The organism is Phycobacter azelaicus, from assembly GCF_014884385.1.
In the GTDB taxonomy this organism is placed as follows: domain Bacteria; phylum Pseudomonadota; class Alphaproteobacteria; order Rhodobacterales; family Rhodobacteraceae; genus Phycobacter; species Phycobacter azelaicus.
Genome location: NZ_WKFH01000003.1, coordinates 3,139,849 through 3,197,228, shown reverse-complemented (window position 1 = coordinate 3,197,228; position 57,380 = coordinate 3,139,849). Strand labels below are relative to the sequence as shown.

The 57,380-nt window shown below is 58.0% G+C and carries 54 protein-coding genes (2 of these 54 only partly in view); 30 read left to right on the top strand and 24 right to left on the bottom strand.

Annotated elements, in window-relative coordinates; translation table 11 throughout:
• Positions 1-330, top strand: the 3' portion of a protein-coding gene (ccmE, locus tag INS80_RS16455; protein WP_192966662.1) for a cytochrome c maturation protein CcmE. 114 nt of this gene lie to the left of the window's left edge; 330 of the gene's 444 nt are visible here — the last part of the coding sequence; its start codon lies beyond the left edge, outside the window; its stop codon occupies positions 328-330.
• Positions 331-406: 76 nt separating this feature from the next.
• On the opposite strand, the gene speE is transcribed toward ccmE, so the two are convergent.
• The 3 genes from speE to INS80_RS16440 form a co-directional block, all read right to left on the bottom strand.
• Positions 407-1,258 (bottom strand): polyamine aminopropyltransferase, encoded by an 852-nt coding sequence (gene speE / locus INS80_RS16450; protein WP_192966661.1) that lies wholly within the window; start codon positions 1,256-1,258, stop codon positions 407-409.
• Entirely contained in the window at positions 1,255-1,761 is a 507-nt protein-coding gene (speD, locus tag INS80_RS16445) for an adenosylmethionine decarboxylase (RefSeq protein WP_192966660.1), read from the bottom strand. Before speD ends, speE begins: the two co-directional genes overlap by 4 nt.
• Before the next feature lie 214 nt (positions 1,762-1,975).
• A complete protein-coding gene (locus tag INS80_RS16440) occupies positions 1,976-2,209 on the bottom strand; it encodes a DUF1127 domain-containing protein (RefSeq protein ID WP_192966659.1) in 234 nt (77 codons plus the stop codon).
• A gap of 87 nt (positions 2,210-2,296) precedes the next feature.
• Here INS80_RS16440 and INS80_RS16435 point away from each other — a divergent pair, with 87 nt between their 5' ends.
• The 4 genes from INS80_RS16435 to INS80_RS16420 all read left to right on the top strand — a co-directional run bounded on the left by INS80_RS16435 (position 2,297) and on the right by INS80_RS16420 (position 5,534).
• Entirely contained in the window at positions 2,297-3,706 is a 1,410-nt protein-coding gene (locus INS80_RS16435; RefSeq protein WP_192967316.1) for an aminotransferase-like domain-containing protein, read from the top strand.
• Between the two features lie 161 nt (positions 3,707-3,867).
• Entirely contained in the window at positions 3,868-4,326 is a 459-nt protein-coding gene (gene rplM, locus INS80_RS16430) for a 50S ribosomal protein L13 (protein WP_192966658.1), read from the top strand.
• Between the two features lie 5 nt (positions 4,327-4,331).
• Positions 4,332-4,817, top strand: coding sequence for a 30S ribosomal protein S9 (rpsI, locus tag INS80_RS16425; RefSeq protein ID WP_192966657.1), 486 nt, complete (start codon positions 4,332-4,334; stop codon positions 4,815-4,817).
• A 183-nt stretch (positions 4,818-5,000) separates the two neighbouring features.
• Positions 5,001-5,534 (top strand): hypothetical protein, encoded by a 534-nt coding sequence (locus INS80_RS16420; RefSeq protein WP_226892649.1) that lies wholly within the window; start codon positions 5,001-5,003, stop codon positions 5,532-5,534.
• Positions 5,535-5,565: 31 nt separating this feature from the next.
• On the opposite strand, the gene INS80_RS16415 is transcribed toward INS80_RS16420, so the two are convergent.
• Positions 5,566-6,692 (bottom strand): IS3 family transposase gene (locus tag INS80_RS16415; RefSeq protein WP_192963700.1). Its coding sequence is split into 2 segments (ribosomal slippage): positions 5,566-6,428 and positions 6,428-6,692, totalling 1,128 coding nucleotides; the frame shifts between segments, so codons are not numbered across the junction.
• Between the two features lie 101 nt (positions 6,693-6,793).
• On the opposite strand from INS80_RS16415, the gene INS80_RS16410 reads away from it, so the two are divergent.
• The 6 genes from INS80_RS16410 (at position 6,794) to INS80_RS16385 (ending at position 11,748) form a co-directional block, all read left to right on the top strand.
• Positions 6,794-7,105 (top strand): hypothetical protein, encoded by a 312-nt coding sequence (locus INS80_RS16410; protein WP_369411421.1) that lies wholly within the window; start codon positions 6,794-6,796, stop codon positions 7,103-7,105.
• Positions 7,106-7,418: 313 nt separating this feature from the next.
• Positions 7,419-8,282 carry an ATPase gene (locus INS80_RS16405; protein ID WP_192966655.1) on the top strand — a complete coding sequence of 288 codons (864 nt, stop codon included), beginning with the start codon at positions 7,419-7,421 and terminating at the stop codon, positions 8,280-8,282.
• A gap of 49 nt (positions 8,283-8,331) precedes the next feature.
• On the top strand, positions 8,332-9,249 hold the full coding sequence (gene metA, locus INS80_RS16400; RefSeq protein ID WP_192966654.1) for a homoserine O-acetyltransferase MetA: 918 nt from the start codon (positions 8,332-8,334) through the stop codon (positions 9,247-9,249).
• 43 nt (positions 9,250-9,292) lie between these two features.
• Positions 9,293-10,204, top strand: a complete 912-nt coding sequence (locus INS80_RS16395; protein WP_226892648.1) for an alpha/beta fold hydrolase — start codon at positions 9,293-9,295, stop codon at positions 10,202-10,204.
• A gap of 61 nt (positions 10,205-10,265) precedes the next feature.
• Positions 10,266-11,135 (top strand): polyphosphate kinase 2, encoded by an 870-nt coding sequence (gene ppk2, locus INS80_RS16390; protein WP_192966652.1) that lies wholly within the window; start codon positions 10,266-10,268, stop codon positions 11,133-11,135.
• Entirely contained in the window at positions 11,128-11,748 is a 621-nt protein-coding gene (locus INS80_RS16385; protein WP_192966651.1) for a TetR/AcrR family transcriptional regulator, read from the top strand. The genes ppk2 and INS80_RS16385 overlap by 8 nt, the downstream gene beginning before the upstream one ends.
• A 21-nt stretch (positions 11,749-11,769) precedes the next feature.
• Here the strand turns inward: INS80_RS16385 and INS80_RS16380 are convergent, their stop codons facing one another.
• The 3 genes from INS80_RS16380 to guaA all read right to left on the bottom strand — a co-directional run bounded on the left by INS80_RS16380 (position 11,770) and on the right by guaA (position 15,453).
• Positions 11,770-12,546: a class I SAM-dependent methyltransferase gene (locus INS80_RS16380; RefSeq protein WP_192966650.1), complete on the bottom strand. Its 777-nt coding sequence runs from the start codon at positions 12,544-12,546 to the stop codon at positions 11,770-11,772.
• A 183-nt stretch (positions 12,547-12,729) separates the two neighbouring features.
• Positions 12,730-13,629 carry a DMT family transporter gene (locus INS80_RS16375; RefSeq protein WP_192966649.1) on the bottom strand — a complete coding sequence of 300 codons (900 nt, stop codon included), beginning with the start codon at positions 13,627-13,629 and terminating at the stop codon, positions 12,730-12,732.
• A gap of 255 nt (positions 13,630-13,884) precedes the next feature.
• The gene (guaA, locus tag INS80_RS16370; RefSeq protein WP_192966648.1) at positions 13,885-15,453 is read right to left on the bottom strand and encodes a glutamine-hydrolyzing GMP synthase; all 1,569 of its coding nucleotides are present in this window, start codon (positions 15,451-15,453) and stop codon (positions 13,885-13,887) included.
• Positions 15,454-15,701: 248 nt separating this feature from the next.
• On the opposite strand from guaA, the gene INS80_RS16365 reads away from it, so the two are divergent.
• On the top strand, positions 15,702-17,246 hold the full coding sequence (locus INS80_RS16365; RefSeq protein WP_192966647.1) for a trimethylamine methyltransferase family protein: 1,545 nt from the start codon (positions 15,702-15,704) through the stop codon (positions 17,244-17,246).
• 95 nt (positions 17,247-17,341) lie between these two features.
• On the opposite strand, the gene INS80_RS16360 is transcribed toward INS80_RS16365, so the two are convergent.
• Complete coding sequence (locus tag INS80_RS16360; protein ID WP_192966646.1) at positions 17,342-17,632, bottom strand: DUF6477 family protein; 291 nt, start codon at positions 17,630-17,632, stop codon at positions 17,342-17,344.
• A 240-nt stretch (positions 17,633-17,872) separates the two neighbouring features.
• Between INS80_RS16360 and INS80_RS16355 the strand changes: the two genes are divergently transcribed.
• Together INS80_RS16355 and INS80_RS16350 are read left to right on the top strand one after the other, a co-directional pair.
• Complete coding sequence (locus tag INS80_RS16355; RefSeq protein ID WP_192966645.1) at positions 17,873-18,925, top strand: DUF6456 domain-containing protein; 1,053 nt, start codon at positions 17,873-17,875, stop codon at positions 18,923-18,925.
• A 76-nt stretch (positions 18,926-19,001) separates the two neighbouring features.
• Positions 19,002-19,976, top strand: coding sequence for a LysR substrate-binding domain-containing protein (locus tag INS80_RS16350; protein WP_192966644.1), 975 nt, complete (start codon positions 19,002-19,004; stop codon positions 19,974-19,976).
• A gap of 26 nt (positions 19,977-20,002) precedes the next feature.
• Here INS80_RS16350 and INS80_RS16345 read toward each other — a convergent pair whose 3' ends face one another.
• The gene (locus INS80_RS16345; RefSeq protein WP_192966643.1) at positions 20,003-20,551 is read right to left on the bottom strand and encodes a peroxiredoxin; all 549 of its coding nucleotides are present in this window, start codon (positions 20,549-20,551) and stop codon (positions 20,003-20,005) included.
• A gap of 249 nt (positions 20,552-20,800) precedes the next feature.
• Here INS80_RS16345 and lipA point away from each other — a divergent pair, with 249 nt between their 5' ends.
• Positions 20,801-21,754, top strand: coding sequence for a lipoyl synthase (gene lipA, locus INS80_RS16340; RefSeq protein WP_192966642.1), 954 nt, complete (start codon positions 20,801-20,803; stop codon positions 21,752-21,754).
• Positions 21,751-22,902 carry an amidohydrolase gene (locus INS80_RS16335; protein WP_192966641.1) on the top strand — a complete coding sequence of 384 codons (1,152 nt, stop codon included), beginning with the start codon at positions 21,751-21,753 and terminating at the stop codon, positions 22,900-22,902. Before lipA ends, INS80_RS16335 begins: the two co-directional genes overlap by 4 nt.
• Positions 22,903-22,917: 15 nt before the next feature.
• Here the strand turns inward: INS80_RS16335 and hpt are convergent, their stop codons facing one another.
• Positions 22,918-23,463 carry a hypoxanthine phosphoribosyltransferase gene (hpt, locus tag INS80_RS16330; RefSeq protein WP_192966640.1) on the bottom strand — a complete coding sequence of 182 codons (546 nt, stop codon included), beginning with the start codon at positions 23,461-23,463 and terminating at the stop codon, positions 22,918-22,920.
• A 75-nt stretch (positions 23,464-23,538) separates the two neighbouring features.
• On the opposite strand from hpt, the gene INS80_RS16325 reads away from it, so the two are divergent.
• Both INS80_RS16325 and INS80_RS16320 read left to right on the top strand, forming a co-directional pair.
• A complete protein-coding gene (locus tag INS80_RS16325) occupies positions 23,539-23,985 on the top strand; it encodes a type II toxin-antitoxin system RatA family toxin (RefSeq protein ID WP_192966639.1) in 447 nt (148 codons plus the stop codon).
• A 24-nt stretch (positions 23,986-24,009) separates the two neighbouring features.
• Entirely contained in the window at positions 24,010-25,305 is a 1,296-nt protein-coding gene (locus INS80_RS16320) for an MmgE/PrpD family protein (RefSeq protein ID WP_192966638.1), read from the top strand.
• A 55-nt stretch (positions 25,306-25,360) separates the two neighbouring features.
• Here INS80_RS16320 and INS80_RS16315 read toward each other — a convergent pair whose 3' ends face one another.
• The 4 genes from INS80_RS16315 to INS80_RS16300 form a co-directional block, all read right to left on the bottom strand.
• A complete protein-coding gene (locus INS80_RS16315; protein WP_192966637.1) occupies positions 25,361-26,542 on the bottom strand; it encodes an ammonium transporter in 1,182 nt (393 codons plus the stop codon).
• A gap of 152 nt (positions 26,543-26,694) precedes the next feature.
• The gene (locus INS80_RS16310; RefSeq protein ID WP_192967314.1) at positions 26,695-27,174 is read right to left on the bottom strand and encodes a CinA family protein; all 480 of its coding nucleotides are present in this window, start codon (positions 27,172-27,174) and stop codon (positions 26,695-26,697) included.
• Positions 27,175-27,176: 2 nt separating this feature from the next.
• The gene (locus tag INS80_RS16305; RefSeq protein WP_192966636.1) at positions 27,177-27,674 is read right to left on the bottom strand and encodes a phosphatidylglycerophosphatase A family protein; all 498 of its coding nucleotides are present in this window, start codon (positions 27,672-27,674) and stop codon (positions 27,177-27,179) included.
• Complete coding sequence (locus tag INS80_RS16300; protein WP_192966635.1) at positions 27,671-28,837, bottom strand: bifunctional 2-C-methyl-D-erythritol 4-phosphate cytidylyltransferase/2-C-methyl-D-erythritol 2,4-cyclodiphosphate synthase; 1,167 nt, start codon at positions 28,835-28,837, stop codon at positions 27,671-27,673. The genes INS80_RS16305 and INS80_RS16300 overlap by 4 nt, the downstream gene beginning before the upstream one ends.
• 181 nt (positions 28,838-29,018) lie before the next feature.
• On the opposite strand from INS80_RS16300, the gene dusB reads away from it, so the two are divergent.
• The 5 genes from dusB (at position 29,019) to ntrX (ending at position 36,242) form a co-directional block, all read left to right on the top strand.
• On the top strand, positions 29,019-30,005 hold the full coding sequence (dusB, locus tag INS80_RS16295) for a tRNA dihydrouridine synthase DusB (protein WP_192966634.1): 987 nt from the start codon (positions 29,019-29,021) through the stop codon (positions 30,003-30,005).
• Positions 30,002-31,081 (top strand): two-component system sensor histidine kinase NtrB, encoded by a 1,080-nt coding sequence (locus tag INS80_RS16290; RefSeq protein ID WP_192966633.1) that lies wholly within the window; start codon positions 30,002-30,004, stop codon positions 31,079-31,081. The genes dusB and INS80_RS16290 overlap by 4 nt, the downstream gene beginning before the upstream one ends.
• 3 nt (positions 31,082-31,084) lie before the next feature.
• Positions 31,085-32,452 (top strand): response regulator, encoded by a 1,368-nt coding sequence (locus INS80_RS16285; protein ID WP_192966632.1) that lies wholly within the window; start codon positions 31,085-31,087, stop codon positions 32,450-32,452.
• A gap of 98 nt (positions 32,453-32,550) precedes the next feature.
• Positions 32,551-34,833, top strand: coding sequence for a sensor histidine kinase NtrY-like (locus INS80_RS16280; RefSeq protein ID WP_192966631.1), 2,283 nt, complete (start codon positions 32,551-32,553; stop codon positions 34,831-34,833).
• Positions 34,830-36,242 (top strand): nitrogen assimilation response regulator NtrX, encoded by a 1,413-nt coding sequence (gene ntrX, locus INS80_RS16275; RefSeq protein ID WP_192966630.1) that lies wholly within the window; start codon positions 34,830-34,832, stop codon positions 36,240-36,242. Before INS80_RS16280 ends, ntrX begins: the two co-directional genes overlap by 4 nt.
• Positions 36,243-36,304: 62 nt before the next feature.
• Here the strand turns inward: ntrX and INS80_RS16270 are convergent, their stop codons facing one another.
• A complete protein-coding gene (locus INS80_RS16270; RefSeq protein WP_226892646.1) occupies positions 36,305-36,778 on the bottom strand; it encodes a hypothetical protein in 474 nt (157 codons plus the stop codon).
• A 102-nt stretch (positions 36,779-36,880) separates the two neighbouring features.
• On the opposite strand from INS80_RS16270, the gene trkA reads away from it, so the two are divergent.
• The 4 genes from trkA (at position 36,881) to hflX (ending at position 41,437) form a co-directional block, all read left to right on the top strand.
• Entirely contained in the window at positions 36,881-38,257 is a 1,377-nt protein-coding gene (gene trkA / locus INS80_RS16265; RefSeq protein ID WP_192966629.1) for a Trk system potassium transporter TrkA, read from the top strand.
• A 1-nt stretch (position 38,258) separates the two neighbouring features.
• Positions 38,259-39,794: a TrkH family potassium uptake protein gene (locus INS80_RS16260; protein ID WP_226892645.1), complete on the top strand. Its 1,536-nt coding sequence runs from the start codon at positions 38,259-38,261 to the stop codon at positions 39,792-39,794.
• 132 nt (positions 39,795-39,926) lie between these two features.
• Positions 39,927-40,166 (top strand): RNA chaperone Hfq, encoded by a 240-nt coding sequence (hfq, locus tag INS80_RS16255; protein ID WP_008204623.1) that lies wholly within the window; start codon positions 39,927-39,929, stop codon positions 40,164-40,166.
• Complete coding sequence (gene hflX, locus INS80_RS16250) at positions 40,166-41,437, top strand: GTPase HflX (RefSeq protein WP_192966628.1); 1,272 nt, start codon at positions 40,166-40,168, stop codon at positions 41,435-41,437. Before hfq ends, hflX begins: the two co-directional genes overlap by 1 nt.
• Positions 41,438-41,444: 7 nt before the next feature.
• Here hflX and INS80_RS16245 read toward each other — a convergent pair whose 3' ends face one another.
• Positions 41,445-42,632 carry a cation:proton antiporter gene (locus INS80_RS16245; RefSeq protein ID WP_192966627.1) on the bottom strand — a complete coding sequence of 396 codons (1,188 nt, stop codon included), beginning with the start codon at positions 42,630-42,632 and terminating at the stop codon, positions 41,445-41,447.
• Positions 42,633-42,638: 6 nt separating this feature from the next.
• Positions 42,639-45,125, bottom strand: coding sequence for a penicillin acylase family protein (locus tag INS80_RS16240; protein WP_192966626.1), 2,487 nt, complete (start codon positions 45,123-45,125; stop codon positions 42,639-42,641).
• Positions 45,126-45,238: 113 nt separating this feature from the next.
• Here INS80_RS16240 and INS80_RS16235 point away from each other — a divergent pair, with 113 nt between their 5' ends.
• Entirely contained in the window at positions 45,239-46,111 is an 873-nt protein-coding gene (locus INS80_RS16235; protein WP_192966625.1) for an NAD(P)-dependent oxidoreductase, read from the top strand.
• 85 nt (positions 46,112-46,196) lie between these two features.
• Here INS80_RS16235 and INS80_RS16230 read toward each other — a convergent pair whose 3' ends face one another.
• Complete coding sequence (locus tag INS80_RS16230) at positions 46,197-46,772, bottom strand: lipid-binding SYLF domain-containing protein (protein WP_192966624.1); 576 nt, start codon at positions 46,770-46,772, stop codon at positions 46,197-46,199.
• A 175-nt stretch (positions 46,773-46,947) separates the two neighbouring features.
• Positions 46,948-47,946: a porphobilinogen synthase gene (gene hemB, locus INS80_RS16225; protein ID WP_192966623.1), complete on the bottom strand. Its 999-nt coding sequence runs from the start codon at positions 47,944-47,946 to the stop codon at positions 46,948-46,950.
• Positions 47,947-48,111: 165 nt separating this feature from the next.
• On the opposite strand from hemB, the gene INS80_RS16220 reads away from it, so the two are divergent.
• Both INS80_RS16220 and mfd read left to right on the top strand, forming a co-directional pair.
• Positions 48,112-48,636 carry a component of SufBCD complex gene (locus INS80_RS16220; RefSeq protein ID WP_192966622.1) on the top strand — a complete coding sequence of 175 codons (525 nt, stop codon included), beginning with the start codon at positions 48,112-48,114 and terminating at the stop codon, positions 48,634-48,636.
• A gap of 41 nt (positions 48,637-48,677) precedes the next feature.
• Positions 48,678-52,139 (top strand): transcription-repair coupling factor, encoded by a 3,462-nt coding sequence (mfd, locus tag INS80_RS16215; RefSeq protein ID WP_192966621.1) that lies wholly within the window; start codon positions 48,678-48,680, stop codon positions 52,137-52,139.
• Position 52,140: 1 nt separating this feature from the next.
• On the opposite strand, the gene INS80_RS16210 is transcribed toward mfd, so the two are convergent.
• The 5 genes from INS80_RS16210 to INS80_RS16190 form a co-directional block, all read right to left on the bottom strand.
• A complete protein-coding gene (locus tag INS80_RS16210; protein ID WP_192966620.1) occupies positions 52,141-53,811 on the bottom strand; it encodes a tetratricopeptide repeat protein in 1,671 nt (556 codons plus the stop codon).
• 59 nt (positions 53,812-53,870) lie between these two features.
• On the bottom strand, positions 53,871-55,070 hold the full coding sequence (locus INS80_RS16205; RefSeq protein WP_192966619.1) for an MFS transporter: 1,200 nt from the start codon (positions 55,068-55,070) through the stop codon (positions 53,871-53,873).
• A 182-nt stretch (positions 55,071-55,252) separates the two neighbouring features.
• The gene (locus INS80_RS16200; RefSeq protein WP_192966618.1) at positions 55,253-55,627 is read right to left on the bottom strand and encodes a potassium channel family protein; all 375 of its coding nucleotides are present in this window, start codon (positions 55,625-55,627) and stop codon (positions 55,253-55,255) included.
• A gap of 12 nt (positions 55,628-55,639) precedes the next feature.
• Entirely contained in the window at positions 55,640-56,308 is a 669-nt protein-coding gene (locus INS80_RS16195) for a DsbA family oxidoreductase (RefSeq protein ID WP_192966617.1), read from the bottom strand.
• A gap of 15 nt (positions 56,309-56,323) precedes the next feature.
• Positions 56,324-57,380: the 3' portion of a class I adenylate-forming enzyme family protein gene (locus INS80_RS16190; protein WP_192966616.1), read on the bottom strand. Its footprint extends 452 nt past the window's final position; 1,057 of the gene's 1,509 nt are visible here — the last part of the coding sequence; its start codon lies off the right edge, out of view; its stop codon occupies positions 56,324-56,326.

Genomic DNA, 57,380 nt, shown 5'->3' with positions numbered 1-57,380 from the left:
CGCTCGCCCAGCCAGGTGATGGCAGAGCCACCTTCTGTAGATGAAGTCTTCCGGATTGGCGGGCTGGTCGAAGAAGGCAGCATCGTACGCGGGCAGGGGGAAAGTATCCGTTTTTCTGTGACAGATGGCGGAGCGACAGTTCCGGTCGTCTACGCTGGTGTTCTGCCGGATCTGTTTGAAGAAAATCAGGGCATGGTCGGCACTGGACGTTACGTGAATGGTGTGTTTGAAGCCTCTGAAATACTTGCCAAACACGATGAGACCTACATGCCCAAGGAAGTTGTCGACGCGTTGAAAGAGCAAGGCGTCTATCAGGAACCCGAAGCCTGAACGCGTCGACCAATAGCCTATGAAATTCGGGGGCCGATTGGCCCCCGTTTTTTTGTCCACTTGATGAAGTAAGCTCTTATGGGAAGAGTTTTTTCACGTAGCCGGGCAAGGCAAAGGCCGCCTTGTGGACCTCGGGCGTGTAGTAGTCGGTCTCGAACCCGGCAGCAGCAAAGCGCTTTTCCAGATCCGGCAGGGTCACATTGCGTGCAGCCTTGCTGTGGCTGCCCCAGCCAAAGGCCATCGGCCCACCCGCATAGGTCGGGATGGTCGCGAGGTAACAGCTGTAATCAGCAAAGAGCGCCTTGAAGGCGCGCATGGTGCCGGTCAGCTCATCCCCTTGCATGAAGGGTACGCCGTTCTGGGTGACGATGATCCCATCATCGGTGAGGGCGCGCGCCGCGTGGCCATAGAAGGTGTTGGTGAACAGCACTTCGCCGGGGCCGATCGGATCGGTGGAATCGACGATGATCACGTCAAATTTCTGATCGGTTTCACGCATGAAGGCCGCGCCATCATTGATCACCAGGTTCAAACGGGGATCATCAAAGGCGCCCTGGCTCAGCATCGGCAGGTATTCCTTGGAGAAATCCACGACACCGGCGTCGATTTCCACCATGGTAACATGTTCGACCGAGGCGTGGCGCAGGGCTTCACGCGCCATGCCGCCATCGCCGCCGCCGATAATCAGCACACGTTTGGCGGCGCCATGGGCCAGGATCGGCACATGGGTCAGCATCTCGTGGTAGATGAAGTTGTCACCTTCGGTGGTCTGAACCACGTCGTCCAGCGTCAGGATGCGGCCAAATGTGCCGTTCTGAAACACTTTCAGGCGCTGATGGTCAGTTTTACTGTCATAGAGCATCTCCTCCACGCGCAGGGATTGCGCGTAGTGGTCGTGCAGGCGCTCGGTGATCCAGGTACCGCTCATGCCGCGACCTCCTTGGCGATCAGCTCCTCCCCGCGCAGCAGTTCGCGAACCTCGACGTGATCGGTCGCAAAGGCTTCTTTCAGCACGTCAACGGCGCGCCAGGGTTCGGCATCGCCACACATGAAAACGTCAAAGGCGCCATAGCCGATCTCCGGCCAGGTGTGGACCGAGATGTGGCTTTCGGCCAGAACGGCCACGCCGGATACGCCCTGAGGCGAGAATTTGTGGGTATGGATGTGCAGCAGCGTGGCGCCGCAGACCTCGACACATTTGCGAAAGGCGTTCTGGATGCGGGTTTCGCAATCCAAGCCCGTTCCTTTCATCACTTCGATGATCAGATGGGTTCCGGCAAACACCTTTCCATCGCGGCGGATGAAATGGTCTTCGCGGTCGCTGTCCACAACGGTTTCAAGCATCGCAGCGGATACACTGCGGGCGGTATCTTCCTCATGGGCGCCTGTCTCCAGACCGATCCCCAGTTGGAAGAGGTTGGCGTCTTTCATGACACTCCCCTTCGTTCCAGTAGATTACAATCCAGCCGGTCCTTAGCGCCCCCCCGGATAAGGGTCCGGGGTTGGGATCGGTACCGAAAGTGAGGGGGCATCTAGGCGCCCTTTGGGATTCGATCAAGGATAAATTTTGGTAAACGGCCAAATCGGGCAATAAAAAAGGCCGGGGAACTGGCCCCGGCCGTCAGGTGGTTCCGTGCCCCGGGGATCAGGGGCGCCAGAACGGAAGAGTTGCTTCATAATGGGCTTCAGCGCGCGTCACTCCGATGTCGCGGAGTTGCTCATCGCTCAGGCGGCGGAGCTGTGTTCGGCTGCGGCGGCGCAAGGACCATTTTGTGACCAGAACAGCGACCTGTACCGCAACCTGCGCCAGCAGCGGCAAGGCTGCTTGGGTATTCAGATAAGTAACGTTCGGATAGGCGGAGGTTGTAGGCTGTGTCATGGTTTGATCCTTTATTGTATTGATACAATCCTGCATTGTTGATACGAGTGTTTGATACAAAACCCCGACTCACCTGTCCAAGGAAGCATTGTAACGGGTACAATTTGGGCGCCGTCCCTAGGCGATAAGCCAGGACCAAAGTATCAGCGCGTCGCCGATACGATCCGCGCAGCGGTGGAAAACGATACATTGCGTATTGGTACAATGCTGCCGCCGGTGCGGGAGCTGGCCTATCAGCTGGGCATTACCCCGGGTACGGTCGCCCGCGCCTATACGATGCTCACGGACGAGGGGCTGTTGCAGGCCGAGGTCGGGCGGGGCACCTTTGTTGCGGATCGGCAGACACCTGTTATGGACGATGTCTGGTCCCGCGAATTGCACTTGCCTGAGCAGCGCGACCCTGATCATGTCAGCCTGTTCAGCCCGCGACTGGCGGATGTCGGGCAGGTCGCCGCGATCCGAGAAGCGTTAAAGAAGGTTTCCGCAGCGGATCCTTTCATGTTCCTGAATTACCCAACCCGCGATGCCTATCGTCCGGTTCGGGAGGCTGTTGTTGATTGGCTGTCCGATCAGCCCCTTGGACCGCTGGATCAAAACCAGGTAGTGCTGACGCATGGCGGGCAGAACGGTATCCTGACGGTGATGCAGGCTGTTTTGAAAGAAGCTCAGCCGACCCTTTTGGTCGAAGATTTGTCCTACGCCGGGTTTCGCAGGGCGGCAGAGCTATTGAGGGCCAAGGTGGTTGGCGTGGGGATGGATGAAAATGGTATCCGCCCCGACTCTCTTGAGCTGGCGATCCGGAAAACGGGGGCAACGGTGCTGTGCACCAGTCCTGAGGTGCATAATCCAACCGGCCTTTTCACACCACTGGAACGTCGCGAAGAAATCCTGAAGGTGGCCCGGCGTCATGATTTGCAGATCATCGAGGATGACTGCTATCGCATGGGGGAGGCCCGTGCACCGAGTTACCGCGCCCTGGCCCCCGATATCACCTGGCATGTGTGCTCGATATCGAAAATCCTTACGCCGGCCTTGCGCGTGGGTTTCGCCCTTGCGCCGAAAGGACGCGAACAGGATCTCCGCCGTGCGGCGGAGTACAGTTTCTTCGGACTGGCGCAGCCGCTGGCTGAATTGATCAGGGTGCTTTTATCTGACCCGCGCAGCAAGCTCCTTGCCAAAGAGGTGCGCAAGGAGATGGCAAAATACGTGCGGGTGGCGGTCAATGCGCTCGGGGCATTTGAGCTGACATGGAATGACGAGGTGCCGTTTCTCTGGCTCAGACTTCCATCGGGCTGGCGCTCTGCGGCCTTTACCCGCGCGGCCGAGGCTGAGGGTGTGCAGATCCGCTCGGCCGATGAATTCGCGCTGCGCGATGGGCGGGCACCCAACGCTGTGCGCATCACCATCAACGGGCAGGTCTCGCTTTCCAAATTCGAAGATGCCATGCTGCGTCTGCGTGCGCTTCTCGACAATCCACCCGAGCAAATCAGCGTTTGATGTGGGGTATTTTGATACCTATTTTTCAAGCCATTGAATTAAAACAATAAATACTTGATTGAAGGTGTTGACCTGTTTCGCGTGTACCCGTAAACCCCGTCCATCGAATTCAGGCGCCGGATTTTTCCGCGCGCCTTCACGACAAACAGGATAGACCTGCCATGAAAACCTTCTCTGCTACCCCGGCAGATATCGAGAAGAAGTGGATCCTGATCGACGCCGAGGGCGTTGTTCTGGGCCGTCTTGCCTCGATCGTTGCCATGCGCCTGCGTGGCAAGCACAAAGCCTCGTTCACGCCCAACATGGACATGGGCGACAACGTTATCATCATCAACGCCGACAAGGTGCAGATGACCGGCAAGAAGCGCGACGAGCACTTCTACTGGCACACTGGCCACCCGGGCGGTATCAAGTCCCGCACCAAGCAGCAGATCCTGGAAGGCGCGCACCCCGAGCGTGTTGTATACCAGGCCGTCAAGCGCATGCTGCCGGGCAACCGCCTGTCGCGCAAGCAGATGACCAACCTGCGTATCTATGCTGGTGCCGCACACCCGCATGAGGCCCAGGCCCCCGAGGTTCTGGATGTCAAATCCATGAACAAGAAAAACACGCGGAGCTGAGACCGATGGCTGATCAGATCAACACTCTCGAAGAGCTGGGCGCCGTTGCAGGCGTGGAAGCTGTCGCTGAAGAAACCATTTCCCGTGAGCCCGTCCGTGACGAGCTGGGCCGCTCCTATGCCACCGGCAAGCGGAAAGACGCGGTTGCCCGCGTCTGGATCAAGCCGGGCTCCGGCAAGGTCACCGTGAACGGCAAGGACATGAAGGGCTATTTTGCCCGTCCCGTTCTGCAGATGATCCTGCGCCAGCCCTTTACCGTGGCAGGCGTCGAAGATCAGTTCGACGTTGTCGCAACCGTCAAGGGCGGTGGTCTCTCCGGTCAGGCCGGCGCGGTCAAGCACGGCATCTCCAAGGCGTTGCAGCTTTATGATCCCGCCCTGCGTGGCGCGCTGAAAGCCGCAGGCTTCCTGACTCGTGACAGCCGCGTTGTGGAACGTAAGAAGTTCGGCCGCCGCAAGGCGCGTCGCTCCTTCCAGTTCTCCAAGCGTTAAGAAATTCTCTAACGCTCAAATCGCTAAACTTTTGGAAAAGCGCAGTTTTTACTGCGCTTTTTCTTTGCGTGTGCGACTTACAAAAGTTTTACAAGCAACAAATCATAGACATATTAAGGTGCTGATCTTACAGTTATTTTACAAGAAAATGATGCTGGCGATAGGGCGATGTGTAAGAGCTACTTGAACAAGGTTGAGCTGAAAGACGGGCAAGTTATTTTGTTCCACCGTCCTAATGCAAAACGTCCAATTTATCACATGCGCATACATGTGCGCGGCATGACCGATGTGTACGGCAATAAGGTTACGTACGTACAGGAGAGCACTGGCGAAACGGACTTGGAAGAAGCAAAGCGTTACGCTTTGGACAAGTATGATGACTTGCGCTTGCGGGCTAAGAAGAAAGAGCCAGTAAAGCAGCTGACGTTTGAAGACCTGTATGTGATTTGGTGGGCGGATAAACGGCAACGTTTGGAAGCCAATCATTTTGCCAAAGGCAGAACTGGTCCTGCACAGCGTATTAGCTGGTACGAAAAACACGCACAACGCTACTGGCTTCCGTACTTTGGCGCGATTAAGCTTGAGGAAATGACGCAAGCGTTTGTGCAAGGTTACTGGACCTGGCGCATGACCTATTGGTCACGTGCTGATGAAGCAGAGCGTAAACGCCATCCAAATCACGTGCTCAAACCAGCCAAAAAAAGCATGGATATGTGATCAGCCCCACCTGAGTGGTCCGTTTTGATTGTTAGTGCATGACCGGTCTCGGGTCCATCGGGATGATGGTTTCCGGGGCGGGAGGGCGATAGCCCAAGGCACTATGTGGTCGTTTGGTATTGTAGTGTTTCCTCCATTGTTCGATCAGGATTTCCGCTTCCCGAAGGCTGTAGAAGACTTCTCCGTTGAGCAGTTCATCGCGGAACCTGGCATTGAGGCTTTCGCAGTAGCCGTTCTCCCAAGGTGACCCGGGCGCGATGTAGGCGGTCTTGGCGCCGACGGCCCTGATCCAATCTTGAACGGCCTGAGCCACGAACTCCGGGCCGTTGTCAGACCGGATGTAATCCGGCACACCCCGCATGATGAACAGGTCGCTCAAGGCATCGATCACGTCACCCGAGTTCAGCTTGCGCTTCACCTTGATCGCCAAGCATTCCCGACTGTGCTCGTCCAAGATGTTGAGCGTCCGGAAGACCTTTCCGTCCTCCGTCCGGCAGTGGACAAAGTCATAGCTCCAGACGTGGTTGCGATACTCAGGGCGCAGCCGGACACAGGATCCGTCATAAAGCCAGAGCCGTCCCTTCTTCGGTTGCTTCATTGGCACTTTCAGCCCCTCTCGTCGCCATAGGCGCTCGACCCGCTTGTCGTTCACCTCCCAGCCCGCATCTCTCAGCAAAGCCGCGATCCGACGATAGCCGTAACGGCCATACTGCCGCGCCAGTTCGACCATGTCCGCGACCAGACGCTCCTCATCGGCACGGCCATGCGGCACCTTCCTCTGCGTGGATCGGTGCTGACCCAAGACACGGCAGGCGCGTCTCTCGGACAGATGGAACCGGGTGCGAACGTGATCGATGCAGGCACGGCGGCGAGCGGGGCTCAAAAGTTTCCCTTTGCCGCCTCCGCCAGGATCAGCTTGTCCAAAGTCAGATCCGAGACGGCTTTTCTCAACCGTTCGTTCTCTTTCTGGAGGCGCTTCAGTTCCCTGAGTTGGTCGGTTCCCATACCGCCGTATTTCTTGCGCCAGCGATAATAGGTCTGCTCAGTAATGCGAACCTCGCGGATCGCATCCGCCCGCGCCATGCCTTGCCCGACAAGCACTTCAACCTGCCGCAGCTTCGTGACAATCTCTTCCGGCTTGTGTCTCTTCGTAGCCATTCTGATCCTCCGTTTTCCTAAACATAACGGCGGACCACTTCAGTGGGGGAGGATCAGCGCGGCGTGAAAAGCTGCTGGCGGCTATCGAGGAGCAAAGCCAGGTGCTGGATGCTACGCTGAACGGTGACGAATACACTGTTAAGATCAAGCGTTGGCAGCAGAACGAAGCTGGCGAACGTGTGAGGGTGGCGCATGATAAGCGTGTTCGCCCGTGGTTTTTCGAGCAGGACAACGGCTATTATGTCCAGTGCAGATACGGAAGTCGCATTCTGAACATCAACGGCAAGAGCAATGCTGTGTTTGTAGACAAGTTAGAGGAGATTGCAGCTGTGCTTGAGGCGTTCAAAAAAGCTGCAGAAACGGGTGAGCTGGACAAGGCTATTGCTTTGGCAACGAAATCACGTTCCAGTTAGCTAACGGCTTTCAGCACAGTGCGCTGTGCGTGATTAACAATTGTTTTACGCGTTGCATGTGATAGGTGTAAGCAATTGTAAAACAAGTGGAAAGCAAGCTGCCAGATTAGCCAAGCGTTAAGGCGCTTACAGGACGTCACTGTCGGAAATCATTTGGAAAAGCGCAGTGTGCCCACTGCGCTTTTTCGTTTTTGGGTCGGCGTGTAACGGCCGCAATGGGGTGCGGCTCACCTTTGCCTTTGCGATGGAATTGACCCGACCCGCGACACTGGCTAGCAAGGCGAGAAGACCTCACAAACGCTCTGGAACACCGATGCTATATTCTTCCGCTCAGGAATGGCGCGATGCCACTCACAAACGCGTCCTCTTTTTTGGCATGTCCGGCCTCGGCAAGACCTACGTCAGCAACATCCTGCGCGGTGCCGGAGACTGGTTCCACTACTCGATCGACTACCGGATCGGTACCCGCTACATGGGGGAATACATTGCTGACAACGCGAAGGCCGAAGCAATGAAGGTGCCTTTCCTGCGGGACCTGTTGCTGTCGGACTCCATCTATATCGGCTCCAACATCACTTTTGATAATTTGACACCGGTCTCCTCTTACCTCGGGAAGCCTGGGGATATTGCAAAAGGTGGCCTGCCGATGGATGAGTACCGGCGCCGGCAAGAGCAATTCCGTATGGCGGAGATTCATGCGCTTCTCGACACCGAGTATTTCATCGACCGCGCCGGACGGCTTTATGACTATCCGCATTTCATCTGCGATACGGGCGGGTCGATCTGCGAATGGGTGGACCCTGAAGACCCGGAGGACCCGGTACTGTCAGAGCTTTCGAAACACACGCTCATGGTCTGGATCAAGGGGGACGATGCCCACACCGAAGAGTTGATCCGCCGTTTTGACCGTTCTCCCAAGCCGATGTCGTATCAGGCAGAGTTCCTGACCAGGGTTTGGGAAGAGTATCTTAGCAAAAACAGTGTATCAGAAGCGGATGTTGACCCGGATGCTTTTATTCGCTGGACCTATGCCCAGGCGCTTGCCCACCGCCAGCCGCGGTATGCCGCGATGGCCCGGAACTGGGGTATCAGTGTCACGGCCGATCAGATCAGCGCCGTGCGCGATGAGGCGGGTTTCGTAGAGTTGATCGCAAACACTCTTGAGGAAGCCGCCTAAGCGCCCTATCTCACTGCTCCCAGACGACATTTAACCATCAGGACCTGACATGCCCATCAAGATCCCTTCTGACCTGCCCGCCTATGACGTTCTGACGAACGAAGGCGTGATGGTCATGTCGCCGGATCAGGCGGCCCGTCAGGATATTCGGCCCTTGCGGATTGGCCTTCTGAACCTGATGCCCAAGAAGATCCAGACCGAGAACCAATTCGCCAGACTGATAGGGGCCACCCCTTTGCAGATTGAGCTGTCGCTGATCCGTATGACCGAGCATCAGACAAAGAACACTGCGGCGGCCCACATGGCGGAATTCTATCGGCCCTTTCAGGAGATGAAGGAAGAGCGGTTCGACGGGCTGATCATCACCGGTGCACCGATTGAGCATCTCGATTTTGCCGATGTCACCTATTGGGATGAGCTGTGCGAGGTCTTTGACTGGACCCAGACCAATGTGCACTCCACATTTGGCGTGTGCTGGGGCGGCATGGCGATGATCAACTATTTCCATGGCGTCAGGAAGCACATGCTGACCCACAAGGCCTTTGGCTGTTTCCGGCACCAGAACCTCGCACCGGCCTCGCCCTATCTGCGCGGGTTTTCAGACGATTGCGTCATTCCGGTGTCGCGCTGGACGGAAATGAAGCAGGACGAGATCGATGGCCACCCGGAGCTGACAACGCTTCTGGGCAGCGATGAGGTCGGCCCCTGCCTGGTCGAGGATCCCAGCCATCGGGCGCTCTACATCTTCAATCACTTCGAATATGACAGTGACACCCTGAAACAGGAGTATGATCGCGACGTTGCCAACGGCACCGAAATCAACGTTCCGATCAACTATTATCCGGATGACGATCCAACCTGTCCGCCGCAGAACCGCTGGCGCAGCCATGCGCACCTTCTCTATGGAAATTGGATCAATGAAATCTATCAGACCACTCCGTTCGATTTGAACAACATCGGGCAATAAGCCTTTGATTTCGCTTTCCTTAGCTTTGGGGGCAGGGGTTGGCTTGACTGCCCTGCAAAACCACCGCCGCCAAAGCCGCGCCCGGCAAAGCCATCCCCCCGAAGGACAGTTTCTTCAGGTTGCGGGCCGCCGGATCCACGCGGTCGAGATGGGCCAGCCCGCCGGGAGCGCGCCGGATGTGGTGCTGATCCATGGATCCAACGGCAGCACCCGTGACATGAGCTTTCGCCTGGCGCCGGCGCTTGCTGATCGTTACCGGGTGCTCATGCTTGACCGACCGGGCCTTGGCTATTCGGATCCAATTGCGAAAACACCCGCATCTTTGCGCAATCAGGCGTCATATCTTTGCACAGCTGCACAAATGATCGGGGTAGAACGCCCGATCGTGTTGGGGCAAAGCTATGGAGGCGGCGTGGCTCTGGCCTGGGCGCTGCAACATCCAGACAGCCTTTCAGCGTTGGTCTCGGTATCAGGCGTGTCCCACCCTTGGGATGGTTCCCTTGATCTCTTCTATCGTTTGACCGCCTCCTGGCCTGGGCAGTACCTGTTGGTCCCCATGATCACCGCCTTCGTCCCCGATCAAACCATCCGCCGGTCCCTTGTGGACGTCTTTGCACCGCAACCGGTGCCCGAGGGCTATGTTGACCACCTCGGCATAGGTTTGACCCTTAGAAGCGGTTCTCTAAGGGCGAATGCGCGCCAACTTGCGCAGCTCTTTGAAGACATCAAGCGGCAATCGCAGCACTATGGCCGCATCACAGCCCCGGCAGAGCTGATCCATGGGGCGGCCGATACGACGGTCGGATTGAAGATCCATGCAGAAAAGCTGGCCGCGGATCTGCCCAATGCAAATCTGACCGTCCTGCCCGGAGTTGGTCACATGCCGCACCATGTCGCGACGGATGAGGTCGTGGGTGCGGTGGATCGTGCGGCCATACGCGCAGGATTGATGTAAATCAGGCTCACATTCCGCAACCTGTTCGCCTATATTGATAAGATAACAACAAGGTTTGCCCATGACACTGCCATTTGACGGCGCGATCAGTCGCTATTTCGAGAATGAAGCACCGGATGCCGTTCGCAGCGCGATCAAATCCGCCGACAAGGACGACATACTGGATCCGCATTATCCGCATGAGCAGCGGATGAAGAGGAAACTCTATGACGCCGATATGGCCGCGCTGCAGATCGAACTTGTGAAACTTCAATCTTGGGTAAAATCCACGGGGGCCCGCATCTGCATTGTATTTGAGGGGCGGGATGCGGCTGGAAAGGGTGGTACAATCAAAAGGTTCCGTGAAAACCTTAACCCGCGTGGCGCGCGGGTTGTGGCGTTGTCAAAACCCACAGAGGCTGAGCAAACTCAATGGTATTTTCAGCGCTACATCGACCATCTGCCCTCTGGCGGGGAAATCACCTTCTTCGACCGCAGCTGGTACAACCGTGGCGTTGTGGAGCACGTTTTTGGGTTTTGCACGCCCGAGCAAAGAGAACGCTTTTTCCATCAGGTGACGGGATTTGAGGAAGCCCTGGTCGAAGATGGCATTCACCTTTTCAAGATCTGGCTCAACGTTGGACGTGCGGAGCAGTTACGTCGTTTCTTGGCGCGTGAAAATGACCCGCTAAAACATTGGAAGCTCAGTGAAATCGATGTCAAAGGCCTTGCTCGTTGGGATCAGTATACCGATGCAATCGATGAGACTTTGGAGCGCAGCCATACTGCGGTGGCCCCATGGACGATTGTGCGGTCGGATGACAAACGCCGCGGGCGTCTGGCGGCGATCCGTTCTGTCCTGAAAACGATCGACTATGAGAGCAAGGACACCGCGGCTGTCCAAGCGGTGGATCGGCAAGTCTGTGGGGGGCCAGAGGTCTGGCATGCGTAAACGCGGCTACCATCACGGCAACCTGCGCCAGGCTTTGGTCGAGGCGGCCCTAGGCCTAATCGAGGCCAAGGGCCCCACCGGTTTTACGCTCTCCGAAGCTGCGAAGCAGGCCGGCGTGACCCCGGCGGCCGTTTATCGCCATTTCGAGGGTCGAGAAGACTTGATTGCAGAGGCGGCCAAACAGGGTTTTACGATGTTTGCTGACCTGATGCAGCATGCCTATGACAAGTATCAGCCTTCGGCACTGGCGGCATTCGAGGCCACAGGGCGGGCTTATCTCGCCTTCGCACGCAAACATCCCGGCCATTATATTGCCATGTTCGAAAGTGGAATTTCCGTCAACCGCACGCCCGAACTGGCGGACGCGGCGGCTCGTGCGCGGCGCATCCTGGAACAGGCTGCCGCGGATCTGAGCCAGCATATCCCGGCCGAAAAACGCCCGCCTGCATCCATGTTCTCGGCGCATATCATGGCTCTCAGCCATGGTGTGGTGGAGCTTTACGCGCGCAATGCGCCGGGCGCGACCTCTCCCTTTTCGCCGGATGATCTGCTTGAAAGCGGTATCATGATCTACTTGCGGGGGCTGGGGCTTATCGAAGCGGACAAACCCTAGACCACCGAAGCCGCCGTTGCGTCAGATCTTCGTCGCGACGATCTCCATGCCCAAGCGGTAACGTTGGCTGACCCCGAAGCGCTGTGGTTTAAATCCCATCTCTTCGAGCAAGGCATAAAGGCGCGTGCGGCTGAAATTGTGGAAATGCTCGATCTCACCCCAATAGGGGTTTGTTCCTGAGCCGGTCAGATAGTCCCAAACCAGGCTTTCGCTGTTGGGACAGGAAATCAACAATACGCCGCCGTCTTCCATGTTTCTGTGCACGGCTTTCAGGAAGTCCTTCGGAAAGGGAACATGCTCAAGGACATCCATGAGACTGACCACACGGCATTTGGGACTGAGGTCCAGCGTGGTGATGTCCTGGCAATAAGCCTCTATGCCGATCTGGATCATGGCCTCGACGCAATCCTTGCGCAGATCCACTCCGATCGGTTTGAACCCAAACTCCATCGCAGTAAAAAGCAGGGAGCCATTGCCGAACCCTACGTCCATCCAGACACCATCTTTGGCAAAGGGCAGGACCTTCTCTACCATTGGGGCCGACCGGGTCCGATTGTTCTCGATATCGTGTCCGACTGACTGGTGGGGGTGGGTCTTGGAAAAGATGATTTCATTAGAGGCGTCGGTGAAATATCCGTCGGTGAAGACATGCCGACAATCCGAGCAGAGGTTCCACGTGATCACTGGGGACAGTGAGGGGTGGTACAAGTCATGCCCCGAGCAATCGGCCTCATTGAACTTTTTGAAGTTTTGCCCGCCGCATAGGGGGCATTTGTCGTAAATATGTCTGTCAGACATCCTCTGCCTCTCGATTTCTGAGTCTGGGCTCAAAGTTGAGTCAGGTTCGGACAATGAGATTAAGATTCGGAGAAAAGCCTACTAAAACCTGCAAAATATAGGTCGCGGTAGAGCCTCCCGTTGACGAGCCACAGTGGCGACGGCATCCGCTGGCGCCCCATTTTGGGCGATGATCTGGGCTTTTTATTGGCTCGCGCCCCTCTGCCGGGGCCGCAGTTTGCCGGATGCACCCAGGATGTTGATGTAATTTGCCGCAAAAATGACAATGGCGCCAAGCAAGGTCCAGATAACGACCTCTTCGTCATAGAGAAGCATTCCAACCACGGCGATCACCGGCAAGCGGGTGAAGTCTATTGGCATCACAACCGTCGCCGGGGCAAGCGACAAGGCGCTCGTAAGACAGAAATGCGCTGCCAGTCCGGCAAAGCCGATCAAGACGAGCCAGGGCAGGGTGGTCACATCCGGAACGGCGATGTCTCCATCCCAGCCCGCAACCACAAGGCCAAAGACCAGTTGCATGGTGGTAAGCCAGAACAGGATCGATGCGATGTTTTCGTGACGGGTCAGCCTTTTGGTGAAGATCGCCGTCAGTGCAAAAAAGATGGCACAGGCGGCTGCGGTGACAATCCCGAGGTTGATCGTCTCAGGAGAGGGGCGCGCGACGATGAGAATGCCGACAAATCCAAGAACCGCGGCCGTTGCCTTTACGTGGGTCATCCGTTCGCCAAGCATGAAATGAGAGAAGATGATGACCCAGATCGGGGAGGTGAACTCCAGCGCAAATACCTGGGCAAGCGGAATGGCTGTTACTGCAAAAAACCAGAGGTTTTGACCGGTAAAATGGGCCAAATTGCGGATTGAATGAAGCCCGAGGCGATCTCGCCGCACCAGATGCCATTTGCGGGTTATCGTCAGCGCAAAGACAACGATTATCACCCCAACCAAGCTTCGATAGGTCATGATTTCGAAGGTGTCGAGCGAAAGCCCAGCCTCTCGTCCGGCAATGGCCATCGAGGAGAAAGAAACAATCGCACCAGTCATCCAAAGAGCGGCTTTGGCGATCGTCGCAAGTGGAGTCTGCATGCTTAATTCCCTTCACGCTTGAAGTGCAGGAAGTGGCAATTGTGCAGAAAGGTCAAGGAAGAACGGCCTAGGGAAGGCGGTTGACCACAACGCCCATCGCGGCCTGTTATTATCCTTGCCATGACGGTCGGGCAGACCAAGGCCATGAGGCAAACATCACATGGCAAGTTGCTTGCCGAGCATCAGGCTGCTCGGCAGGGTTTTGATCCTTCGCCAGAAAGAAACCCGGATCTTTCTACGGGTAAGCGCGGATGCCTATTCCCATTCGATCGTGCCCGGAGGCTTTGAGGTAATGTCATAGGTGCAGCGGTTGATGCCCTTGACCTCGTTGATGATACGCGTGGCGGTTTCGCCGAGGAATTCATGGCTGAAGGGATAATAGTCCGCCGTCATGCCATCAACCGAGGTCACCGCGCGCAGAGCGCAGGCATAGTCGTAGGTGCGACCATCCCCCATCACACCAACCGTGCGCACCGGCAGGATCGCCACAAAAGCCTGCCAGATCTCATCATAAAGCCCATGTTTGCGGATCTGGTCGATATAGATCGCATCGGCTTCACGCAGGATGTCGAGCTTTTCGCGGGTAATTTCGCCCGGGCAACGGATGGCAAGTCCAGGTCCGGGGAAGGGATGACGGCCGATGAAACTATCAGGAAGGCCCAGCTCACGTCCCAGTGCCCGGACCTCGTCCTTGAACAATTCGCGCAGGGGTTCGACCAGCTTGAGGCCCATCTTCTCCGGAAGGCCGCCCACGTTGTGGTGGGATTTGATCGTCACGGAAGGTCCGCCCGAGAAGGACACGGACTCGATCACATCCGGGTAGAGGGTGCCTTGGGCAAGGAACTCCGCGCCTTCGATGGTGTCGGCGTGTTTCTGGAACACGTCGATGAACAGTTTGCCGATGATCTTGCGCTTGGTTTCCGGGTCGCTTTGGCCTTCAAGCTCGCCCAGGAATAGCTCCTGCTCATCGGCATGGATGAGGCGCATGTTGTAATGATCCCGGAACATGGTGACGACCTCTTCGGCCTCACCTTTGCGCAAGAGGCCATGGTCGACAAAGACGCAGGTCAGCTGGTCGCCGATGGCCTCGTGAATCAGAACCGCCGCAACCGAGCTGTCAACGCCGCCTGAGAGGCCGCAGATCACCTGCTTGTCACCCACTTGCTGACGGATCGCTTCGATGGCCTGTTCGCGGTAGGCGCCCATGGTCCAATCGCCGGTGAACCCGGCGAGTTTCACGAAGTTCTCATAGAGCTTCGCGCCATTAGGGGTGTGGTGCACCTCGGGGTGGAATTGAACCGCATAGAAATTGCGGCTCACATCGGCGGTGATGGCAAAGGGCGCATTGGGGGAGGTGCCATAGACCTCGAACCCCGGTGCGATCTCGCTGACGTGATCGCCGTGGGACATCCAGACCTGTTCGCGGTCGCTGTCATCCTGGAACCATCCCTCCAGCAACGGCAGGGATTTGACAGTGGGCGTCACATAGGCGCGGCCGAATTCGGCGGTGCCATGACCGGTCTGCACCTTGCCACCGAGCTGGTGCATCATCACCTGCTGGCCGTAACAGATGCCAAGGATCGGCACGCCCATGTCGAAAATCTCTTGCGGCGCGCGGGGGGACCCCTCGCGTGTCACACTGTCAGGACCCCCTGAGAAGATCACGGCCTTGGGCGCCATCTCGCGCACAAAGTCCATGGTGACATTCTGATAGGGGTGAATTTCGCAATAGACGTTCAGCTCGCGCAGGCGGCGCGCAATCAGCTGCGTGACCTGGCTGCCAAAGTCGATGATCAGGAGGCGTTCGTGGGATGTCTGGCTCATGTCTGGCTCATAGGGCGTGATAGGCTTCCTTGCAAGAGGGCAGATGGTCATTCGGGATGGCAGGTTCACGGCGGCACGCATCGGTTCGACCGGAGTGGCCTACCGCATGGCTTTCTGGACATCTCTGCCCAGTCATTTTTTGACAGTCGGATGTCGGTTTTCAACCGGATTGGCCGTTATCCTTCGGCGCAATCATTGGGCAAGGGGGTAGAACCAGCCCAACGACACGCCTTTGATGAGGATTAGCAATGGCTGAAGCAGCACCGCGTCGGCGTAGCCGCGGGGGCGGAGGCGCCGCCCGCCGCGCCGAACGTTCGAGCATTCGAATCGAAACCGCAAAGTATATTGAGCGGAACATCCCGAATTTCGAGGTCCTGAGCCAGGAAGCCATCGAGATCATCGAGGCAAACGCCGAAACCATCCTCGAAGAGGTCGGTGTCAACTTCGTGGACAACCCAGCGGCCTTGCAGCGCTGGCGCGATGCTGGTGCCGACGTGCAGGGCGAGCGGGTGCGTATTCCCCGTGGTCTGGCGCGCAAACTGTGTGAAACGGCCCCGTCCCAGTTTACGCAGCACGCACGCAACCCGGAAAAGAACGTCGAAATCGGTGGGCGGAACCTCGTTCTGGCGCCCGTCTACGGGCCGCCCTTTGTGCGCGACGCTAAGGGCGGACGCCGCTATGCAACGCTCGAGGATTTCCAGAAATTCGTGAAACTGGCCTATATGTCCAAGTGGCTGCACCACTCGGGTGGCACCGTTTGCGAGCCTACGGATGTGCCGGTGAACAAGCGGCACCTCGACATGCTGCTGGCGCATATGACCTTGAGCGACAAGCCGTTTATGGGGTCGGTAACCGAACCCAGCCGCGCGCAGGATTCGGTCGACATGTGCGGGATCCTGTTCGGCAAGGAATTTGTTCAGGACAACACAGTGATGACTTCGCTCATCAACATCAACTCGCCCATGACCTTTGATGACGTGATGATGGGCGCGCTCGAGGTTTATGCCCAGAACAACCAGGCCTGCATCATCTCTCCCTTCATCGTTGGTGGTGCCATGGCGCCGGTTTCGGTCGCGGGGACCCTGACACAGGTCCTGGCCGAGGTTCTGGCCGGTGTGGCATATAGCCAGCTGATCCGGCCCGGTGCGCCTGTGATCTTTGGTGCCTTTGTGTCCTCCATCGACATGAACTCGGGCGCGCCGACCTTTGGCACGCCCGAAGCGTCGCTCGTGACCTACGGAGCCGGTCAACTGGCGCGACGTCTGGGTCTGCCCTTCCGCTCGGCCGGGTCCTTCTGTGGCTCCAAACTGCCTGACGCCCAGGCCGCCTATGAAACCGCCAACAGCCTCAACATGGGGCTTATGTCCGGCGTCAACTTCATGTTGCACTCCTGCGGCTGGCTGGAGGGTGGTCTGGTCGCGGATTTCGAAAAGTTCGTTATGGACGCGGACCAGTTGGGCACCCTGCACGGCTTGGCAAAAGGTGTCGGCGTGAGCGAGAATGATCAGGCAATGGATGCGATCCGCGAGGTCGGACCCGGCGGGCATTACCTTGGCTGTGCGCATACCCAGTCGAACTTCAAAACGGCCTTCTGGAAATCGGACCTGTTCGACTACAAACCGTTCGAAACTTGGGAAGAAGAGGGTGCGCGCGATACCTATTCGCTGGCTTCGGCGCGCGTCGATCACCTGCTGGCGACCTATCAGCCGCCCGCACTGGATCCGGCCATCAAGGAAGCTTTGGATGCCTATGTTCTGGACAAGAAAGCCTCTATGCCAGATTCTTTCCTCTGAACACTGAAATGAAAGGCGCCAGTTTTCTCTTCACAAGGCGCGGGCGGTAGCGGTTCGCTATCGCCCCTTTCTTTTCCATCTCGGCTGGCTGTGTCTCAGCCGGTACGGTGGCGGCGCAGCAAATTTGCTTCTCCCATCAGGGCAATCAAAACATCGATGTGGCGCGCCATTGTGTATCCGGCATCGCCAGACAGGCGGCGCGCATTCAGCCCGACCTCCATGTCCAATAGTTTGAAAATGGCCGCTGCTGGCTTTGGTAGGGACCCATATCCAAGCAGGCGATGAAGTGTCTTTTCTCGTATGTAGGTGGTCGCACCGATACGGGCGGCGCGCACGAGCAATCGCGGGCGGCGCAAGGATGACAGGCGGCTAAGGGCATCTTGCATCGGAAGTTCCTTTCCTGAACGACAACGAACGTTGTCATAACACAACTCAAGCGGGTGTTGCGGGGTCGATACTTTCGGTGGACGGTCTATTGTCTGTTGATTGAATTAATTTTGGAAACAATGATGGGGAGTCGCGAAGTTTTGTTCAAAAACAGGTGAGTAGGCTGCGACGTGCCTGTGGGCAACCACGGGAGCGGCCGGTGGTGTATTCGCCTCAGTGACGATTGGGATCTTTTTATGATGTGTACACTGACTGTCTCGAAGCTGCCGGATTGGGTTCCCGAAGATGCCTTGCGTTACCTCGAACATACCGAGACCGGCCAATCCATCCGCAAACTGGCCCGTCGCGCAGGTTGTCACCCTTCAACGATTCTACGTCAGGTGCGCCGTATCGAGAATCAACGCGAAGATCCGTTGATTGACGGAATGCTCACCGAGCTGGCCGGCTGGAATGATACCCCGAGAGGCGAGGGACGCTTCGCCGGTGAGCCGGTAACCACGCTCGAAGACCGATCCGCCGAAGTCATGACCCGCTTGGCGCATCCCGGCGCAGTTCTGGCTATCGCCGATGGAATGGAGAATGCTGTAGTCGTCAGGCAGGGTGACGCGGCAGACGTCAAATTCCCTGTTCCAAGGGGGTTGGCCGGCGCAATGGCTCTATTGGGGTGGATCTCGTGCACCCGGTCAGGACGGCTCAGTCGGTATCAGATCACGCAAAATGGGCGCAATGCTCTGACCCGAATTGTGGCAGACCGGGAAAATAAGGCACGCAGCAGGCGCGAGAGCAGCGCAGTTCCGAGCCATGGCATGCAGCAAGCAAAACACCAACTACGTCCGCGCCGCTCACGTTACGGGGCAGGGGAATCCCCTCTGGATATGTTGGCCCGCCTTGTTGACAAGAACGGGGATCCGTTTCTGCCGGCTGATTTGGTTCAGGCCGGCAAACGGCTGCGTGAAGACTTTGAGGTTGCACAGGTCGGGCAGCATCTCTCGCAGGCGGCCAGTCATTTTGACAGCCGCAGCTGCGGTGCGAGCCAAGCTTTGCAACGCTCCAGCCCCTGTGCGCGTGATGCTGAACGTCGCGCCAAACAAGCCTTGCCGGCTCTGGGCTCGGGACTTAGCGATATTGCCCTGCGCTGCTGCTGTTACCTGGAAGGACTGGAAGCAGCCGAGCGGCAACTTGGATGGTCGGCGCGCTCCGGCAAGGTTGTGCTTCGGATTGCCCTGCAACAGCTCAAAACACATTATGACACTGTTGATGGGGCAGAGCCGCGAGAGCGAAAGATCGGTTGAGTGTTACTGGTGAGGCACCCCGCGGCGTGTCATAATGGCAAATCAAATGATCTCGGCCCTTACATAGAAAATACTTATGAACTTCACACTCCGCCAACTCACTTATTTTCGGGCGCTGTGCGCTCAGCGGAACTTTGGCCGTGCCGCAGAGTTGTGCCACGTGTCCCAACCGGCGTTGTCGGTACAAATCCGGGCGCTAGAAGAGGCGATGGGTGGGCTACTGGTGGAGCGCAGGGCGCGGGATGTGGTGTTAACGCCGCTGGGACGTCAGGTTTTGCACCAGGCGGAGATCGTTTTGTCTGCTGCCGACCAACTGGGGCGTATGGCGCGTGAGCAGACCAGTGGCCAACGCAGCCTTGCTTTGGGTGTCATTCCGACGCTTGCCCCTTATCTGCTGCCGGGCGTTCTGGCCAAGTTGCGCGCAACGGATTTACAGCTGTCCATTCAGGTTCGTGAGGCGACGACAGAAAGGGTTCTTTCCGGTCTTCAAGCCGGCGATCTGGATGCCGCGATCCTGGCCTTACCCAGTGGCGGGCAAGGGTTGATTGAGGTGGAGCTGTTTCAGGACCGGTTCCTCCTTGCCGGTTCCGCCAAGCGCCTTGAACAAATCAATGCGGAAGGCACAGAGATGCGCCCGCAGGATCTTCACTCGGAACAGTTGATGCTGTTGGAGGACGGTCACTGCCTGACCGATCAGGCGCTGGAGATCTGCGGTATGCAGCGCAACACACCTGAGATCAATATGGGTGCAGGTTCTCTGGGTACGTTGTCACGACTGGTGGCGGCCGGCTTCGGGCTGACATTAATGCCGGAGTTGGCAATGCGCGCTGAATGTGCCGCCGCCGAAGGGTTGTGTGTGCAGCGGTTCCCGACGCCTGAACCTTATCGCCGGATCGGATTGGTGCGGCGCGACACGACCGAGGCGACAGACTGGTTCGAACACTTGGTCGATGTAGTTGGAGCAGTCGGAACACAGATCGTTACGAACAGCCGGATCGGCAGCGAAGGAATAGACGCCGCATCCGGGGCAGCAGACCAAGATACCAACTGACTGCTGTCCCGGAATTTGGCCTTCGATCAGGCCGCGACTTCAGCGTTTGCGGTCTTCAGGTGCGCAAGGACGGTCTCTGGCGAAGATACTCCATAGGGGTCTTCGGGGTGGTTGTCGGACAGGCCCGGCTCTTCGAACCAAGCCTCGACGATGCCGTCGTTCACAATGGCAGCATAACGCCAGCTGCGTGCGCCAAAGCCGAGGTTGTCCTTGGCCACCAGCATTCCCATCTTGCGGGTAAATTCACCCGACCCATCGGGGATAACCTGAACGTTCTCGAGGTTCTGCGCTTCGGCCCACTTGTTCATGACAAAGCTGTCGTTGACCGACATGCAATAGATCGCATCGATGCCTTCAGCCTGGAAATCAGCAAAGCCTTTCTCAAAGCCGGGCAGCTGGTAAGTAGAACAGGTTGGGGTAAAGGCACCTGGCAGCGAAAACAGGACGACGCGTTTGCCCGCGAAATAATCAGCGGTGGTTTTGTCTTCCCAGCGGAACGGGTTCGGACCTTCGATCGACTCGTCACGCACGCGTGTGTGGAAGGTCACTTCGGGCAGTTTTACGCCAGCTTTCATGAATATCTCCAGGGAGGAATTAGGGTATGGGTGCTGACATATTAAAGGCCCGCAAAAGGCGCAACGACAAATGCCGCAGGTGCGAAACGAACTGTTGCGTGGCAGCGGGTTGCGGCAATCGCAGGGCATAGAGCTCTGTAATCACGCATCTTTGCTGTGAAGGAAAAACAGCCATGCAGAAATGGCAGTGTCATCTCGGTCCGGCTGTGCTAGATCAAAGTTCAATCAGTTGCCGCAAGGGAAAATCCCGTGAGAGACCTAAAGATCCCCGCGCAGCGCCACCCGGAAAAGGCGCACCGCCCCGATAATGCTCAGCCCAAGAAGCCAAGCTGGATTCGCGTGAAAGCGCCCGGCGGCAAGGGCTACGCGGAAACCCACAAGATTATGCGGGAAAACAATCTTGTCACGGTGTGCGAAGAGGCGGGCTGTCCAAATGTGGGCGAATGCTGGAGCCAGGGGCATGCCACCATGATGATCATGGGGGAGGTGTGCACGCGCGCCTGCACCTTCTGCAACATTGCAACCGGCAAACCGCCAGAGGCGCTGGACGCGTTTGAGCCGGGGCGCGTGGCCCATGCGGTCGAAAAGCTCGGCCTGAATCATGTGGTAATCACCTCGGTGGATCGTGATGATATTGACGATGGCGGGGCCGAGCACTTTGCCCAGACCATTCGCGCCGTCCGTCATCGCAGCCCGAAGACAACCATCGAGATCCTGACCCCTGATTTCATAAAGTGTGGCCCGGAAGCCCTTGAAACCGTTGTCGAAGCCCGTCCCGATGTCTTCAATCACAACCTTGAGACCGTGCCCGGCCTATACCCAGAGGTCCGGCCAGGGGCGCGGTATTTTCACTCGCTGCGTTTGTTGCAGCGTGTGAAAGAGCTGGACCCTTCGATGTTCACCAAATCCGGTATTATGGTTGGTCTCGGCGAAGACGAGCAGGCTGTGCGTCAGGTCATGGATGATATGCGGGCAGCTGACATTGATTTCTTGACCATCGGTCAGTATCTGCAGCCGACCCCAAAACATCATGCGGTGGACCGGTTTGTCACGCCTGAAGAATTTAATTCCTACGAAAAAGCCGCATATGGCAAGGGTTTCCTGATGGTTTCGGCAACACCACTGACGCGATCATCTTACCACGCCGGGGATGATTTCGCGCGTCTGCGTGAGGCCCGCAATGCCAAGCTGGGGCTTGCATGACGCCAGAACAGGTGGCGCGGCTCACTCAGTTGCGCCAAGACCTTCACAAGATCCCCGAAGTCTCTGGCGCTGAAGAGAAAACCGCGGCCTTTATCGCTGAGCAGCTGTACGGATATGAACCTGAACATCTGTTGACTGGTCTCGGAGGACATGGCGTCGCGGCGGTATTTGATGGTGCCGATAGCGGTCCAACTGTTCTGATCCGATGCGAGCTGGATGGTCTGCCAATCGAAGAGCAGTCCACAGCCACCTATCGCTCCATCCACGTAGGACGCGGCCATCTGTGCGGCCATGACGGCCACATGGCCATGGTCATCGGGCTCGCAGAGCATCTTTCGCGGCATCGACCGAGGTGCGGACGGGTGGTTCTTCTTTTTCAGCCGGCTGAGGAAACCGGTAAAGGCGCAGCAGCAGTCATTGCAGATCCGCAATTCAAAAACATCATACCGGAATACTCTTTTGCGCTGCACAACTACCCAGGGCTCGCGCTAGGTGAGATAGCCATCTGCACTGGCCCTGCGAACTGCGCGTCGCGCGGGATGCGGTTGCGCCTTACAGGCAAGGCCTCTCATGCGGCGGCGCCGCAGGATGGGCGCTCCCCGGCGGCGGCCATGACAAAGCTCATGCCGTCCCTTGTGGCTTTGGGGCCGGGCGGGGAGCGGACGCCCGAGTACGCTTTGGTCACTCTGACCCATGCGTGGCTTGGCGAGGCAACCTTTGGAATCGCGCCCGGAGAGGCAGAAATCTGGCTGACCCTGCGCACTGTCACGGACAAGCGGATGTCAGAGCTGATCACCGCCGTGACCGATGAGGCGCGCCGGGTCTGCGCCGATGAAGGGCTGGAACTCGATCTGTCCTTTGACGATGTGTTTGATGCATGCACAAACCACCCCGAGGTTGTTGAGGTTTTGGCACTAGCTTCAAAATCAAAGGGGTATCATCCGCAGTTGTGGAAAACACCGCAACCCTGGTCCGAGGATTTTGGACAATTTGCCAAGGTTTCAAAAGCTGGGATGTTCTGGCTCGGCGCCGGAGAGGATGTTCCGCAGCTACATAACCCGGATTATGATTTCCCAGATGCCATCCTTCCAGTTGGCATCGCGGCATTCAAGGGCGCGATTGATATCATTCTGAATGATACTGCCTAACGCAACGTTTAGCGTTTAGGCCTCGTCAACGAAGCGGACTTTGCCGATATGCGGCAGGTTCCTGTTGCGCTGGGCAAAATCGATACCGTAGCCCACGACAAATTCATCCGGGATCTCAAACCCAATCCAATCGGACCGGAAATCGACCTCCCGGCGCGATGGCTTGTCCAAAAGCGCAATAGACTTGAGGCGTGCCGGCTTGCGGCTTTTGAGGAGTTTTATCACGTGGTTGAGCGTGTGGCCGGTATCGACAATATCTTCGACCACCAGCACATCGCGCCCTTCAATTGCGCCGCGCAAATCTTTGAGAATACGAACTTCTCGGCTGCTTTCCATGGCGTCACCATAGGAAGAAGCCTCAAGGAAATCTACCTCGATCGGCAGGTCCAGCTCCCGCACGAGATCGGCGATAAAAACAAAACTGCCGCGCAAAAGGCCGACCACGACCAGCTTGTCAGTATCCCCGAATTCACGACTGATGTCGCCACACAGCTCTTCGATGCGTGCTGCGATGGCCTTGGCTGAAATCATCACATCGATGACATATGGACGCTGTGACATTGCTGACCCCTTGAATTTCCCGCGCGTTCATAGGACATGACGCGGCACGATCAAAGCAGGAATATTGCCTCAGCCATGCCTACCCACTCGGAAAACCGCCAGATGCCCTACACGGCACAGCAGATGTACGACCTGGTCGCGGATGTGGCAGAATACCACAAATTCCTACCCTGGTGCGCCGCAGCGCGCATTCGCAGCCGCACTCCCCAAGGCTCGGCCGAGGTGATGGAGGCGGATCTGGTGATCTCCTTCAAGGTGTTCCGTGAACGGTTCGGCAGCCGGGTGACGCTGTATCCGGGCGAGCACAAGATCGATACTGAATATCTGGATGGACCATTTCGGTATATGAAGTCCAACTGGTCCTTCAGAGATCGTACAGATGGGGGCTGCGATGTGGCCTTTTTTGTCGATTTCGAGTTCAAGAACGCGGTGCTTCAGGGCATTATCGGCGTGGTATTCAACGAAGCAATGCAGCGCATCGTGCGCGCATTCGAAAAACGCGCGGCAGAGCTTTACGGATAAGGCTCCCGCGCGACGGGAGGCGAGATGAGCGACGGGTTCACCGGAAAATTGGCAGCTTTTGCCTGCGGCCCCATCAAGGCCAGCCCGCTTGCAACTGAGATCGCGCGGCTTTCTGCACTGGATTGGCTTTCGTGTGGGCGTGCGGGCGCAGCAGAGCCGGTCGCCTCAATCCTGCATGATCTTGCGAAGGTCGAGGCAGGAGCAGCACAGGCCACGCTTTTCGGCTTGACCGCGGCGCCAGTGCGTATGGCTGCGCTGGTCAACGGAACGATCAGCCATGCGCTTGATTATGACGACACGCATTTTGCCCATATCGGTCACCCCTCGGTTGCGGTCTTTCCAGCCGCCTTTGCGATTGCTCAGTGGAAAGGCAAGACTTTGCAGCAGTGTCTTGACGCTGCATTGATCGGAATGGAGCTGTCCATCCGTATTGGCCTGTGGCTGGGGCGCTCCCACTACCAGGTTGGCTATCATCAAACTGCAACCGCGGGCGCATTTGGGGCCACGGCAGCAGCAGGGCGCCTGTTGGAGCTGTCCGAGGTGCAGATGGCGGGGGCGTTCGGGCTGGTCGCGACCCGGGCCTCCGGGTTGAAAGCTCAGTTTGGCACCATGGGAAAACCTTATAACGCCGGGATTGCCGCCGCCGCCGGTGTCGAAGCTGCACAACTCATAGCCGCTGGCTTTGAAGCCAATCCAAGCGCGCTTGAAGGCCCCTTCGGCTTTGGGGCGACCCATCATGGTGAAAGCAATGTCAGCGCGATGTTGGCGGAGCTTGGCGAAGTGTGGTGCTTTGAGACAGTCACCCACAAATTTCACGCCTGCTGCCATGGCTTACACGCTGCACTTGAAGCGGGGCTAGAGCTCGATCTTGCCGCGCCCGAGATCGCCCGGCTGGAGGTGCGCACCCATCCGCGCTGGATGTCGGTGTGCAATCAACCAGCCCCGGATACCGGCCTTGGCGCCAAGTTCTCATATACAACGGTGCTCGCGATGCAGGCCCTTGGCATCGATACGGCGCGGCTCGAGAGTTACAGCGATGCCATTTGCGCGGACCGCCGCCTTGTTGATCTGCGTGGCCAGATCGACGTCACGGCCGATGACAGTCTGAGCGAGACTCAAGCCGTGTTGTCCTTGCTGAAAAAAGACGGGGACCGGCGCGAAGCCAGTCACGATCTGCAGCAGCCCGCCAGCCTCGAGGAGCGGACGCGTCGGGTGCGCGCCAAGGCGGCCTCACTGATCGGGCGCGATGCGGCGGAGCAGGCCTGGGCGGTTCTGGCGGAGGAGGGGTCCGCTGCCGAATTTACAACTCTTTTTGCATGAAAAAGGCAGGTCAGATTGCGCTGACCTGCCTTCCTGTTTCGCTTTGGCGCTCGCCTTAGCTCGAGATGTCGTAGGCGCGCTCACCATGGGCGGAGATATCAAGACCATTGGTTTCGCTTTCAGCATCCACCCGCAGTGTGGTGAAGGCGGCGACGACTTTGACCAGCACAACGGTTACGACGGCGGTAAAAACACCGACGATGGCCAGGCCACCCAACTGCGCGGCCCAGGAGCCGGCACCAAAGACCGCGATCATGATGGTGCCAAAGATGCCGCCGACACCGTGCACGGCAAAAACGTCCAGCGTGTCATCGATCTTGAGGACATTGCGCACCAAGTTCACTGCTTCCTGGCACAGGATGCCCGCAACGGCACCGATGATCAGGGCCTCAACGGGGCCGACAAAACCGCTGGCCGGCGTGATTGAGGCGAGGCCGGCAATGGTGCCGGTGACGAGGCCCACAACCGAGGCTTTGCCGTATTTGATCTTTTCCCACAGCGCCCAGGTGAGCGATGCGGTTGCGGCGGAGATATGCGTCACGGTCAGTGCCATGGCTGCACCACCGTCTGCAGCAAGTTGCGAGCCACCATTGAAGCCAAACCAGCCAACCCAAAGCATGGCTGCGCCGATCACCACATAACCGGGGTTGTGCGGAGGGGTCGTGCGGTTCTTGCGCGGGCCAAGGATGACGGCAATGATGATCGCAGCCAGACCGGCGGTTTCATGCACCACGATACCGCCGGCAAAGTCACGCACCCCGGTTTCGCCAAAGATACCGCCATCGGACAGCATGCCTCCGCCCCAGATCCAGTGGACCACCGGCGCATAGCACAGCAGCATCCAGAGCCCTGAGAAGGCTAAAACAAAGGCAAACCCCACACGCTCAACATAGGCCCCGACGATCAGCGCGGGCGTGATGATGGCAAAGGTCATCTGGAAGGCAAAGAACAGAACTTCGGGCATGGTTCCGGAGAGGCTGTCGGCGGTGACGCCTCCAAGGAACATCTTGTCCAGACCGCCCCAGTACCCGCTACCGCTACCGCCAAAGGCAATCGAATAGCCAAATGCCAGCCATAGAACGCTCATCAGACAGGCAATTGCATAACAATGCATAAAGACGCTGAGTACATTTCGGGCGCGAACGAGCCCTCCGTAGAACAATGCGAGGCCCGGAAGCGTCATAAATAGCACCAAAGCCGTCGCTACGATGATCCAAGCCGTATCAGCTCCGTTCATTTTGCGATCCCTCCATTCTGATTTTTTGGTTGGAGGCGGTCAAATCCGATGAATGGTGAAAAAAGAAGCGTGAGTGGGTGGCGCCGTGCTAAAAAATACATCAATACGCAAAGCGCACATAAAATAGGCGGGAAAATGCCCGCTTCGCTTTATTATTGGTCTGAATTGAAAATGTAGTCCCAAAGCAAGGCTAGCGCTCGATCCCGGCTGGCCGCTCGGACTTCGTCCCGGCCAAGGGGGCCAAGTTCGATGGTCTCAGAGTGTGTTTCTACGTTCCCGGCGGCAAGCGCGAAGCATACCCTGCCTTCCGGTTTGTGCTCTGATCCACCCGGACCGGCTATACCAGTGATGGAAACGGCCACTGTCACCCCGGCGCGCGCGCGTGCGCCTTCTGCCATTTCCACGGCGACCTCTTCACTAACAGCGCCGACACGGTCAAGTGTGGCTTCCTTGACGCCAAGCATCTCTGTCTTGGCCGTGTTCGAATAGGTGACAAACCCCCGATCAAGAACGGCAGAGGACCCGGGAATATCCGTCAGCGCTGCGGCCACCATGCCACCGGTACAGCTTTCGGCAGTTGCGACAGTGATGCCTTTCTGCGCAGCCTTTGCGATCAGGTCGGCGACATCCACAGTCATATTCCCAGAACCCCGTGCGAAAAGCCGGCCAGAAGAGCAACCCCAATCGCAGCGAGAATACCGGCGATCACGTCATCCATCATGACACCAAAAGGACCCTTTTTGCGATCTGCCCAGCCCACCGGGCCAGGTTTCAAGATATCAAAAACGCGGAATAACACGAAGGCGGTGATCCAGCCTGGCCACAGCGCAGTGATGGATATGTCATGCGCCCAGGCAGGATAGGATATCGCCCAAAGCGCCAGGAATTGTCCGGCGACTTCGTCCATTACGAATTCGGAGGGATCAAGATCCTCCTGTCCGCGGGTCATCTCGGCTGCGGCCCAAAGCCCGGCGAGAGTACAGGCCACCGTGGCGGCCGCCAGCAGTGGAAAACCGCCCCATTGATGCAGCCCATAGGCCAGCGGCAACGCGGCAAGGGATCCCCATGTGCCCGGGGCAGGGCGCAGATAACCGACCCCAAGGACGGTCCCGATGGCTGTTGCGATCCTCATGGTTTCACCAGCGCGGCCGTTGCGATCGCGGCGATGCCCTCACCCCGTCCGGTAAAGCCGAGCCGTTCGGATGTGGTTGCCTTGATCGACACGCGCTCTGCATCAATGCAAAGGATTCGGGCAATCTCTGACTGCATATTTGCGGAATGCGGCGTGATTTTGGGGTATTCACAGATCAGCGTGCAATCAACATTCGAGATTGCAAATCCCATGCTGCGAACCAGGTCGGCTGCGTGCTGCAGGAAGATCTCGCTGGCTGCGCCTTTCCATTGCGGATCGGAGGGTGGGAAATGACGGCCAATGTCGCCCTCTGCCAAGGCGCCATACAGCGCATCGGTGATCGCATGCATGCCTACATCTGCATCGGAATGGCCTTGCAGGCCCTTGTCGTGCGGGATTTGCACGCCGCACAGGACCACGTGGTCACCGTTGCCAAACCGATGCACGTCGTAACCATTACCAAGCCTGATATCCATGGTGTTACCTTTCTTGCCTCTGTCTGAGACGGCCTTGCCCAGGATCGCTTCGGCGCGGGCGAAATCCTGCGGACCTGTGATCTTGATATTCTCTGCCTCGCCTGGAACGATCCGAACGCCAAGCCCTGCCTGCCGCGCCACCTCCACATCATCTGCGGCATCGCCCGGATGGGCAAGGTGGGCCGCAAGGATCTCCTCGTAGCGGAACCCCTGTGGCGTTTGGGCCGCGAACAGACCGGTGCGATCTTGCGTGCCCGTGACCTGGCCGCTGTGGCCGGTCCATAAGGCGTCTGTCACCGCCAGAGCCGGGGCAGCGGCCTTGGCGTCGTCAAGCGCTTGCTGGATTGAGAGTATCAAATCTCGACTGACGCAAGGGCGCGCTGCGTCATGGATCAGAACGCGGGTGATTCCCTCACCCATCAGTGCCTTGAGACCGCTCAGGACCGAAGCCGCGCGCGTGTCTCCGCCGCTGGCGAGCACAAAGCCGTGGCGCCCAGAGAATTCGAGCCAGGCGTCGGTGTCATCTTCGGCAAGGACAAGTACAATTTTGTCGATGCCGGCCTGCTCAAACGCATCCAGTGTCCAATCGATCACGCGGCGCCCCAGAAGCGGGCGCCATTGCTTGGGAAGGCCGCCCCCTGCTCGGGTTCCGCGTCCGGCTGCGACGATCAGTGCGGCAGTGCTCATGCGTGGTCCTTTGCTTGTCTTTCGCGTATCTATGGCCTGCCAATTCAAGAGGCAATCGCTCAGGCGCAGGTGATTAAAAATTAGGCGGCAGCCCTAGATTCCCGGTTCCTGAACGGCCATTTGAATTTCCAATACCCCTAGCATCGGTTAGAAAACTCTCAAACGCACAAGGATTAGGCACTTGTCCTTCACCCTCGGATCTACATCAATGCAGCCGCCGATTGCACTGGCGCCTATGGCCGGAATCACGGACCGGCCGTTTCGGGATCTTGTGCGTTCGTTCGGGGTTGGCCTCACCGTCAGTGAGATGGTCGCAAGCCAGGAAATGGTTCAAGCCAAGCCGGGCGTGCGCGAGCGCGCGGAACTCAGCGCAGATGTCGAGAACACAGCCGTGCAACTGGCCGGTCGCGAAGCGCATTGGATGGCGGAGGCGGCGCGGCAGGTGGCAGGCCACGGGGCAAGATTGATCGATATCAACATGGGCTGCCCGGCCAAGAAGGTGACCAATGGCTATTCCGGCTCCGCCCTTCTTAAGACGCCGGATCACGCGCTTTCGCTGATTGAGGCTGTGGTGGAAGCAGTGGACGTGCCAGTCACCCTAAAGACCCGTCTGGGGTGGGACCAAGATTCGCTCAATGCTGCAGATGTCGCTCGCAGGGCGCAGGATGCAGGTATCCAGATGGTAACCATACATGGCCGCACGCGCTGCCAGTTCTACAAAGGGGCGGCGGACTGGGCGGCCATCCGAGCGATCAAGGATGCGGTCGACATTCCGGTCCTGGCCAATGGCGACATTGTAGACCTCGACAGTGCGAAAACGGCTTTGATCCAGTCTGGCGCCGATGGTGTGATGGTCGGTCGCGGGGCGCAGGGGCGTCCCTGGCTGCTGGCGCAGATCGCCCATGGCCTATGGGGAACAGATGCGCCGGAAGTGCCGGAGGGGAGTGACTTAATCTCTTTGGTTTCAAGTCACTATGAGTCCATGTTGAGTTTCTATGGTGCGGAACTCGGGCTGCGTGTCGCGCGCAAACATCTTGGCTGGTACATGGATGAGGCGGGAACCTGTGCAAGCCTGCGTCGCTCTGTACTGACAGAAAAGCTTCCGCAGCAGGTTCTGAAGCTGCTGCCTGTTGCGCTGAGTAATCGAAACCAGGAGGCCGCCGCATGATCGAAAATGGTGCGATATGGGCGTCCCTGCCTATTCCGGCTTTTGTGATCGATAAAGATGACCTGATTGCTGATGCAAACTCGGCCGCGGAGGGGTTTCTGAACACCTCGTGCAAGTCCCTCAAGGGAAGCCGTGTTTGGGACAAGTTGAGGTTCGAGGCTCCGATAGAGGACGCCTTTCAGCGCAGCCGCGCAGCCGGAACCCCACTGTTCGTCAATGACATTGATGTGGGTTCAGTGACGCGCGCGCCACTTCAATGCGGGGTGCAGATTGCCCCGATCTCGGGTCACGACGGCATGATGTTGCTGATGCTATCTCCGCGAGAGCTGGCTGGGCGCATGACACAGAACCATTCTGCAAAATCCGCAGCGCAGTCGGCGATTGGCATGGCAGAAATGCTGGCTCATGAAATCAAGAACCCTCTTGCCGGGATCACCGGGGCCGCGCAACTCTTGAGTATGAACCTCAATGCTGAGGACCTTGAGTTGACGGATCTGATCGTCAGTGAAAGCCGCAGGATCGTAAAGCTTCTGGAGCAGGTGGAGCAGTTCGGCAACCTTTCAGCACCCGACTTCAAACCGGTTAACCTGCACGATGTACTGGATCGGGCCAGGCGGTCGGCCCTGTTGGGCTTTGGCGCCAATATGGTGATCACCGAAGAGTATGACCCATCGCTCCCGCCAGCCTGGGGGGATGCTGACCAGTTGTTGCAGGTGGTGCTTAACCTACTCAAGAACGCCTCCGAAGCCGCTGGGAAGAAAGGCGGAAAAATCCGCATCCGAACTTTCTATGAGCATTCGTTCCGTCTGCGCCGCAGCGATGGCACTGGGAAGCTTTTGCCGCTTCAGATCGAGATTATCGACGACGGGCCGGGCCTACCTGAAGGCATCAAGGATGACATTTTCGACCCGTTCGTTTCGGGACGCGAGAATGGCACAGGGCTTGGGCTGGCCTTGGTCAGCAAGATCATTTCAGACCACGACGGCTGGATTTCCGTCAGCTCCGAGCCGGGGCATACGGTTTTCAGATTGTCATTGTCGCGCGAGCCGCGCGCACCACAACCGCAGGAGAGCTAATCCATGGATGGCACAGTTCTGGTCGCTGACGACGACCGCACCATTCGAACGGTCTTAACGCAGGCACTGACACGCGCGGGGTGCAAGGTGCATGCGACCTCGTCGTTGACAACGCTGATGCGCTGGGTCGCCGAAGGGAAAGGTGATGTGGTCATCTCGGATGTGATGATGCCCGACGGTAACGGGCTGGAGATGCTGCCGAAAATTGCAGAAGACCGCCCGGGTCTGCCAGTGATCGTGATCTCCGCACAGAACACCATCATGACGGCGATCAAGGCGGCCGAAGCCGATGCATACGACTATTTGCCCAAGCCGTTCGATCTGCCCGAGTTGATGAAACGCACAGCCAAGGCGCTTTCTGAAAAACGAACGGCCCCGGCGAGCCCACGAGCAGAGGCCGAAGAACGCCCCGAGGAGCTGCCGCTGGTTGGCCGCACCGAGGTGATGCAGGCGCTCTATCGTTTGATTGCGCGCGTCATGAATACGGATATGCCCCTTCTGGTGACTGGGGAAAGTGGGACGGGCAAGTCATTGATTGCCCGCGCCATTCACGACTTTTCTGACCGGCGGACCTTGCCGTTCGTGACGGCAACGGCGGCGGATCTGATTGAGCTTGAGGGGCCTTCGAAGCTGCTGTCTCAGGTCAAGGGCGGCACGCTGCTGATTGACGAACTACTTGACCTGCCGGACGAGGCGCAGGCGCGCGTGGTTCGGATGATGGACGCAACGGGCGATCATTCCCCCAGGTTCATGGCGACCAGCCAAAGGGATCTTTCGCCTGCGATGGAGGCAGGTGAGCTGCGCGCGGACCTGTACTATCGCCTGTGCGGCACCGAGCTTCATGTGCCGTCCTTGCGGGAACGGGTCGAAGATATTGCCCTTCTGGCCGAACACTTCCTGATCCGTGCGGAAAATGAGGGGGCACCCCACCGGACGTTGAGTGAGGAAGCGCGTGAGCTTCTGCGTCATTTTGCTTGGCCTGGAAATGTACGCCAGCTTGAAAATGTCGTGCGACGTCTTGCGCTTACGGCCCGTAGTGAAGCCATCGGAAAGTCGGACGTGGCTGCGGCGCTTGGCCCTCAGACAGGTGCGGAACCGATGGTAAGCGGTGCTGTCAATGAGAAGCTGACCGAATCCGTGGCGCGCCATCTGCAGCGATACTTTGATCTTCATGGCGACATGCTTCCGCCGCCGGGTTTGTACAGCCGGATCCTGCGTGAAGTCGAAACACCCCTGATCGAGATTTCCCTCGCTGCCACCGGGGGCAATCAGGCGAAATGCGCCGAATTGCTCGGGATCAACCGAAACACGTTGCGAAAGAAGATCACCGACCTCGATATTGAGGTGACACGGCGCCGCAAACTGATGTAATATCGCCACATAAGCGTGGTCGAAATGCATAAGCATGGGGTGGACCACAACGGATAGCGGTTGGCCAGGATGGCCATGCATCGTGGTGAGAGCACAAGGTGGCGCATAAGTCACATCTTCGGGGTGGATTTCGGACGCTCGCTCAGTTGGAGCGGTGGCGCAAGACGCGCAGAGCCAGGAATATCGGGACATTGGGCCTGGTGCTTCTTGGGCCTGTGTTGGCTTTGGCGACCTTCCTGATCTTTGGCCCGTTGGGGCATGGGGCGTCCTCCCTCTCGCTACGCCTCATACTGCTGGCGGACATGGTCTACATCATGGCGATCGCCGCGCTGGTTCTGACGCAGATCGTTCGGCTGTTTGCAGCGCGGCGCGAGAAATCTGCCGGCTCGCGCCTGCACTTGCGTTTGATTGGCGCCTTTGGGTTTCTCGCTCTCGTGCCGACGGTGATTGTCGCCATTTTTGCGATGCTTACGGTGAATGTCGGTCTTGAAGGGTGGTTTTCCCAGCGGGTGCGGCAGGTGATCGGATCATCGCTTGCGGCCGCGCAGGCCTATCAGGCCGAACAGCGCGAGGACCTGATAGAAGATGGTGCGGCACTTGGGCGGTACCTCGACACCAGTCGGTCACGCAGTTTCTTCATGAATGACGCCGAGCTACGGCAGGTGCTCTCTCAAGGACAACTGCAGGTCCAGCGGGGCCTGCGCGAGGCGTATGTCATCGATGGGCTGGGGACCATCCGAGCCAGGGGCGAACGCTCTTATGAGTTCGACTTCGAAGAGCCGGACGCAGACGACATTGCGACAGCGACCGAAGAGGGCATGGCGATCATTCAGGACTGGGACAACAATGAGTTCCGCGCAATTGTGCGCCTCAATGCCTTTGTTGACCGTTTTCTCTACATCAGCCGAGATGTGGACGGTGAATTGCTGAACCTGCTGGACGAGACGCAGCAAACGGCCAATCTCTATCAGCAGTTGGAGCGCGAGCGGGGCAGGGTGCTGTTTGAGTTTGGCCTGCTGTACATCGGTTTTGCCCTGATCCTGATCCTGGCCGCGATGTGGCTGGGCATGTGGTTCGCAGAACGCCTGTCCGGGCCGGTAGGCCGGTTGACCGTGGCTGCAAGGCGGGTCGGCGGCGGCAACCTGGATGTTCAGGTCCCCGAGCAGGACGGCAGTGACGAAATCGCTCAACTTGGCACTTATTTCAACAAGATGACGCGCGAACTTAAACAGCAGCGTCAGACCTTGCTTGAAAATACCGACCAGATCGAGCGGCGGCGGAGGCTTTTCGACTCCGTCCTTTCATCCGTCACCTCAGGTGTTGTTGGCCTCGATTCCGAAGGACGTGTGACCTTCGTGAACCGCTCGGCGGAGCGGTTGCTGGATTGGCATGATGACCGGCAGTCGCTTGCCTTGTCGGTGGCCGTGCCGGAATTTGGCCCGCTTTTTGAAACGCTCAAATCCGGGAATGCGGAAACCGCTCAGGACGAAATCAAGGTGACACGCCACGGCCGACTTGAGAACCTGCTGGTGCGGATGGCGCTGCGCCGTTCGGACGAAGGGCAACTTGAAGGCTATGTTGTGGCATTTGACGATGTCACCGACCTGGTCAGCGCCCAGCGAATGGCGGCCTGGGGCGATGTGGCTCGTCGTATTGCCCATGAAATCAAGAACCCTCTAACCCCCATTCAACTGAGCGCCGAGCGGATCAAACGTAAGTTTGCCCCAAAGCTTGGCGAAGAAAACAGTGACCAGCTGCAATCCATGACGGACGTGATTGTACGTCAAACCAATGACTTGCGCCGGATCGTCGATGAATTCTCGAAATTTGCCCGCATGCCCGAGCCCGAACGGCGCGAGGAAGACTTGGTGGCTTTGGTGAAGGGTGCTGTTGTTTTGCAGCAGCAAGGACAACCCGGAGTCAGGATTACCGCGGAGCTTCCCAAGGAGCCAATGCTCACGGATCTTGATGCCACAATGGTTGGACAGGCCTTGACCAACCTGATCAAGAACGCTGGTGAAGCCATTGAAACACTTGAGGCAAAAGGGGTCCCTGAAGGGTTTGAACCACAGATCCGGGTTGCAGTTCGCTACGATGAAACCGGAGCATACGAAGTGACGATTGCCGACAACGGGATCGGCCTTCCGGAAGATCGGGCGCGCCTGTTTGAACCCTATGTGACCACCCGAACCGAGGGAACGGGCCTGGGCCTGCCCATCGTGAAAAAGATTATCGAAGAGCACGGCGGCACGCTGGTCCTACAGGATGCGCCCGTGTTTGAAGGGCAGTCCCATTTTGGAGCAATGGCGGTGATCCGCCTTCCGCAGACCCTGCCAACTGCGGAGACAAACAGAAATACAGTGAAAGTAGGTCTGACATGAGTGATATTCTAATCGTCGATGATGAACGTGACATCCGTGAGCTGATTTCCGACATTCTGGAAGACGAGGGGTTTTCGACCCGTAAGGCTGCGAATTCAGACGAATGCATGACCAAGATAACCGAGGAAGAGCCCGCTCTTTTGATCCTCGACATCTGGCTCAAGGATAGTCAAATGGATGGCATTGATATCCTCAAGACTGTCAAGCGAGACCACCCTGAAGTTCCGGTTGTGATCATCTCGGGCCACGGCAACATCGAGATCGCGGTCGCAGCGATCAAACAGGGCGCCTACGATTTCATTGAGAAGCCGTTCAATATCGACCAGTTGATGGTTGTGATCCGGCGTGCCATGGAAACATCCCGCCTGCGCCGTGAAAACACCAGTCTGCGTCGCAAGGAAACCGGCGCGGCAGAAATGATTGGCAGCTCGGCGGCCTTCCGCGCGCTCGTCGCCCAGTTGGACAAGGTAACAAAATCCAATGGTCGCGTGATGCTCACCGGGCCAGCGGGATCAGGCAAGGATATTGCTGCGCGCTACATTCATTCAAATTCCGCCCGCGCCTCTAGCCCGTTTGTGACCGTCAACTGTGCAAGCATCGAGCCGGAACGGATGGAGGAGGTGCTGTTTGGCCGCGAAACTTCGGAGAAGGGCGTGGAACCAGGGCTGTTGGAACAAGCCGACGGCGGCGTTGTGTTCTTTGATGAGGTCGCAGATATGCCTGCGGGCACTCAGTCCAAGATCCTTCGAGTTCTTGTCGATCAGCAATTCCGCCGCGTCGGAGGCACTGAGAACCTGAAAGTGGATCTCCGTGTTATTTCTTCGACCAACAAGCCGCTGGACGCTGAAATTGAAGCCGGTCGGTTCCGGCAGGAACTGTACCATCGCCTGAATGTGGTGCCGATCGCCGTTCCGTCCTTGGCCGACCGGCGCGAGGATATTCCGGTGCTGGCAGAGCATTTCATTCGCAGCTTCAACGAGGCTCAGGGGTTGCCTCTGCGCGAACTGACGGAAGAGGCCGTTGCGCTGATGCAGACGATGACCTGGCCTGGCAACGTCCGGCAACTCAAGAACTTGGTGGAACGGATCCTGATCCTCGGAGACGGCTGCGAGCCGATCGATGCGAGGGATCTCCCACGGGAAGAGGAAAAGGTAGAGGGCGAGGGGCGCGTGGTTCTGTCTGGTGCGTTGGCAACCTTGCCTCTGCGCGAAGCGCGAGAGGCTTTCGAACGGGAGTACCTGCTGACCCAGATCAACCGTTTTGGTGGCAACATCAGCCGGACCGCGTCGTTTGTCGGCATGGAGCGCTCTGCTCTGCATCGCAAGCTCAAATCGCTCGGTGTTGTCACTTCGAACAAGGCTGGCGTGCGGATTGCTCACGTCGAGGAGAAAGAGAGCGATCCGGTCTGAGGTCCCTTTACTCTAAGGCCGATCGCCTGCCGCAAGCCGGGCGCTGGAAGGCACCTTGCAATTCAGGGGCTTAGAATGCGGAGCTGTTTGTCTGGGCTTTGCCAGACACAGGCCTGTTCATTCAAAGGCGGCAGCCTGGCTGGTTGTGAGGCAAGGCGCGAGGAAACCTCTTCCATTGTGCATCGCTTGAGAGCTACTTGGCTGTAACCCTTATTGGCCATACAGCTTTGCTCCAGCTGCTTACGCAGGCCAAGGTTCACATCCACTGTGTAAACCTGCCCATCAACCCAATAGCCTGGCCGTGTCCAGCAGCTGCCATCGGCGCAAACACGTTCGCCGGGATAGTATCTGGGCGGGTGCTGTCGGATCTGGTTCTCGACTGGGGCGTCCTTGAGCGCGGCCACCTTGCAGGAAAGGTTATCTGCGTCGAGGCGATCTACCGATGCGCCCTCACGATAATAGACCGGGATCGGACCGCAGGCTGCGACGGTGATGGCCAGGAGGCTCAGCTGGATGGATTTATTTAGCATCGTCATGGGGCTAACTTGCCCTGCAATACTGCACGATACAATTGATTTGACGCTCTTGCGCCCTTCTGTCATTCAAAACTGGCAAGATCGCGCCCAAGGGAATGGATCATGAAGGTTATCATCTGTGGGGCCGGCCAGGTGGGCTGGCAGATCGCACGGCACTTGTCGGGCGAACTGAACGATGTAACGGTCGTGGATAACAATCCCGAACTGGTGCGCCGCGCCACGGATACACTCGATGTACAAGGGGTTGCGGGCTTTGCGTCATATCCCGATGTCCTGGATCGCGCCGGTGCGCGGGATGCAGACATGATCATTGCCGCCACACACTCCGACGAGGTCAACATGGTGACCTGTCAGGTTGCCCATTCGGTCTTTTCCATTCAGCGCAAAATCGCCAGGCTGCGCGCCAAAAGCTATTTGACTGCGATCTACTCGGATTTATACCGCCGCGATCATCTGCCCATCGACGTGGTCATCAGCCCGGAGAGAGAGGTCGCGGCTGCAGCCATTCAGCGACTTTCCGCGCCGGCGGCCTTTGATACAGAAACCTTTATGGGGGGTAAGGCGCAGCTCTTGGGAGTTCATATTGATGAGGACTGCCCGATCATCAATACGCCCTTGCGGCAGCTGACCGATCTGTTCTCGACCCTTCGAGCCATCGTCGTTGGCGTGCGCCGGGAAGGAACGCTTTTTGCACCTGAGCCGGGTGATCAGCTGTTTGTTGGTGACAGTGCATATGTATTTTGCCACGTCGATGACGTGAACAGGACCATTGAAGTCTTTGGAAAAAAAGAGAAACGCCAGGATCGCGTTGTTATTGTAGGGGGCGGCAACGTAGGGCTTGAAGTTGCCAAGGCTCTGGAAGCAAAGACGGGCCGGATACGTGCCAAGATCATCGAGAAAAGCCGAAAATGTGCGGAACGTGCAGCGGAAACCCTCGAGCGTACGATCGTTTTGCACGGCGATGGGCTTGACCGGTCTCTCATGATTGAGGCGGGGATCGGCCGGGCAGATGCGATGCTGGCCGTGACCGATGATGACAAGACGAATATGCTGGCAGCCGTTCGGGCCAAATCCGAGGGGTGCCCGTTTGTGGTGGCCTTGATCAACGATCCCACCCTGCTGCCCTTGATGTCACATCTCGGGATTGATGCCTACATAAACCCCAGATCTACCACCGTCAGCTCCATCCTCCAACACATTCGCTATGGGAGGGTGCGCCAGGTCTACTCTATCGGAGACGCTGAAGCCGAGGTTATCGAGGCCGAGGTGATGGGAACCACACCGCTAGCCGGGCAGGCGGTCCGCGACATCCCGTTTCCCGAAGGCGTGCTGGTTGGCGGGGTCCTCAAGGGGGGCGAAATGCTGCCGCCAAGCGGAGAGCTGCGCATCGAAGAAGGTGATGTGATCGCGCTTTTTGCCATGGCCGCTGATGTTCCAGAGGTCGAGCGACTGATGCAGGTCTCGATCGACTACTTCTGACATGGCGCATCGTTTCACGGCTCCGACCGGCCTTTTACGCCTGCCGCTGTTCCTGCTGATCTGGGGCATCGCCTGCATTGCCATGTGGATCCCTGCGGTGCACGCGGTGGTATTGAACGATCACCCTACATCGCAAAGTTTCTTTTTCTCTGGCCTTCTGGGCTTGTTTGCGGTCGCCGTCATCGCCTTGGCGTTGGGTAACCGTAAGCCGCGGTTCGGGATGCCGGGCCAGCTTTTGTCTCTTCTCGCAACCTTTGCAGTATTGCCGGTCTTTCTGGCTATTCCTGTCCATGATGCGCTCAAGAATACAAGCTTTCTGAATGCCTACTTTGACATGGTCAGCGCAGTAACCACGACGGGCGCCGATGTTTTCGCCGATCCAGCACGCCTTCCGCCCAGCGTGCATCTGTGGCGCGCGCTCGTTGGGTGGCTTGGCGGGCTTTTGATGTGGGTTGCTGCATCTGCGATCCTCGCACCGCTTTTTCTTGGCGGCTTTGAGGTAACGGCGCGCGGAGAGCCCGGCGGAGGTGGCGGCACGCCGGTTCAAATGCAACAAGCTGATCCGCGCAGACGGCTGTTCATGGTCGCGCGCGCCCTGACTCCGGTCTATTCGGCACTGACGCTGATCCTGTGGACGCTGCTGATGATCACGGGCAGCAAAGCGCTTCCCGGATTGACGCATTCCATGTCGGTCATGGCAACTTCCGGGATCTCTGCAGTTGGGGGAACGCATGAGGCCAGCAGCGGCGTTGCAGGTGAAATGGTCATGTTTCTGTTCATGTTTTTCGCCTTGTCCCGACTGACCTTTTCCAGCGATACGGTCACCAACGGGCATGGGCGATTGGACCGCGATCCGGAATTTCGTGCCGGGCTTTTGATCGTCTTTGGTGTGCCGCTGCTGCTGTTCCTGCGCCACTGGCTGGCGACTTTTGAGGTGGCTGCAGATGAAGATGCGATCCAAGCCCTGCGCGCTTTCTGGGGGGCTTTGTTTACCGTCATGTCCTTCCTGTCTACCACCGGTTTTGAAAGCGCCGATTGGCAGACAGCGCAGGATTGGTCAGGTCTGAATACGCCCGGTATGATCCTTCTGGGCCTTGCTCTGATCGGTGGCGGTGTTGCGACCACGGCCGGCGGCGTAAAACTTCTGCGAGTCTACGCGCTCTACCTCAATGGCCTTGGTGAGATGGAGCGGCTGGTCCATCCCTCTTCGGTCAGTGGCGGCGGTGGAGGTAACAGGCGCCTGCAAAAGAACGGTGCCTTTGTCGCCTGGGTCTTTTTCATGCTTTTTGCCTTGTCGCTTGCACTCATTAGCATTTTGCTGGCGGCGCTGGGAACGGACTTTGAAACCTCGTTGATCCTTGCGATTGCGGCGTTGTCCACCACGGGACCGCTGACAGAAATCGCTGCGAGTGAGCCGATCATGCTTGGCCAGCTGGTACCTTCGGCCAAACTGGTGCTTTGTTTGGCAATGGTTCTAGGACGGCTTGAAACACTGGCAATCATCGCGCTTTTGTCGCCAAATCTCTGGCGCAGCTAGGCAAAGCTGGTTAACCTGCGACAGGAACGGGTCTTTTTCGGGTGGAAACCCGATTGGACTGCGTCCATAGTTGGATTTGATACCGCGCGTTGGCCCGCAGCGCATAGCAAGAAAAAAGGCGAGATAACAATAATGGCTTCGGACAGACAGAATCTTCAGGATGCCTTCCTGAATCACGTTCGCAAAACCAAGGTTCCGGTTACTATCTTTCTTATCAACGGTGTGAAACTGCAGGGTGTGATCACCTGGTTCGACAACTTTTGTGTTCTTCTGCGCCGCGATGGTCAGTCGCAGCTGGTTTACAAACATGCGATTTCCACAATCATGCCGGCGCAGCCGATCAGCCTCTATGAAGGTGAAGACGCCTCTTGATGGAGCATGACAGGAAGCGCACCCGAGCCTGGGTGCTGCATCCAGAAATCAAATCCGACCCAGACAGGCGCGATCCAGAACCTGCGCTGGAAGAAGCCGTAGCCCTTGCCCGGGCTTTGCCCGATCTTGATGTGATCGGCTCTGATATCGTGCGGCTGCCCAAGGCGCAGCCGGGAATGCTGTTTGGATCAGGCAAGATCGACGAGTTGGCACAGCGCCTTAAGGGCGAAGAGGTTGAATTGGTGTTGATCGACGGCCCTGTATCGCCGGTGCAGCAGCGCAACCTCGAAAAGGCATGGAAGGTAAAGATACTCGACCGCACGGGCCTGATCCTTGAAATATTCTCGGACCGCGCGCGCACCCGCGAGGGCGTTTTGCAGGTGGAAATGGCAGCGCTGAGTTATCAGCGGACCCGATTGGTGCGGGCTTGGACACACCTCGAACGGCAGCGGGGCGGTTTGGGGTTCGTCGGCGGGCCCGGTGAAACCCAGATCGAGGCCGACCGCCGTGCCATTGACGACCAACTTGTGCGCCTGCGTCGACAGCTGGACAAGGTGGTCAAGACCCGTACGCTGCACCGCGAGGCCCGCGCCAAGGTGCCTTATCCGATCGTTGCCTTGGTTGGCTATACCAACGCGGGAAAGTCAACGCTATTCAACCGCTTGACCGGTGCGGAAGTGATGGCCAAAGATATGCTCTTTGCCACTCTTGATCCGACGATGCGGCGCCTTGTACTGCCGGATGGGCCAGAGGTGATCCTGTCCGATACCGTCGGGTTTATCTCAGACCTTCCGACCGAACTGGTCGCGGCTTTCCGGGCGACACTGGAAGAGGTTCTTGCGGCTGATGTGATCTTGCATGTGCGTGACATCAGCCATGCCGAAAGCGAGCATCAGGCCGCTGATGTTGCCGCGATCCTTGCCTCTCTCGGGGTGGACGAGGAGCGTACCCTGATCGAGGTTTGGAACAAGCTTGACAACCTGAACGAGGATGAAGCCGCTGCGCGGCGTGACCGAGCAGGGCGCGAAGAGAATATCCACGCGATTTCAGCCCTCACGGGCGAAGGGATCGACGGGCTTCTGTCGGACATTGCTGAAAAGCTGCAAGGCAAGAAGCATCAGGATCTACTTAGTCTTGACTTTTCGCAAGGAAAACAGCGTGCCTGGCTGTTTCGGCAGGATGTTGTGGTCAGCGAGGAACAGACAGATAGCGGTTTTGATATCACCGTTTTGTGGACTCCAAAGCAAAAGGCACAATACGACGCTCTGTGAGCACTGGTCAGTCGGTGTTCCGAAGTTCCGCGGATCTGGACTGAGCTGTAATGGTCAGGGCGGCGATGATCGGTCCGACAAGCTCAAAGGCGGCAGTGGTTCCGATCGCCAGCGCCATGATCTGGTGGGCATACTCTGGGAAACGCTCTGATGCGGCCAGAGCCATCCCGATGGCCACTCCTGCCTGAGGGAGCATAGCGGCGCCAAAATAGGGGCCTTCGTTTCGGGGAACATGCGCCATCTTGCCCCCAACCAGTCCGCCCAGAATCCGCCCCGCTATCCGAAAAACGATATAGGCAAGCCCGGCCAGACCGTAGGTGACCAGATCAGAGGGGACCAGCGTTGCGCCTGCCAGAACAAAGAAAATTATCATGAAGGGCCACTCGAAATTGCGGATTTCGTGAAAGGCACGCGTATGGTGCTGAGCCAGGTTCACGATCACAGCCCCGACCGTCATGCCTGCGACGAGGTAGGAAAGGTCCAGCATCAATGCGAGGCCCGCGGTCAGGAAGATCAGACCGAGCGCCTCGATCCTAAGCGGTTCCCCATCCGAGAGTCGCCCGGTCAAAAGCGCACCAGGAACGCCTATCGCACATCCAAGTGCGATAGAGCCGAGGATCTCGTAAGCGGCCTCTGCCAGCGGCGCTGTGCCGGATCCAGCGCCGAGGATCAGGTCAATCACCACTAGGGCGAGGGTGAAAGCCAGCAATCCCCAAGCATCATCAATGGCCACCAACCCTTTGAGAGTTCTGGTAAAGGAGGTGTCTTGGCCGGATTGATCGATGACATCGTAGGTGGCTGCTGGATCAGTCGCGGTTGCCATTGCTCCCAGCAGAAGGGCCAGAATGACCGGCAGTCCAATGGCCCAAAGCGCTGCGCTGACCACCAGCTGAGTGACGACCACAATCGAAAGCGACACCACAAGAACCGTGCTGCCATGTTCGCGCAGGTTGTGCAGGGAAAGAGCACTACCGAGCAGAACCGCAACCGCGCTAAGCGCAACTACCGCAATCACGGGATAAAGGCGTGTCAGGCTCTCGGGCAAGAGATCAAAGCCGGCCTCGCCGACCAACATCCCGAACCCCAGAAGAAGCGTCACCCGTGGCAGGTGAAAACGCCGTCCGATCCGGTCAGCGGCAAGCCCCGCAAAGAACAAAAGACCGAAAACGATCAGTGGAACGGCTTGGTCCTGCATGACTGATCAGTTCCTTGGGGTGATCCGGGTGACGCCGACGGCGGCCGCGCGCGCAAGATCCGCATCCAGCGACATTGGTACGTATTCCCCGCGGCGCCAAAGCTGCGCCATGTCATCATAGTGGCGGGACAGAAAATGCCCAGACTGACCGGTTGCAGAGACAAAGACTGAACTGTCGGGATCGGCAAAATCATAGACTCCGCGATAGCCAGCCGCATGTACGTTCTGAAACGGCTCCGGGCCTTCGCCAGATGTGCGACCGCGTTGCAACGTGTTGTCACCGCCGCTGGTGGTTTGGCGGATGTTCACGAAGAACCGGAGCAACGGCACTTCACCCAAGGTTTCATGATCGTGCGCGGCCTGATGCGCATCTCCCCAGCGCAGGGATTCGAGCGCTGTGCCGTAGCGCTCTTCGATCCAAAGTAGAGCATCGTCAAGAGCAAGGCGTGCCATATCCGTGCAGGTTTCACGCGGCGCGCTTTGGCGAACATCACACCACACGGAGGCGCCGTCGATATCACGGTAAACCCGTTCGATGAAAAGCGGATCAACATGTTTGAACTCTTCGGCGAGCGTACCCAAGTCGTCTGCGATCAATCGCTGTTGCAAGGCGCGCACCCAGGCCGCGTAGATCAGCGGCTCCGGCAGATGTTCATTCATCTCGCCATTCCATTCGGACAGAAGGCGCAAGGCGGAATGGCGCTGCCGTTCTCTGCTTCCTTCCGGTGCGGCCTCTCCTGTGAACCAAAGATCGGCGCCGATCAGTGGCAGCAGGGTGCGAGCCGAGAAAGAAACCGTGTCAAGCTGCGCTTCAATAAAGCTGTCACGGGTATGAACCTCGCGGGTCTGCATGAGCTTGCGCCAGCGATGGATGCGCTGGGTGTCACCCCAGTCAAAAGATACATGGTTGGGAAAGGGGCGTTCCACTACCTTGTTGTTGGTATTGCCCAAAATACCACCGCGTGGGGTTACGAATTCCGGGTTGGCCGCATAGGGCGCGCGGCCTTGCCAGAGATTTTCCCGGCGCCAACCCTGGCTTGGCATGCGGCCCTTGCTTTGGTGGCGCGCATCCCGCTGTGGGATGGCTCCAACCGTCTTCATGGCAATCGTGCGCTGATCGGCAAGGACAAGGTTTTGTGAGGGGGCGATATAGGCTTCGCCGGCCTTGATCGCTTCCTGAACCGTGCCGCTCCGCATCAGGGCAATGGCAGCGCTGACAGAGGTGTCCTCACCGCTCAATGCTGTCCAACCCAGGCTAACAACATGTCCGGGGGGCGTGATCGTCCCCAAATCAAACCGGGTTCCGGGCAAGACCGGGCCATTGGCCGTCCAGCGCAGCGTCAGAGTTATTGGCGGGGCATCCTTGATGTTGATAATGGAACGCCGGGTTGTGAACGGCTTGTAGCCTTCGGGGCTCAGGTATTCTTCGGGGTTCTGCGGGTTGATCTTCTCGATGAACAAATCCTGATCATCCATGTAGGATGAGGTGATCCCCCAGCCGAGGCGATCTGACCGCCCGGTGATCACTGCGGGCACACCGGGAATAGTGCCGCCAATGACCCCCCCGGTCGCAAGTTCCATGCGCGCCAGATACCAGATACCAGGCGCGCTCAGGCCAAGATGCGGATCATTGGCCAGCAGCGTTCCCCCAGTGGCGGAACGGCTGGGATCGGCCGCCCAGGCATTTGATGCTCCACCGCGCCCGCGTGGCGCGAGGGGGAACAAGGGGGACAAAGGATCCGCAGGACTTATTGAAGTACTTCCCGCAAACCGTTGCAAATTTGGGAAAAGTGCAGCGTACTCAGGCAGGGCGGCAATGCCTGAACCAGGGGCATCAGGCAAAATATCGGGTAGCCGTTCAGGATCATCCAGAGCCAGCGATGTGCGCGCGCGCAGGATTTCTTCGTGTAGATGTCCTGACAGTTTCAAGGCCATCAGCTTCATAATGGCGATACTGTCTGCGGGCTGCCAAGGGGCGAGAGGCATGTTGAAGAGGAACATCTCCGGGGCCCCGCGACCAAGGGCCTCTTCGTTGATCTCTTGCAGACGCGCATTCACGCCTGCCGAATAGGCACGCAAGGCAACCAGGGTTTCTGGCGTTTGCACGGCAACCGATTGCTGAGACAGACGATAAAGATCCAGCCTTCGCACAAAGGTGTCCACGTCCACTGTGCGGCGGCCGAACACCTCGGAAAGGCGGCCCTGTGCGGTGCGGCGCATTACCGCCATCTGCCAAAGGCGATCCTGGGCGTGGGCATATCCGAGGCCAAAAAATGCATCCTCATCGCTGGCGCCGAGGCTGGGAAAGATGTGCGGCACATTCGCATTGTCACGTACAATCTCCACCGGGGCAGTAGGGCCGGGAAGAGCAATCGTCTTGGTGTAGTCCGGCAGGGATTGCGAGGCAAAGTAGTAGGCCAGCAGAAGGGCGGCCAACCCGAGCAGAATCAAAGAGGCGGTGAGACGAAGCAGCCAGCGGAAGAGGTGCGCCATAAAGGATATTTTCCGTTTGTTTTCTTGATTTGGGGCCTCGGCGCAATTGCACCCTGCGGCGCCAATGCTAGGGTGACGCCAACATAAGCGAAGTCAGCACGAGGGAAAAGCACATGGCAAAAACTGCGTTTCTGGGATTGGGGGTAATGGGCTATCCAATGGCAGGCCACCTTAAATCCGCCGGGCATGAGGTTACGGTTTATAACCGGACTACACACAAGGCCGGAAGTTGGGCTTCGGAGCATGGGGGCGCCAGCGCGTCAACACCGCGCGCAGCAGCCAAGGGTGCTGAGTTCGTGATGTCCTGCGTTGGCAATGATGATGACCTGCGGTCGGTTTGCCTGGGTGAGGACGGCGCATTTGCAGGGATGGAGCCGGGCAGCATTTTTGTGGATCACACGACTGTATCGGCCAAGGTCACGCGCGAGCTTTATGAAGCTGCAAAGGCACAAGGCATTTCATTCGTGGATGCGCCGATCTCCGGTGGTCAGGCCGGCGCGGAAAACGGCGTCCTCTCGGTGATGTGCGGCGGCGACGCCGAAGCCTATGCCAAGGCAGAGCCGATTATCGATGCCTATGCGAGGATCTGTCGCCGTATCGGCGACAGCGGTGCAGGTCAGATGACAAAAATGTGCAACCAGATCGCGATCGCAGGTCTTGTTCAGGGATTGGCGGAGTCACTGCATTTCGCTGAAAAAGCCGGGCTTGACGGCCGTGCGGTGGTCGAAGTCATCAGCCAAGGCGCAGCGGGTAGCTGGCAGATGTCGAATCGCTACGAGACGATGCTGGATGATCATTTCGAACATGGCTTTGCCGTTGACTGGATGCGCAAGGATCTCGGTATTTGCCTCGACGCCGCTGATGAAACGGGGGCCAGCCTGCCCGTAACGGCCCTGGTCGATCAGTTCTACAAGGATGTTCAAAAGATGGGCGGTGGGCGTTGGGATACCTCGTCCTTGTTCAAACGCCTGCGGGAAAGTGGATGAGCTTAACCTTTCAAGAAACTGAAAAGGCGCGCCAATTATGGCGCGCCTTCTTTTTTTGATCCATCCGACTGCACGGCGCAACGGGTCAGGGAATGATGCGAGTGTATTTGGTGCCTTCCAAGGTCGCTCCGATACGAAGGCCTGCCTGGGCGAACACCGCAGCCAAAATAGGAGAGGTGAGCGTATTGGTGTCGGCGGCGACCGAGTTTCCATCATCGCGCACCACATATTCCAGATCCGCTCCGGCCGCCCAGCCGGAGGAGCGACGGAAGCCCGCAAGCGCATCATCTGTCATGAAGAACAACACATGGGCGTATTGCTGCGCGCCGATCTGCAGGCCTGCATTGCCTTTGACGGTGGAGTAGTAGTCAACGGTCACCCCGTTGATCCGCAGCGCGCCGCGCCCATAGGCACCACCGACCAGAAAGCCGGCTTCGGTGACCAGCGGCATCACCAGCATGCCGGTGGACTTCTCCGCTAGATCAATGGTGTTCGGGTATTCGCGATACATCTGGTTCAGGGTGGCATCGACGCGGGCATCGATCGTGGCCGCGTTGTTGGTGCCGACGCCGTTTCCGCAGGCGGCAACCGCCCCGACTGCGCCCAGAACTCCCAAGGTGAAGCCGCGGCGTGTAACGCGGGTAGAGGGGTGTCTGCTCATTGTGATTATCTGCCTGTCACGTTGTCGTTGAAAGTCTGTCGTCCAAGGCCAATTTTCTGGCTTTCGTGAGATTATACGCACATTTCCGCAGCATGTCATCCATCGCACGCTGGCCAGAAGGCGTGGTGAGCAGCATCTTGCCCCCGGACTGCGGAAACTAGAACTTTCGTGGATATCACCCGTTCAGGATGCGCGCTGTTTCCGGGGCAAAGTAGGTCAATATCCCATCGCATCCTGCTCGCTTAAAAGCCAAAAGGCTTTCGAGCATGACCTGTTCTCCGTTGATCCATCCGTTCTGTGCCGCGGCCTGGACCATAGCGTATTCACCGGACACCTGATAGGCAAAGGTTGGGGTACCAAAGGCGGTTTTCACGCGGTAACAGATATCAAGGTAGGCAATGCCCGGTTTGACCATGACCATATCCGCACCTTCCTGAAGGTCCCGCTCAATGAGGCGAAGCGCCTCGTCCGAATTACCAGGGTCCATCTGGTAAGTCTTCTTGTCACCTTTCAGAGCTCCTGAGGCTCCGACGGCATCGCGGAATGGTCCATAATAGCCGGATGCGTATTTAGCCGCGTAGGACAGGATCGAGACGTTTCTGTGCCCGGCCTTTTCCAATGCATTGCGCATCGCGCCAATCCGCCCGTCCATCATGTCGGACGGTCCAATGATATCAGCACCGGCATTGGCCTGTGCCAGGGTCATCTTTACCAAAGCCTCGACCGTTTCATCGTTCAGGATTTCGCCGTCAACGACAAAACCGTCATGGCCATTGATGTTGTAAGGGTCCAGCGCCACATCAGTCATTACCGCTATGTCCGGAGCCACGGCCTTGATTGCGCGTATGGCACGATTACACAGATTATCCGGGTTCCAGGCTTCTGCGCAGTCTTCGGTCTTGAGGGCCGGGTCAGTGTAGGGAAACAGGCAGATCGCAGGGATCCCAAGGGCCTGAGCGTCGCGGGCGGCCTCTGCGATCTTGTCCACCGAACGTCGCACGACGCCGGGCATGGAGATCACAGGTTCCTCAATCCCTTCGCCATCCCGAACAAATACCGGCCAGATCAGATCATCTGTCGTCAGCGTGTTTTCCCGCACCAGACCCCTGATCGCAGATGAGACACGCGTGCGGCGCAGGCGGGCGGCGGGGAAGGGGGCGACAGTCGGCTTCATCGGGGTCTCTCGTGTTGTTGCTGGCTCTTGGGTCGCATGGAACGGCGTCGAGTGGCAAGTGGCACATTCGCCGCGCCTTGAGGGGCAGGCATCGCGGGGCTTGTACTGCGCCGCGCGTCAGTGGATATAGGGCGCCACGGGCACGGCACCAAAGAGGGCGACGGTTTGGATCTGCTGCAGACACTATCGGAGATGATCGATCTGCGATCGTTTTCAAACCTGTGGTATTGGATCGCTTTGGCGGTCCTGTGGTCCTCTGCGAGCCACTGGATCCTCGGCGTGCCCTTCGATATGGTGCACAGGGCGCGGAAGGTTGGTGGGCAAACGGCTCTCGATCTGCATGACCTTGTCCGGATCAACGTCAACAGACTGCTTTATGTCGCTGATGTTGCGGGACTCTGGATCCTTGGGATAGTCTGCTTCATCCTTTCCTCTCTTGGCACGCTGGGCTTCCTTCTAAATGTGGAGTTCGCGCAGGCGGTTTTTCTGCTGCTCTTCCCCATGTCGTTGGTGGGCGTGATAAACCTCCTCACAGCCAGATCCATTTATCTGCATGAGCCACGCGAAGAAGCGCTTTATCGTCGCCTTGCCACCTGCCGATTTGCAATACAATCCATCGGGATGATCTTCATCTTCCTCACGGCAATGTGGGGCATGTATCAGAACCTTCGGCTTGGGGCTTTTGGCTAACGCCCAAAGGGCTCATTCGAACAGCAAGAGGAAACCACAGCATGGCGCAACGTGCGGTTACCATGGGCGGCGCCCCCGAAGGGTATGATGCCCGTCTGATCCTGAAGGAGGTACGGTCATCCGGCGGGCCGGTGCTGCATGTGGCACGTGACGACAAGCGGATGGAAGCCATGCGCGCCGCGCTTTCCTTTTTTGCGCCCGACATGCCGGTCTTTGTGTTTCCTGGCTGGGACTGTCTGCCCTACGACCGCGTTTCGCCCAATGCCGATATTTCCGCCGCGCGTATGGCGACATTGGCGGCTCTCGTCCAGAAGATGCCAAGCGAGTTTGTATTGCTGACGACGCTCAATGCTGCAAGCCAGCGCGTGCCTGCGCGTGCGACGCTGCGCGAGGCTGCGTTCTCGGCGCGTGTGGACCACAGGATAGATGAAGAAGCCCTGCGCAAGTTTCTGGTTCGCATGGGATTTTCCCAAAGTCCCACGGTGATGGAACCTGGGGATTATGCGATCCGGGGGGGTATCATTGACATTTTCCCACCGGGTGAGTCCGGCCCGGTGCGGCTCGACCTTTTTGGTGACGTTCTGGATGGCGTCCGTCGGTTTCACCCGGCCACACAGCGCACCACTGAAAAATTGGACCGTATTGAACTGGCGCCTGTTTCCGAGGTCATTTTGGATGAGGCCGCGATTACGCGGTTCCGACAGAACTACCGGATTGAATTTGGTGCGGCAGGGACCGACGACCCTCTTTACGAGGCTGTCAGCGCAGGCCGCAAACACCAGGGTATCGAACACTGGCTACCGTTTTTCCATGAAGAGCTGGAAACCCTGTTCGATTACCTGCCTGATGCAACGATCACGCTGGATGACCAGGTGACACCAGCGCGCCTCGCGCGGTGGGACAGCGTTGCGGACCAGTATGAGACGCGAAAACTGGCCATGGCGCAAAAAGGGCGCATGGATACGGTCTACAAGCCGACCCCGCCAGAGCTGTTATATCTGGAGGACACGGCCTGGGAGGCCGCGACAGCGGATCATCGAACAATACAGTTCCATCCTTTACCTCAGGCCTCCGGCCCGGGTGTGGTTGATGCAGGCGGACGGATCGGACGCAACTTCGCGCCTGAACGGCAACAGGAAAACATCAGCCTTTTTGGGTCCTTGGCCACTCATATTAAATTGCGCCAGCAAGAGGGGCCGGTGGTGGTCGCCTCCTATTCGGAAGGTGCGCGGGAACGTCTGAGCGGCCTCATTGAGGATGAAGGGCTAGCGGAGGCGGTCCCGGTTGCCAATGGCACGCGGATCGGAAAGTCCGGGCTACACCTTGCGGTATGGGCGTTGGAGCACGGCTTCGAAGCGCCGGGGCTCACGGTTATCTCGGAACAGGATGTCCTGGGCGATCGTCTGATCCGTGCCCCCAAGAAACGGCGCAAGGCAGAAAACTTCTTGACCGAGGCGCAATCACTGACACCGGGGGATCTGGTGGTTCATGTGGATCACGGGATCGGGCGTTACAAGGGGCTGGAGGTAATCACGGCGGCAGGCGCAGCGCATGAGTGCTTGCTTTTGGAATACGCTGAAGAGGCCAAGCTTTACCTGCCGGTCGAAAACATCGAGCTGCTCAGCAAATATGGTCATGATGAAGGCTTGCTTGACCGTCTTGGGGGCGGTGCATGGCAAGCCAAGAAGGCCAAGCTGAAAGAGCGCATCCGCGAGATGGCGGACCGGTTGATCCGGATCGCCGCCGAACGTGCGCTGCGCAAGGCCCCGATCATGGATCCGCCGCCCCACGCCTGGGAAGAATTCTCGGCCCGGTTCCCCTATCAGGAAACCGACGATCAGCTGCGCGCCATCGAGGACGTGATGGAGGACATGACCTCTGGTCGGCCGATGGACCGCCTGGTTTGCGGCGATGTGGGCTTCGGAAAGACAGAGGTCGCGATGCGCGCAGCCTTTGTTGCAGCCATGTCTGGCGTTCAGGTGGCCGTAATCGCCCCGACAACCCTGCTGGCCCGGCAACACGCAGCCTCCTTTGCAGAACGCTTCCGAGGTTTTCCGTTGGAAGTTAGACAGTTATCGCGATTTGTTACAACGAAGGATGCCGCCAAGACCCGCGAAGGCATGGCCAAGGGCACCGTTGATATCGTGATCGGCACCCATGCGCTTTTGGCCAAGGGGATCAAGTTTCAGAACCTCGGGTTGCTGATCATCGACGAGGAACAGCATTTCGGCGTTGGCCATAAGGAGCGTCTGAAACAACTGCGCAGCGATATACACGTCCTCACGCTGACGGCGACGCCCATCCCGCGAACTCTTCAACTCAGCCTTACCGGAGTGCGCGACCTGTCCATCATCGGCACGCCTCCGTTGGACCGTCTTGCGATCCGCACCTACGTGAGCGAGTTCGACGCAGTCACGATCCGCGAAGGACTGCTGCGCGAACACTATCGCGGCGGGCAGAGCTTTTACGTGGTCCCGCGCATTTCCGATCTGGCCGAGGTTGAGGAGTTCCTGAAGGAACAACTCCCCGAACTCTCCTATGTGGTGGCCCACGGGCAGATGGCGGCAGGAGAGCTGGATGACCGGATGAATGCCTTCTATGACGGCAAGTACGACATTCTGTTGGCGACAACCATCGTTGAATCCGGCCTCGATATTCCCACCGCCAACACCATGGTGGTGCATCGCGCCGATATGTTTGGTCTGGCGCAGCTCTATCAGATCCGGGGCCGGGTTGGCCGCTCCAAAACCCGCGCCTATGCGTATCTGACCACGAAGCCCCGTGCGCGGTTGACCGCAACCGCGGAAAAACGGCTGAAAGTTCTGGGGTCACTCGACACACTTGGTGCCGGATTTACGCTTGCAAGTCAGGATCTTGACATTCGCGGCGCAGGTAACCTTCTGGGCGAGGAACAGTCGGGCCAGATGCGCGATGTAGGTTATGAGCTGTACCAGTCGATGCTTGAAGAGGCGATTGCGAAGATCAAATCCGGGGAGATCGACGGGCTGTCCGAGACCGAGGATCAATGGGCGCCGCAGATCAACCTGGGTGTTCCCGTGCTGATCCCCGAAGATTACGTGCCCGATCTTGATGTGCGTCTCGGCCTCTATCGCCGTCTATCGTCACTCACCACCAAGGTGGAGCTGGAAGGGTTTGCGGCTGAGTTGATCGACCGATTTGGCAAATTACCAAAAGAGGTCAATACCTTGCTCCTGGTTGTTCGCATAAAGGCGATGTGCAAAAGGGCTGGCATTGCCAAGCTCGATGGCGGTCCCAAAGGGGCGACAATCCAGTTCCACAACGACAAATATGCCTCTCCCGAAGGCCTTGTCGCCTTCATTCAAGACCAGAAAGGGCTAGCAAAGGTCAAGGACAACAAGATCGTCGTGCGGCGCGACTGGAAGAAGGATTCCGACAAGATCAAAGGTGCCTTCGCCATCGCGCGAGATCTGGCCGAAAAACTCGTCGCCAAAAAGAAAAAGGCCAAGGCCGACGGCGCCTGATCTATCCGCAGCATTCCGGTTTCATGGCTATCTGAGCGCAGCCGCAGGAGGCCATGACACCGTCAGACCGTGCTTGCGCCAGATCCAGTTTCAGCTTGATGTGCTGGATTTCCACCTGCTCCCCGCGCGTAGCCAGACAGTCGTGCAAGCCCTTGAGGCTCCACACATTATCTGGATGAATTGACGCGCGGGGCAGGCTGCAATCCAGCCCCAGATCGGCGCGGTAGACCGCCTCAGCCTCGTCGATATGACCCTGCTCGAACAACAGCGCCCCAAGCGCGTGACGGGTTGGCTGCATCCAGCCCCAAGGTTCGTCGTAGGGAAGGTTGTCGTCCAGCGTGACCGAGCGGCGCAGATGCGCGTAAGCCACATCAAAGTTGCCCTTGCGATACTCAATTTCACCCCGCAGCATCTCTTTTGCGATTTCAAGCAAGTCAACGACACGGTTGTTGTGCATCAGGCGAGTGTCGGGCACCCGATCCTTGGCCGCGAGAAAAAGCCTTTCTTCCTCCTCAGCGCGCGCGACATCGCCGGTGGCTGCATAGCCAAGGGCGCGCGCGTAATGGGTGGTTGCAGTCAGGGTCAGGAACAGATCCTGATCCTCTGGCAGCTCCAGCGCCTTGGCCTCATCCCAACGGCCAAAGCGGATTAGGATATGAGGGTGCATCGCCATGTAGCTTTCGAAATAGTCCGCCATGGGAGGGCTTTCGATGCGCAGCATGTCTTCGGGGACCGTGTCCCACAGGCCCTGGTTGGCCCGCAAGGCCGGTTCGATTTGTCCAAGGAAAAGAGCGCCGTAGATCGCGAAGTGATAGTCGTGCATACGGTAGCCGGTGTAGATGTTATGGGCACCTTCGCGAGTGTAATATTTAAGATCTGCCTCGATCGCCTTTTCGTTCCAATAGACCACGTCGCGATACTGACCACATAGGACGTCAATATGCGTCGGCATGTGAACCAGATGCCCGGCATCGGGCACCAAGGTTCGCAAAACATCCCCCGCCTTCAAAGCTTTTTCCGGCGTTGGCGACATCTCCATCAGGTGCACATATAAGTGTAACAGGCCAGGATGCTGCATTGCATGTGGCACGGTGTCAAAGGCGGCCTCCAGAACCTCCTGGGCTTCAAGCGTGGCAGCGCCTTTTGCGGGCGCGCCGGTTTTGAGATCCCACATTTTCCAGGGCGTGAGGTTCAGCAGGCTTTCAACATAGACACAACGCAGATCCAGATGATCAGAAACCTCAGCGAATCCCGCCCGCATTACATCGGCAAAGGCATGATCCCAAAGGTGCATTTCGTCTACGGGCGCGCGCTCAGGGTAGCGGGCAGCCAGCGCCTCGACCAGAACGCGTTCAGCTGGTGTACAGCCCTCTATCCGCGCCAGTGCGGTCTGCGTGGCGTCATATGCGATCGCCAGCGCCTCGGCCCGAGTTGCGGGATCGTGTAACTCCCACGGCATGTTGTAATTCGGACCAGAGGCATAGGCGAGGCCCCAGTGCGCCATGGCACAACCTGGATCTGCCTCGATTGCACGGCGGAAACAGGCGCAGGCTTCCTGGTGGTTATACCCATATGTCCAGATCAATCCGCGATTGAACCAAAGCTGCGCAGCAGCAGACTGAGTGGTTACGGGGCAGGCATAATCGCCCAGATCATAGTAGGAATCCGCCATGAAAAAACCTCTCCAAATTGTTGGAGAGGTTAGGGAAGCGGTACCGCGCCTTCAAGTCGCTAAAGAACCGGTGATCGCGCTTCGACACGCGCCATATGAAGCATGAGAAGGAAGCCGAGACTGGACATGGCGAGGATCCCAGCGGTCAACGGCAGCAATGAGCCATCAAAAAGCAGCCCGACCGGTGCGGCAATGGCTGCGGCAGCAACCGTCGAAATCGCCCCCATGACCGAGGCCGCCATGCCTGCGATGTGACCCATTGGCTCCATCGCCATTGCGTTGAGGTTGCCGAGGGTCACACCCGCCATGAAGAACACGCTGGTCTGCCAGCCCACAAACAGGGCAAAGGCCGTGGAACTATCCAGCGGCAGGCTTTCCTGAACCAGCATCGCAGCCGACAGCATGATCTGTGCGCCCAATGCCCACGTCACCATGCGCCGCATGCCAAGGCGCACAACCAGAACAGCGTTCAACAGGCTTCCTGTCCCGGCAATCAGTGCCACAACAAAGAACCAGTACGGGAAACTCTCGGCCCGGTCGAAGACCACATCATAGGCTGGTTGCACCATCGTGATCATGGTGAAAAGCATCCCGAGGCACAGGCACTGGGCCAGAATAGACAGGCGCACCGTTGGATGAGAGATCATCTCCTTCAGGGCATTCACCATCAGGGAAACGCGCATCGGGCGCCGAGCGGATTGCGCAAGTGTTTCCGGCAGCCGTATCCCCATCCAAAGTGCAATGATCACGGCGAAGGCTGCAAAGGCGACAAAGATCCCGCGCCAGCTGGAGAAGGCGATGATGCCGGCCCCAAGGAGCGGTGCAATTGCGGGGACAAGGGTGAAGATCATCATTGCAACCGACACAACCCGCGCCATCTCGCGGCCCGAGTACAGGTCTCGCACCACGGCCATGGCCACCACCCGGGGGCCAGCGGCCCCAAGCCCCATGGTCAAACGGGCCAGCAAGGCCAGTTCCAGCGACTCGGCAGCCCAAGCGGCGGCTGCGGACACAATATAAAGCGCAATGCCGCCAAAGATGACCGGGCGACGGCCAAGCGCATCAGACAGCGGACCGGTAAAAAAGGTACCGACCCCCATGCCCAGAACGAAGGAGGTAATGATGAGCTGCGCCCGATTCACATGATCGGGACTGAGCGTCTGGCCAATTTCCGGCAGCGCCGGGAGCATGGCATCGATCGAAAAAGCGATCGTTGCAAACATCATCGCGATAAGGGCAACAAATTCGCCCTTAGACATCGGGTTTGATGTGGGGCTTGAAAGGGATTGTGACATGAATGACCTCTTGCACCGCTTCAGAAGGATTCGGAAATCGGATCCAATCCGGGCGGTGCCATGGTGGCGTTATCATGAATATCCGGGCAGGGCCAGAACCGAGCCCGCACAGTGGGCTGTGCGTGGCTGCGCGAGAGGTTGTGACTCTAGCGTTTTCCCGGCTCAAAAGGGGCCGGATCAGGGCAGTCATCTTCGTTTGCTGGCGGTACCTCGTGGTGGTGGCGTCCCAGCCGCGCCACGAGCCATTCGCTTTGTTCTTCGCGTTTCTGGATCTGATAAAGCGCGAACTCGCGCATCGCCAATGCAAAAACGCCAAGCCCACTGAAAATGAGAACCATCGTCCCGATCTTCCCGGCCGCCGTCACAGGCACCAGATTGCCGTAGCCAACGGTGGAAATAGTAACCACGGTAAAGAAAAGGCTGTCCAGGATGGTCCATTTTTCAAAGTAGTGGAAATACGCCGTACTGAGGGCAATGATGCCGATCAGGGTCGCAAAAATACTGGAACGCTTAAACGGCATCGGGGGCCTGTTCTATTCGGGCGCGGGAGCGGATTTGATTTGCTCAAGAATATCCGCGATGACCTGTTTCCACAACTCGGGCGGCTGAGCGCCTGGAACCGCGTGCTGATTTGCCACAATGAAGGTCGGAACCGAGTTGACGCCCATCTTGCGAGAGTGGGCATCGCGGGTCCGTATATCTTCCCGGTCGTTTTCACCTTCAAGGAGCTTGAGAACCACATCACGCTCCATCCCGATATCATCCGCAATGTCAGCAAGGATTTCAGGATCCCCGATATCCTGACCTTTGGTGAAATAGGCGGAAAAGAGTGCATCGACAGCTTCGGTCTGTTTACCTTCGATCCCGGCCCAGTGGATCAGACGATGCGCATCCAGCGTGTTAGGAGTACGCTGCATAGCTTCAAAATCAATGGATAAACCGGCCTTCTCCGCGTGCTCCACGACAGGGGCATAGGCTCGGACCGCGCCGTCCTTGCCGCCAAACTTTGCCTCCAGATAGGCGCGTCGGTCCATGCCTTCATCCGGCATGTCAGGGTTGAGTTGAAAGGGGTGCCATTCGATCACGAAAGGATGGTCCGGGATCTCGGCCAGAGCCTTGTCGAGATTGGCCTTGCCAATGTAGCACCAGGGGCAAATCGGGTCCGAGAGAATGTCCAGCTTGACCATCGTGTCTTGTGTCATAAGGCAATCCTTTGGTTATCGGGTGAAATGGGCGGGCAGGGCGCGCCGAAGCAATTTGCCGTTTGCGCCCGTCGGCAATGCCCCTATGCGCACATAGGCACGTGGCTGCTTGTAACGCGCCAGCCGCTCTGCTGCAAAGGCCTCAAGCTCCTTGGTCTCAAGATCGTGAGGACCGGTGTAAAAGGCCACGATGATATGTGTGTCAGCTTTGACTTCGACGGTTGTGACGCCGACCTGAGTTATGCCGGGGTGTGCCGACAGGGTTGTTTCGACCTCAATCGGAGAAACACGAAAGCCGCCGGCGTTCATCATGTCATCAGCGCGCCCCAGGTAGGTGATCTGCCCATCCTCAGCCATGGCACCTTGGTCCCCGGTCAGGAACCAGTCGCCTTGCATACGAGCCTCGGTTTCCTCAGGAGCATTGATATATCCGAGCATCAATCCAGGATCACTACGGTGAATGGCGATGGTGCCCTCAGCGCCGCGCGGGACAGGGCCGTCAGGGCCAAGGATGGCGACGCGGCGTCCGGACTGTGGCCGCCCCAGAGCATCCCCGCGAGCCGGGTGAGCCGGGCAGGCAGATATGAATGTCGAGCATTCCGACATTCCGTATGCCTCATAAAGCGGCGTACCGCTGCGCGCCCTCCACAGCTCGGACAGGTGGCGGGACAGTTTCTCGCCAGCGCACAGACCATGCCTGAGATTGGGCAGCCCAAACGCGCTCTCTTGGCTGAGAAGCTTTCTATAAACGCCTGGCGCAGCAGCAAAAATGCTGGCTCTACTGCTGTTCAGAAGCTCCGGCAGGGCATCGGTTGGGGTATCGGGGTCCGGGATGAGCGCCGTTGCCCCAATCGCCCAAGGGTCCATCAGCCCGGTTCCCAGGGTAAAGGTCCAGTTGAACGCACCCGCATGAAGCAGCCTGTCATCCTGCCTCAGATCATACCAGTCGGCGACCATCATCTGCCGTGCCCAGATCGCGCGATGGGCATGGGCAACAGCGCGGGCCGATCCGCTGGTTCCCGAAGTATAGACGACATAGGCGAGGCGGTTCGGATCCCCCATGTCATAGGCG

Coding starts and splice junctions, on each gene's coding strand:
- hpt (WP_192966640.1), bottom strand. CDS start 23,463: ATGTCACAGCGTCCATATGTCATCGATGTGATGATTTCAGCCAAGGCC.
- INS80_RS16290 (WP_192966633.1), top strand. CDS start 30,002: ATGATCGAAAATGGTGCGATATGGGCGTCCCTGCCTATTCCGGCTTTT.
- INS80_RS16300 (WP_192966635.1), bottom strand. CDS start 28,837: ATGAGCACTGCCGCACTGATCGTCGCAGCCGGACGCGGAACCCGAGCA.
- INS80_RS16440 (WP_192966659.1), bottom strand. CDS start 2,209: ATGACACAGCCTACAACCTCCGCCTATCCGAACGTTACTTATCTGAAT.
- speD (WP_192966660.1), bottom strand. CDS start 1,761: ATGAAAGACGCCAACCTCTTCCAACTGGGGATCGGTCTGGAGACAGGC.
- speE (WP_192966661.1), bottom strand. CDS start 1,258: ATGAGCGGTACCTGGATCACCGAGCGCCTGCACGACCACTACGCGCAA.
- INS80_RS16305 (WP_192966636.1), bottom strand. CDS start 27,674: ATGAGGATCGCAACAGCCATCGGGACCGTCCTTGGGGTCGGTTATCTG.
- INS80_RS16245 (WP_192966627.1), bottom strand. CDS start 42,632: ATGCAGGACCAAGCCGTTCCACTGATCGTTTTCGGTCTTTTGTTCTTT.
- rpsI (WP_192966657.1), top strand. CDS start 4,332: ATGGCTGATCAGATCAACACTCTCGAAGAGCTGGGCGCCGTTGCAGGC.
- ppk2 (WP_192966652.1), top strand. CDS start 10,266: ATGACACTGCCATTTGACGGCGCGATCAGTCGCTATTTCGAGAATGAA.
- INS80_RS16260 (WP_226892645.1), top strand. CDS start 38,259: ATGGCGCATCGTTTCACGGCTCCGACCGGCCTTTTACGCCTGCCGCTG.
- trkA (WP_192966629.1), top strand. CDS start 36,881: ATGAAGGTTATCATCTGTGGGGCCGGCCAGGTGGGCTGGCAGATCGCA.
- hflX (WP_192966628.1), top strand. CDS start 40,166: ATGGAGCATGACAGGAAGCGCACCCGAGCCTGGGTGCTGCATCCAGAA.
- INS80_RS16315 (WP_192966637.1), bottom strand. CDS start 26,542: ATGAACGGAGCTGATACGGCTTGGATCATCGTAGCGACGGCTTTGGTG.
- INS80_RS16360 (WP_192966646.1), bottom strand. CDS start 17,632: ATGCAAGATGCCCTTAGCCGCCTGTCATCCTTGCGCCGCCCGCGATTG.
- INS80_RS16405 (WP_192966655.1), top strand. CDS start 7,419: ATGCTATATTCTTCCGCTCAGGAATGGCGCGATGCCACTCACAAACGC.
- INS80_RS16210 (WP_192966620.1), bottom strand. CDS start 53,811: ATGGCGGATTCCTACTATGATCTGGGCGATTATGCCTGCCCCGTAACC.
- guaA (WP_192966648.1), bottom strand. CDS start 15,453: ATGAGCCAGACATCCCACGAACGCCTCCTGATCATCGACTTTGGCAGC.
- INS80_RS16230 (WP_192966624.1), bottom strand. CDS start 46,772: ATGAGCAGACACCCCTCTACCCGCGTTACACGCCGCGGCTTCACCTTG.
- INS80_RS16270 (WP_226892646.1), bottom strand. CDS start 36,778: ATGACGATGCTAAATAAATCCATCCAGCTGAGCCTCCTGGCCATCACC.
- INS80_RS16345 (WP_192966643.1), bottom strand. CDS start 20,551: ATGAAAGCTGGCGTAAAACTGCCCGAAGTGACCTTCCACACACGCGTG.
- INS80_RS16240 (WP_192966626.1), bottom strand. CDS start 45,125: ATGGCGCACCTCTTCCGCTGGCTGCTTCGTCTCACCGCCTCTTTGATT.
- INS80_RS16195 (WP_192966617.1), bottom strand. CDS start 56,308: ATGACACAAGACACGATGGTCAAGCTGGACATTCTCTCGGACCCGATT.
- INS80_RS16285 (WP_192966632.1), top strand. CDS start 31,085: ATGGATGGCACAGTTCTGGTCGCTGACGACGACCGCACCATTCGAACG.
- INS80_RS16200 (WP_192966618.1), bottom strand. CDS start 55,627: ATGCCGTTTAAGCGTTCCAGTATTTTTGCGACCCTGATCGGCATCATT.
- INS80_RS16320 (WP_192966638.1), top strand. CDS start 24,010: ATGAGCGACGGGTTCACCGGAAAATTGGCAGCTTTTGCCTGCGGCCCC.
- INS80_RS16325 (WP_192966639.1), top strand. CDS start 23,539: ATGCCTACCCACTCGGAAAACCGCCAGATGCCCTACACGGCACAGCAG.
- INS80_RS16355 (WP_192966645.1), top strand. CDS start 17,873: ATGTGTACACTGACTGTCTCGAAGCTGCCGGATTGGGTTCCCGAAGAT.
- hemB (WP_192966623.1), bottom strand. CDS start 47,946: ATGAAGCCGACTGTCGCCCCCTTCCCCGCCGCCCGCCTGCGCCGCACG.
- INS80_RS16205 (WP_192966619.1), bottom strand. CDS start 55,070: ATGTCTAAGGGCGAATTTGTTGCCCTTATCGCGATGATGTTTGCAACG.
- rplM (WP_192966658.1), top strand. CDS start 3,868: ATGAAAACCTTCTCTGCTACCCCGGCAGATATCGAGAAGAAGTGGATC.
- INS80_RS16350 (WP_192966644.1), top strand. CDS start 19,002: ATGAACTTCACACTCCGCCAACTCACTTATTTTCGGGCGCTGTGCGCT.
- INS80_RS16375 (WP_192966649.1), bottom strand. CDS start 13,629: ATGCAGACTCCACTTGCGACGATCGCCAAAGCCGCTCTTTGGATGACT.
- INS80_RS16235 (WP_192966625.1), top strand. CDS start 45,239: ATGGCAAAAACTGCGTTTCTGGGATTGGGGGTAATGGGCTATCCAATG.
- INS80_RS16335 (WP_192966641.1), top strand. CDS start 21,751: ATGACGCCAGAACAGGTGGCGCGGCTCACTCAGTTGCGCCAAGACCTT.
- metA (WP_192966654.1), top strand. CDS start 8,332: ATGCCCATCAAGATCCCTTCTGACCTGCCCGCCTATGACGTTCTGACG.
- mfd (WP_192966621.1), top strand. CDS start 48,678: ATGGCGCAACGTGCGGTTACCATGGGCGGCGCCCCCGAAGGGTATGAT.
- INS80_RS16365 (WP_192966647.1), top strand. CDS start 15,702: ATGGCTGAAGCAGCACCGCGTCGGCGTAGCCGCGGGGGCGGAGGCGCC.
- hfq (WP_008204623.1), top strand. CDS start 39,927: ATGGCTTCGGACAGACAGAATCTTCAGGATGCCTTCCTGAATCACGTT.
- ntrX (WP_192966630.1), top strand. CDS start 34,830: ATGAGTGATATTCTAATCGTCGATGATGAACGTGACATCCGTGAGCTG.
- INS80_RS16380 (WP_192966650.1), bottom strand. CDS start 12,546: ATGTCTGACAGACATATTTACGACAAATGCCCCCTATGCGGCGGGCAA.
- INS80_RS16385 (WP_192966651.1), top strand. CDS start 11,128: ATGCGTAAACGCGGCTACCATCACGGCAACCTGCGCCAGGCTTTGGTC.